This window comes from Belnapia moabensis DSM 16746, assembly GCF_000745835.1.
In the GTDB taxonomy this organism is placed as follows: domain Bacteria; phylum Pseudomonadota; class Alphaproteobacteria; order Acetobacterales; family Acetobacteraceae; genus Belnapia; species Belnapia moabensis.
Window position 1 is genome coordinate 1 of the sequence record NZ_JQKB01000025.1, and the last position, 54,633, is coordinate 54,633.

Here is a 54,633-nt window from a genome sequence, read left to right on the forward strand (position 1 = left end):
CGCGTCCCTCGTCGCCGTGCGGCGGCGCTGGGGGACATTGCCACGGGGGTTCGGCGGTGGCGGCTGAGCTTCGCGCTGGCGGCGCTCGACATCCGCAACCGCTACCGCGGCTCGGTGCTCGGGCCGTTCTGGCTGACGCTGTCGAACGCGGTGATGATCGTCGGGCTCGGGCTGCTCTACTCCTCGCTGTTCAAGATGAGCCTGGCCGACTACCTGCCCTTCATCGCCGTCAGCCTGATCACCTGGAACACCATCAACGCCGTCGTCGGCGATGCCTGCACCAGCCTGACCAGCGCCGAGGGCATCATCCGCCAGCTCCCCCTGCCCTACACGGTGCATGTGCTGCGCTGCGTCTGGCGCAACGCCGTCATCGCCGCCCACAGCCTGCCCATCATCCTCGCCGTCTTCGCCGTCACCGGCGTCTGGCCGGGCTGGGAGGCGCTCTGGGCGCTGCCCGGGCTGGCGCTGATCGGCATCAATGCCTGCGCGCTGGCGCTGTTCCTCGGCATGCTCTGTGCCCGCTTCCGCGACATCCCCCCCATCGTCGGCAGCGTCATGCAGCTTGCCTTCTTCCTCTCGCCGGTGCTGTGGAAGCCCGAGCTGCTGGGGCCGGGCAAGGCGGAGTGGCTGGTGCTCAACCCCTTCTACGTGGTGATGGAGACGGTGCGCGGGCCGCTGGTCGAGGGCGGCGCCTCGGCGGCGGTCTGGGTCTCGGCCTGCCTCTTCACCGCCGCCACGGCCGGCCTCGCGCTCGGCTTCTTCATCCGCTTCCGCGGCCGTATCGCCTTCTGGGTTTGATCATGCCGCACATTCATGCCGAGGCGGTGACCATCGAGTTCCCGCTCTACCATCTGGGCGCGCGCTCGCTGAAGAAGCGCATCCTCGCCAACTCGCCCTTGCGGCTGCGCCAGGACGAGGCCAGCCGCATCGTGGTCTCGGCGCTGCGCGAGCTGAGCTTCCGCATCGCCCCCGGCGAGCGGGTGGCACTCGTCGGGCACAACGGGGCGGGGAAGACGACGCTGCTCAGGACGCTGGCCGGGGTCTATGAGCCGGTCGGCGGCAGGCTGGAGGTGGCGGGCTCGGTGGGCGCGCTGATCGACCCGGCGGCGGGGATGGACCCGCATGCGACGGGGCGGGAGAACATCGTCCTCCGCGGGCTGTTCCGCGGCCTCGGCGAGGCGGAGAGCGCCAGCCTCGCCGAGGAGGTGGGGGCCTTCTCGGGCCTCGCCGAGTTCCTCGACGTGCCGGTCAGGACCTACTCGGCGGGAATGTCGGTCCGGCTGTCCTTCGCCATGGCCACCGTGATGGACCCCGAGGTGCTGCTGATGGACGAGTGGTTCCTCGCGGGCGACGCGGACTTCATGCAGCGGGCAAGGGCCAAGCTCGAGGCGCTGGTCAGCAAGGCGGAGATCCTGGTGCTCGCCACCCACGACATGGCCATCGTCCGCGAGTGGTGCACCCGCGTCATCCGGCTCGACGCCGGACGCATCGCACAGGATGGCGCCGTCACAGAGGTGCTGGGCGAGGTGTGAGATGCGGCGGGCGCTCTTCCTCGACCGCGACGGCATCATCAATGTCGATCATGGCTATGTGCATCGGCCGGAGCAGGTGGAGTTCGTGCCCGGCATCTTCGCGCTCGGCCGGCTGGCGGTGGCGCGTGGGATGCTGCTGGTGATCGTCACCAACCAGTCGGGCATCGGGCGGGGGCTTTATGGCGAGGCGGAATTCCAGGTGCTGATGCAGTGGATGGGCGGGCGCTTCGCCGAGGAGGGCGCGGCGCTGCATGCGGTGGAGTTCTGCCCGGATCATCCGGAGCATGGCATCGGCCCGTATCGGCGGGAGAACCCAAGGCGCAAGCCGGGGCCGGGGATGCTGCTGGATGCGGCGGCGGCGCATGGGATCGGCCTCGGCGCCTCGGTGATGCTGGGGGACAAGGCGAGCGACATGGAGGCGGCGCGGGCGGCGGGCGTCGGCACGCGCATCCTGGCGAGCGGGGATGCCGCCGAGGCGGCGCGGGCGCCGGAGGGAACGCTGGTGCTGCCCTCGGTGACGGCGGTCGTGGAGTGGCTTGCCGCTCAGCCCTGAGGCGGAGTGTCGGACAGCACAGGGACCGGGTGGCTGTAGTCGAGATTGGGGTTGGCGAAGGGGTCGCGCCGCAGCGCATCGCCCCAGCGCCGCTGCATGTGGGTGATCTCGGCGGCGAAGCGCCGTGCCTTCGCCCCGGTCACGTCGTCGCCGCGCGTCGCCGATTCGTGGTGGTAGAGCTCGGCGAGCGGGGTCCAGAGGATGCGCCAGCCGGCCTGGCGGAAGCGCAGGCAGAGGTCGATGTCGTTGAAGGCGACGGCCAGTGCCTCGGCATCGAAGCCGCCCACTGCCTCGAAGGCCTCGCGGCGCAGGGCGAGGCAGGCGGCGGTCGCCGCCGAGACTTCGCGGACCAAAGTGAGGGAGCCGGCATGGCCGGGGGCGCCGGGCGCGGCATGCGGCAGGTAGTGGCCGGCGACGCCGCCTTGGCCGATCACCACGCCGCCATGCTGCAGGGTGCCGTCGGGGTAGAGGAGCTTGGCGCCGACCGCGCCGATGCCGGGCCGCATCAGCAGGCCGACCATCTCGCGCAGCCAGGCGGGGCCGATCACCTCGATGTCGTTGTTCAGCAGCAGAAGCACTTCGCCGCGTGCCTCGGCGGCGGCCTGGTTGTTGAGGGCGGAGTAGTTGAAGGGGCCGGGCGCGGGGAGGATGCGCACCCGCGGGTCCTGCCGGAGCCGGTCGAAGAGGGCGAAGGTCTCGGGCGCGGTGCTGCCGTTGTCGACGATCAGCAGCTCGATCGCCGGGTAGTCGGTATGGCGCAGGAGGCCGGTGGTGCAGGTCTCCAGCATGGCGGCGCCGTCGCGCGTCGGGATGATGACGGAGACGAGCGGCGCTGGCTCGGGCAGGAGCGCCGAGAGCGGCTGCCAGGAGGGGGCGGGAGCGATCTCCCGCCGGTGGTGGTAAAGCACCTGTGGGATGTGGCGGATGCGCTCCGGCGTGCAGGCGGCGGCGATGCGCCCTGCCAGGTCGGGGCCAGGAAGGTCATTCGGCGCCAGCGCATCGCGGCGGATGGCGCCGAGGCGGCTGACCAGTTCCGGCTGCTGCGCGAGGAGAATGGCGTCGAAGTCCGGCTTGAACCAGGGGCTGTGGCGGTGGCCGGCGGCGTCGATCGCATCCTCGTCGGAATAGACGAGGGCGGCGCCGGGATGCCCTGCGAATTCCGTGGCCAGGGCGAGGAGCGCGTGCGGCGGCAGGCGGTCGGCGGCGTCGAGCATGGCAAGGACGGCGCCGCTGCCGAGCGTGGCGGCGGGTGCCGGCGGCAGGAGCCGGATACGGGGATCGGCTTCGGCGAGGGGCGGCGGGGCCTTGGCGGCGATGAGGCCGAGTTCCCAATGCGGGTAGGGCTGGGCACGCAGCGCGGTGATCGCCGCTGCGACGGCTTCGGGCGGGGCGTTGTCGACCAGCATCAGCAAGGTGATGACGGGTCCCTCGGGCGGGGCGGCAAGGGCGGGCGCCGGGGCGAGCCAGGCGCGGTAGGCGACCGGGTCGTTTGGATCGCGCAATTCCCCGTGAGCGAGCCAGGGCAGGCGGCGCAGCATCCGCCGCGCCAGTCCGCCGAGACGCAACCGGAACGGCAGGGCGGAGGCCGGCAGGCGCGCCCACAGCCAGTGCCAGAGGCGCCGCAGGGCCTGACGGGGCGTGAGGCGCATCACATGGTCCTTGGCTGCAATTCGTGCGAGACGGCGCCTTCTTGGCATCCGGACGGAGTCCGACCAAGACCGGCCTTGCCAACCCGTTGGATCGCATCGTCCCGCCCATGCCCCCCGAGCCCTACCGGCTGACCGCCCTCACCGAGCAGCCGCCCGGATTGCGCCGCGCCATCCATGGCTACAGCACGGCCGGCACCTGGAGCCGGCTGGCGCGGCGGGTGGCGGAGGTCGGCTTCGAGGTCGGGCGCAGCCTGCCGCGCGATGCCTGGCGTCGCTTCCGCCCTGGGCCGCCGCCGCTGCTGCGGCTGGAGGAGGGGGAGGATGCGCGGCCGGGGGCGCAGAGCGTCGCGCTTTATGTGCATTACGCCGCCTCGGGACGCATCTCGGAGATGGTGCGGCGGCAGGTGGCGGAGCTGGCGGCGGAGGGCTTCGCCGTGGTTTTCATCACCATGGCCGAGGCGGTGCCGGAGGCGGATTGGCAGGCGATGCGGGGCCATGCGGCGCTGCTGGTGCAGCGGCGGAATTTCGGCCTCGATTTCGGGGCCTGGCGGGACTTGGCGCCGGAGGCGGCGCGGCGCTGGCCGGAGGCCGGGGAGCTGATGCTCGCCAATGACAGCGTGCTGGGGCCGATCAGCCCGATGGGGCCGGTGATCGCGGCGCTGCGCGACGGCGGGGATGGGTTGTTCGGCATGACGGAGAGCATCCAGGGCGGGCCGCATCTGCAGAGCTACATGCTGCTGGCGCGTGGCGATGCGGCGGTCGGCGACATGCGGCGCTTCCTCGGCGCGATGCGGATCAGCCATTCCAAATGGCTGGTCGTGCAGCGCGGCGAGCTGCGCTTCGCCGGCTGGATGCGGGGGCGCGGGCACCGGGTGGCGGCGCTGTTCGGCTATGGGCGGCTGGCGGCCGCGGTGCTGGCGGACCATGCGGAGCGGGCGCAGCTCGCCGCCTCGCACCCCTTGCTGCGGGGGCTGGAGGGGATGGCGCCGGAGGCACGGGCGGCGCTGCTGGCGGAGCAGCCACTCAACCCGACGCATCACTTGTGGGCGGCGCTGATCCGCTGCTTGGGCTTTCCCTTCCTCAAGACCGAGCTGGTGCGGCGTAACCCGGGCCGGTTGCCGGGGGTGGAGGACTGGGCCGCCCTGGTACCGACGGAGGCGCCCTGCCCGCCGATGGTGATCCGCGATCATCTGGACGGGCTGAAACGGCCCGGATGAGAACCGTATTCGTTACTTTCCTGTTGCGATTTCCTGGACATTGCTCGATAATCAGCGCAAGCTGAATCGCGCCACACGCATAGGTTGCGGACACTCTCTTCAGACCTGCTGTCGTGCCGCAAGGACCTGAACGCCTCATGCTCGATTGTCTTGCCGCGCCTGTTGAGAATGCTTCGCCGTTGCATTGCATCGGCCCGGGCGGACTCGACGCGTTGCTCGGGCACTTGCCGGCGGGGGCGAGCGGCTTCCTCAGGGCCACCGGCTTCGCCGGCCGGGCGCAGGAGCTGGCGCTGCTGCCGGGCGAGGGTGGAATTGCCGGCGCGGTGCTGGGCCTCGGCGAGGGTGCGGTGACGCCCTGGAGCTTCGGCGCCCTCGCCCAGGCCCTGCCTGCGGGCAGCACCTGGCGACTCGCCGAAGGGTCCGCGGAGCAGGCGGAGGCGGCCGTGCTCGGCTGGTGCCTTGGCGCTTATCGCTTCAACCGGTTCAAGGCGCCGAAGCGGGCGCCGGCGCGGCTGGTGCCGCCGCCGGGGAGCGAGGCGGCGATCGCCACCGCCGAGGCAACCTGCCGGGTGCGGGACCTCATCAACATGCCAGCCAACCTGCTCGGCCCGGCCGAGCTGGCGGCGGAGGTGCAGGCGTTGGCCGAGGCACATGGCGCCGCCTGCCGCATCATCGAGGGCGAGGCGCTGGCGGATGGCTTCCCGGCCATCGCCACGGTGGGCCAAGGGGTGGGGCCAGGCAGCCCGCGGGCGCCGCGGGTCGCCATGCTGGAATGGGGCGAGCCGGGGGCGCCGCTGGTCGCGCTCTGCGGCAAGGGTGTCTGCTTCGATACCGGCGGGCTCGACCTGAAGCCGCCCTCCGGCATGTTGCGCATGAAAAAGGACATGGGTGGCGCCGCGACCGTGCTCGGCCTCGCCGAACTGGTGATGCGGCTGCGCCTGCCGGTGCGGCTGCTGGTGCTGGTCGGCGCCGTCGAGAATGCCGTCTCGGGCCATGCCTTCCGGCCGATGGACGTGATCCGCACCCGGGCCGGCATCAGCGTCGAGATCGGCAACACCGATGCCGAGGGGCGGCTCGTCCTCTGCGACCTGCTGGCCTGTGCGGCGGAACGGGAGCCGGCATTGATCATCGACTGCGCGACGCTGACCGGCGCGGCCCGGGTTGCACTCGGGCCCGATTTACCCGCGCTCTTCACCCCCGACGATGCGCTCGCGGAAACGCTACTGGCCGCGGGGAGAGCGGAGCATGATCCAGTATGGCGCATGCCTTTGCATGACGTTTACGATTCGTGGCTGGATAGTGCGGTAGCGGACATCAACAACGTCTCGTCTCGACCGATGGCTGGAGCGATCGTTGCTGCGTTGTTTCTGCGGCGTTTCGTGCCCGAAGGCGTCCGCTGGGCGCATCTGGATCTCTACGCATGGAACGACGCCAGCCGGCCCGGACGGCCGGAAGGTGGGGAAGCTCAGGCCCTTCGGGCCTTGGCAGAGGGGCTGGCTACTCTGTTCGGCACAGGAAGAGGGCCGGTCCGGTAACGAGAACGAGATGGTGGGGAAACTTTTTAGGTCGAGCCGCTCTGATGCATGAGCGGGCAAGCGTTATCCAAGACTGACGTGACTTCGAGTGCCGATGCCGGCCGGCGGGCCAAGGCCAGTCAAAGGGTTCGAGGCCCGGCGCCGGACATGTTCAAAGGCCCACAAGGGGCGAGGGGATTGAAGCAATGGTGGTACAGAGCAATCCCGACCAGCTGGTCGGCATTCTGCGGGACACGGTGGTCGCCCTGGTTCGGCGCGACGGTCCCGATCTTTCGGCGCGCCAGCTGGGCGTGTTCCTCACCGTCTACCTGACCGATGGCCCGCATACGGTGCGCGGCCTGGCGGCGGAGCTGAACGTGTCCAAGCCGGCGATCACCCGGGCGCTCGACCGGCTCGGCGAGCTGGACCTCGCGCGCCGCAAGGTGGACCCGATGGACCGCCGCAGCGTCATCGTGCAGCGCACGCTGAAGGGCACCGCCTTCCTGCGCGACATGCGCCAGATCATGTCCGAGGCCGAGACCACGACGCATGAGATGCCGGCTGTCGCCAACGAGGCGGCCAATGCCGAGTCCTCGCGCGAGAACCGCAAGGCCGGCTGATCTGGCGCCTTTCCGGAGGCCCGCAAGACCGCCAGGCGGCTTTGCGGGGAGAGGTCAGTAGCCTGCGGCGGGGTCGACCAGGTTCAGGGGCGTGAGGCCTGCCCGCGCCCGGTGGATGTTCTCCACCACCTGAGGCGCCGCGCTGCGGGGGATGGTGATGCTGGCGGCGTGGGGCGTCAGCACGACCTTTGGATGCGTCCAGAAGGGATGCTCCGGCGGCAGCGGCTCCGGCTCGAAGACATCGAGCGCGGCACCGGCGAGGCGGCCGGACTCGAGCGCAGCCAGCACGTCGGCCGCGACCATGTGGCCGCCGCGGGCGGAGTTCAGCAGATAGGCGCCTGCGGGCAGCAGGGCGAGCCGCGAGGCATCGAGCAGGCCGCGCGTCTCCGGGGTCAGCGGCAACAGGCAAACGAGGATGTCGCTGCGGGCGAGCATGGCGGCGAGGCCGTCATCGCCGTGAAAGCTCTCGACGCCAGGCAGGGATTTCGGCCGGCGCGACCAGCCCATCACCGGGAAGCCGAGGGCCAGCAGCGCGCGGGCCGCGTCGCCGCCGAGCGCGCCGAGGCCGAGGATGCCGATGCGGCGCCGCGCGGTGTCGGGGGCGGGCAGCTCGTTCCAGATCCTCGCCGACTGCTGGGCGCGGTATTCCGGGTCCTGGCGGTGGAAGCGCAGCACGTTGAGCAGCACCCATTCGGTCATGCCCTGGGTGAGGCGCTCATCGACGAGGCGCGCCACCGGCACGCCGGGCGGGGGGCCGGGCGGGCGCAGCAGGTGATCCACGCCGGCGCCCATGGAGACGAGCAGCTTCAGGTTCGGGTAGCGGCGGAGTTCCGCCATGTCATGCGCCGTCCAGCAGACGGCGGCCTCGATCTCGGCGGGATCGCCGGCTTCGGGGAAGAGGCGAATCTCGAGGCTTGGGTCCACTTCGAGCAGAGCGTCGCGCCAATCCTCCATGGTGGAGGCTTTGGTCGAGAGCAGCACGGCCATCCTTATCTCCCTTTCGGCTCGAGTATTTGCAGCCCGTCCGGCAGGGCTCGCACCCAGTCCCGCCATTTCTGCCGCGAGGTCGCCGCCCGCTCCTCGCCATCCGCCAGACGGGCGTAGAGGCTGAGCACGCCCTGCGACCACCAGAAGTCGAACAGCTTCTCGTCGGAGAGGACGAGGGCTGCGGTGCGGTCGAAGACGTCGTCCTTCACCCGTGGCAGATGCTTCGTCAGCCACCACCAGCAGCCGAGGGCCAGCACCACGGCGCCGAGGTAGAAATGCACCAGCATGGTGCTGCCGAAGGAGAGGGCGAGGATGGCGGCGGCCGGCGCGACGTTCTCGCTGGTGCGGTAGACCGGGCTTCCGGGCGAGTTCATCCGGCGGATATGCACGCCGAGCTTCACCTGGTCCGCCGCCAGCAGGGCGCGCAGCCGCTCCAATTCCGTCATGCCCCTGCCTCGGCCCTCAGCTCGGTCGTACCGGAGGCGCGCAAATCGAACGCCGCCGCCATGAGCGCGCGGGTATAGGGCTCGCGCGGCGCGGTGGCGAGTTGCTCCGCCTCGCCCTCCTCCACCACACGCCCGTCCTTCAGCACCATGATGCGGTGGGCCAGCGCGCGGACGACGCGGAGGTCGTGGCTGATGAAGAGATAGGCGAGGCGGTGCCGGGCCTGGAGCGCCCGCAGCAGCTCCACCACCTGGGCCTGGACGGTGACGTCGAGCGCGCTGGTCGGCTCGTCGAGCACCAGCAGGCGGGGCTTCAGGACGAGGGCGCGGGCGATGGCGATGCGCTGGCGCTGGCCGCCGCTGAACTCATGCGGGTAGCGGGCGGCCATGCCAGCGTCGAGGCCGACCTCCTCCAGCGCGGCGGCGACCGCGGCCTCGCGTGCGGCGCGGGTCAGGGCGGGTTCGTGGACCTCGAGCCCCTCGCCGACGATCTCGCCGGCGGAGAGGCGGGGCGAGAGCGAGCCGTAGGGGTCCTGGAAGACGATCTGCATCCGGCGGCGCAGCGGGCGCAGGGCGCGGCGGGAGAGCGGCTGGATGTCCTGGCCCTCGAAGCGGATGGCGCCTTCGCTGCCCTCCAGCCGCAGCAGGGCGAGGCCGAGCGTGGTCTTGCCGCTGCCGCTCTCGCCGACGAGGCCGAGGGTCTCGCCCTCGCGCACCGTGAGGGAGACGCCGTCGATGGCCTTCACCGCGCCGACCTGGCGGCGGAGCAGGCCGCGGCGGATGGGGAAGTGGACGCGCACCTCCTTCGCCTCCACCACCAGCGGTGCGGCGGGGGCAATCGGCGCCGGGCGGCCGTGGGGCTGCGTCGCCAGCAGCATCCGCGTGTAGGGATGCTGCGGATCAGCGAAGAGGGCGGCGGCGGTGTTCTGCTCCACGGCCTCGCCGTCGCGCATCACCACCACGCGGTCGGCGTAGCGGCGGACGATGGCGAGGTCATGGGTGATGAGCAGCATCGCCATGCCGAGCCGGGATTTGAGGTCGGCCAGGAGTTCGAGGATCTGGGCCTGGATGGTGACGTCGATAGCCGTCGTCGGCTCGTCGGCGATGAGGAGCTTGGGGTCGTTGGCGAGGGCGGCGGCGATCATCACCCGCTGGCGCTGGCCGCCGGAGAGCTGGTGGGGGTAGGCGCCCAGGCGCTCCTCGGCGCGGGGGAGGCCGGCCCGGCGCAGCAGCTCCAGCACGCGGGCGCGGAGGGCGGCGCCGGCGAGGGGGCGGTGCAGGGTGACCGCCTCCCCCACCTGGCGGCCGATGCCGTGCAGCGGGTTGAGCGAGGTCATCGGCTCCTGGAAGACCATGCCCGCCACGCCGCCGCGCAGGCGTTGCAGGGCGCGGTCGTCGGCGGCGAGGACATCGGTGCCGTCGAGAGTGATGCGGCCGGAGAGGATGCGCGCGGCGGGCGGCAGCAGGCGGAGCGTCGAGAGCGCCGAGAGCGACTTGCCGCTGCCGCTCTCGCCGACCAGGGCGAGCGTCTCGCCGGGGTGGAGGGCGAAGGAGAGGTTGCGGACCACCGGGCGGGGGCCGAAGGCAATGGTGAGGTCCTCGACCGAGAGCAGCGGCGCGCTCATCGGCCGCCGCCCGGGAGCTTGCGCGGGTCGAGCGCGTCACGCACCGCCTCGCCCACGAAGATCAGCAGGGTGAGGACGCCGCCGAGGACGATGAAGCCGGTGAAGGCGAGCCAGGGGGCCTGGAGGTTGTTCTTGCCCTGGCTCAGCAGCTCGCCGAGCGAGGGCGAGCCGGGCGGCAGGCCGAAGCCGAGGAAGTCGAGCGAGGCGAGGATGGTGACGCTGCCCGAGAGGGTGAAGGGCAGGAAGGTGAGCGTCGCCACCATCGCGTTCGGCAGGATGTGGCGGGCCATGAGGCGTGTGTCCGACACGCCCAATGCGCGGGCGGCGCGGACGTAGTCGAGGTTGCGGCCGCGCAGGAATTCGGCGCGGACCACGCCGGTCAGCGCCATCCAGGAGAAGGCGAGGAGGAAGGCGAGCAGGATCCAGAAGCTCGGCTGAATGATGCTGGCCAGGATGATCAGCAGGAAGAGCTGCGGCATGCCCGACCAGATCTCGATGAAGCGCTGGAAGAGCAGGTCGGTCAAACCGCCGTAGAAGCCCTGCACCGCGCCGGCGGCGATGCCGATGGCGGAGCCGAGGATTGTCAGCGTGAAGCCGAAGAGGACCGAGATGCGGAAGCCGTAGATGACGCGCGCCAACACGTCGCGCGCCTGGTCGTCGGTGCCGAGCCAGTTGCGGGCGGAGGGCGGCGAGGGCGCCGGGCGGCCGAGGTCGCGCACCACCGTCGCGTAGGAATAGGGGATGGCCGGCCAGAGCATCCAGCCGCCGCGGCGGGCGATGTCCTCGACCAGGGCCGGGTCGTGCCAGTCGGCCTCGGTGGGGAGACCGTCGGGGAGGATGTCGCTCTCGGCATAGTCGGCGAGGACGGGGACGAACCATTGGCCGTCGACGCGGGCGACCAGCGGCCGGTCGTTGGCGATGAATTCGGCGAAGAGGGTTACGAAGAAGAGCGCGGCGAAGATCCAGAGGGACCACCAGCCGCGCCGGTTCGCGCGGAAATTCGCCAGCCGTCGCGCATTCAGCGGGCTCATCGGCTCGTGGGGGGCCTGTCCAGGGTCATCCCCCCTGCTTAAGCATGGGGGGATGCCCTGCGACAAGCAGGGTGGCTACCTGCCCCGGCCGGTCTTGGACTGAAGCTCGTCGATGCGGCGGGAGGCGTCGGCCTTGGTCATGTCCGGGTCGAATTCCTCGCCGGCTTCCTCGCTGAGGGTCTTGAGGTAGCTGGCCTGGGCGCCGGTCATCTTCTCGTCGCCGGTGGTCCAGTCGTCCGGGTCCTTGATGGTGTTGGAGCCGGGCTCGGCGTCGGTCTTCGGGTTGTCGGTCATGGGCGGTTCTCCTGCGTATCGTGTTCCCTTAACGTTCATGACAGTCAGGCGTTGCAGCCTGGAATGCAGGGATGCGGAGGTCCATGTTGCAGTGCAGCGAAACCCGGGCCGTACCGATACGCTAGGGTCGTACGAGACGCGGGCCATTCCGCACCACCGCCCGAAAGGATCAGCCTTTGAACCAGATGCGCAGCCGCCTGTCCGACCTGGTACGCCAGTCACAGGCCAGGATGAGCGCCGCGGCCGGCGCCGCGACGGATGAAGGCGACCTGGTCGAGCTGGCCGGCTTCGGCTCCGATCCGGGGTCGGTCCGCATGCTGGCCTATTTGCCGGAGGGGCTGCCGCATGGCGCGCCGCTGGTGGTCGCCCTGCATGGCTGCACCCAGACAGCGGCGGGCTATGCCACGGGCAGCGGCTGGACGGCGCTCGCCGAGGCCGGGGGCTTCGCCGTGCTGCTGCCGGAGCAGCGGCAGGCGAACAACGCCAATCGCTGCTTCAACTGGTTCGAGCCGGGCGATTCCACGCGCGGCCAGGGCGAGGTGGCTTCCATCCACTCCGCCATTCAGCACATGGTGGCGACGCGGGGGATCGACCCGAAGCGGGTCTTCGTCACTGGGCTCTCGGCCGGCGGGGCGATGGCGGCCAACCTGCTCGCCACCTATCCGGAGGATTTCGCCGCCGGCGCCATCATCGCCGGCCTGCCCTATGGCGCGGCGAGCAGCATGCCGGAGGCTTTCGAGGCGATGGCCAGCGGCAGGCCGCGCTCGGCGGCCGATTGGGCGGCGCTGGTGCGGGCGGCCTCGCCACATCGGGGGCCCTGGCCGCGTGTCTCCATCTGGCAGGGCGATGCGGATACGACCGTGCGGCCGGTGAATGGCGAGCAGTTGGCGCGGCAATGGGCGGCGCTGCATGGCACCACCGGAGCGCCGGTCGAATCGGGCAGTGGGGCGCATCGGGCCCAGGCCTGGCGGGATGCCAAGGGGCAGGTGGTGCTGGAGCACCATATCATCGCCGGCATGGCGCATGGCGTGCCGCTGGATACCAGCGGGATCGGCCAGGCGGGGCCGTATTTCCTCCAGGCGGGGATCGGCTCCACCGCCGCCATCGCCGAGTTCTTCGGCCTGCCGGTGGAGCAGCCGGTGCGGCAGCCGCAGGGCCAGGCGCGGCCGGCGAAGGGCCATACGGTCATCGACCAGGAGGGGAACCGGGCCGAGGAACCGAAGGCGGAGGAGGATTTCACCCTGGGCGGGATCAAGCTCGGCTCGATCGACCCGAGCGGGGTGATCCGCAAGGCGCTGACGACGGCCGGGCTGATGAAGGGCTGACATCGCTGGGGCGCGACCCCATGCTCCTCCCGCATAAGGGGAGACAGGGCATGGAAGAGCGCAGCCTCGGGCGGTCCGGCATCAAGGTGCCGCCGCTGATGTTCGGCGGCAATGTCTTCGGCTGGACCATCGACAAGGCCCAGTCGCACCGCATCCTCGACCGGCTGGTGGATGCCGGGCTCTATGCCATCGACACGGCAGATGTCTATTCCGCCTGGGCGCCAGGCCATCAGGGCGGCGAGAGCGAGACCATCATCGGCGAATGGCTGAAGGCGAGCGGCAAGCGCGGCCAGGTCGTGATCGCCACCAAGGTCGGCATGAAGATGGGCTCCGGCGAGCAGGGCCTGTCGCGCGGCTGGATCGTGAAGGAGGTGGAGGCGAGCCTTCGCCGGCTGCAGACCGATGTCATCGATCTTTATCAGGCGCACAAGGATGACGAGACGGTGCCGCTGGAGGAGACGCTCGGCGCCTTCGCCGACCTGATCAAGGCGGGCAAGGTGCGGGCGATCGGCGCCTCCAACTACAGCGCGCCGAGGCTCAAGGAGGCGCTGGAGGTGAGCGCGAAGCACGGGCTGCCGCGCTACGAGACCTTGCAGCCGCTCTACAACCTGATGGACCGCAAGGTCTTCGAGGAGGCGCTGGAGCCGCTCTGCCGGGCGGAGGGCATCGGCGTCATCAACTACTATGCGCTGGCCTCGGGCTTCCTCAGCGGCAAGTACCGGTCGGAGGCGGATTTCGGCAAGAGCAAGCGCGGCGGCAACATGGGCAAGTACCTGACGCCGCGCGGGCTGAAGGTGCTGGCGGCGCTCGACGCCGTGGCCGGCGAGGTGGCGGCGACGCCGGCGCAGGTGGCCATCGCCTGGCTGCTGGCGAAGCCTGCGGTGACGGCGCCGATCGCCAGCGCCACCAGCTCCGACCAGTTGGAGGATCTGCTGGGGGCGACGGCGCTCGGGCTCAGCCCGGCGCAGGTGGCGGCGCTGGACGAGGCGAGCGCGGAGTAGCGCCTACCCTTTCCCTGTCATCTTGGCGAAGACGGCGCGGTCCCGGTTCTCCTGCATCAGCATGCGGAAACCGGGGATCGTGTCGAGGCCGAGGCCGAGGGGGATGCCGGTCTCCTCGTCCGCGGTGACCTTCGCGTAGCTCTCGCCGGTGAATTTCTCCCATTTGCCGGCGGGCTTCTTCACCTCGATATGGACGACGGTCGCCTTCAGCACCATCCGCACGATCGCCTCCTTCGGCGAGGAGGGCTTGGTGAGGCTGGGGTTGCCGGCGATCATCACCCAGCCATTGGCCATGGCCCAGGCGGTCAACTCATCCTTCGTCATGGCGGACTCCTTCTGCGCCTGTTGCGATAGGCGCAATTCGCACAAAGCGCATCGGGGCTTCACGGAAGACGGAAGTTCGGGGCTCGTTGCCCGCTTCGGCACGAACCTCTGCCGGCGCCACCGGTTCGGTCAGGATAACCCGGATCGGAGGTCCAGATGTTCTATACCGATGGCAAGCTGCAATACCCTGTTCGCGTCGAGCGCCCCAACCCGATCTTCGCCCGTGCGCTGCAGCAGGCGATCGGCGGCGTCGAAGGCGAGATCCGCGTGATGATGCAGTATCTCTTCCAGGGCTGGGGCAGCCGCGGACCGGTGAAGTACCGCGACATGCTGATCAACACCGGCACCGAGGAGATCGGCCATATCGAGATGCTCGCGACCGCGGTAGCGCTCAACCTCGAAGGCGCGCCGCTGTCGATGCAGGAAGACGTGGCGAATGACGGCATCGCCGGCGCGGTGATGGGCGGCATGAACCTCCGCCACATCCTGAGCACCGGCCTCGCCGCGACGCCGGAGAACTGCAACGGCGTGCCGTTCAACGCGAGCCATGTCTATGCCAGCGGCAACATCGTCGGCGACATGTACGCCAATGTCGCCGCCGAGGCGACGGGCCGCGTGCTGGCGACGCGCCTTTACGGCATGACCGACGACCCGGGGATGAAGGACATGCTCTCCTTCCTCATCGCCCGCGACACGATGCATCAGCAGCAATGGCTGGCGGTGATCGAGGAGCTGGGCGGCTCGACCGCGAACCTGCCGGTGCCGAACAGCTTCCCGCAATCGCAGGAGGCGAGCCAGTTCTCCTATGCCTATTTCGGTCATCGCATCGACGGGCAGGTGCCGGCCGGGCGCTGGACCGAGGGCGCCTCGATCGACGGCAAGGGCCAGTTCGCGCCGATGAAGTCGGAGCCGCTGGGCGGCGAGCCGGTGCTGGCGCCGCCGCGGCCGGACAGCGGCGCGCAGACGGACCAGATCAACGCCTCGCCCGTCGCCGCCAACGATCCGCTGACCGGCGGCACGCCGAGCGTCGCCTAACCAGAACCGGTCCAGGCCGGGTTCCGGCCTGGCGGATGGGGTTTGGGGAAGGCGGCGCCTTCCCCAAGTCTTTCTGCCCCTGCTACAGCGGGGCATGAGCTTTCCCACCCTCGCCGAAGCGCTCCGCATCTGGTTCCGCATCGGCTGCCTCTCCTTCGGCGGGCCTGCCGGGCAGATCGCGCTCATGCACCGGGAGGTGGTGGAGGAGCGGCGCTGGATCTCCGATGCGCGCTTCCTGCATGCGCTGAATTTCTGCACGCTGCTGCCGGGGCCGGAGGCGCAGCAGCTCGCTACCTATCTCGGCTGGCTGATGCATGGCGTGCGCGGGGGCGTGGCGGCGGGGCTGCTCTTCATCCTGCCCGGTGCGGCGGTGATGCTGGCGCTCTCGGCGATCTATGCGGCCTTCGGTGAGGTGCCGCTGGTGGCGGCGCTGTTCTTCGGGCTGAAATGCGCGGTGCTGGTGCTGGTGGTGGAGGCGCTGCTGCGCGTCGCGCGGCGGGCGCTGAAAGGGCCGGTGCCCTGGGCGCTGGCGGGGGCGGCCTTCGCGGCGCTCTTCCTCTTCGGCCTGCCCTTCCCGGTCGTGGTGCTGGGGGCGGCGCTTGTCGGTCTGGCGATGCCGGGGGTCTTCGCCGGCGGCGGGCATGGCAAGGCGCAGGACGGACCCCCTGCCCTGCTCGACGCGGTGCTGGCGGCGGAGCCGGGGCGGATCGGCGCCATGGCGGGCGCGGCGCGGCGGGCGGGGCTTGTCGCGCTGGCGCTCTGGCTCTGGCCGGTCGTGCTGCTGATGCAGGCGGGCGGGCTCTATGGCGACCTCGCCTGGTTCTTCTCGAAGATGGCCGTCGTCACCTTCGGCGGCGCCTATGCGGTGCTCGCCTATGTCGCGCAGGAGGCCGTCGAGGGGTATCGATGGCTGTCGGCGGGGCAGATGCTGGCGGGGCTCGGCCTCGCCGAGACGACGCCGGGGCCGCTGATCCTGGTGCTGGAATTCGTCGGCTACATGGCGGGCGGCACGCTCGGGGCGTTGCTGGTGGTGTGGGTGACCTTTGCCCCGTGCTTCGCCTGGATCTTCCTCGGTGCGCCCTATGTCGAGCGGCTGCACGACGTGCCGCGGCTGAAGGGGGCGCTGGCCGGGGTGACGGCGGCGGTGGTCGGCGTCATCGCCAACCTGGCGCTGTGGTTCGGGCTCAGGGTGCTGTTCGGGGTGATCCTCGAGGTGCCGCTCGGGCCAATGCGGCTGGAGGTGCCGGTGCCGGCGAGCCTCGATCCGCTGGCGCTGCTGCTGGCGGTGCTGGCGGGGGTCTGCCTCTTCCGCATGCGGATGGGGGTGGTGCAGACGCTGGGGCTCACGGCGCTGGCGGGGCTGGTGCTGAAGCCGGCGGCGGATTGGCTGCTGGCGGGGTTCGGTGGGTGATGCGGGCGGATGGCGGTGCCGGCCGCTGCCTGGAGGTGATCCGAAGCCGATGGCCACTTTCGTCATCCCAACATTGACGACCCGCCGCCTTATACCAAATCCCGTTAATCAGAACCCATACAGTAAAGCGGCCCGGTTAAGGACGGAGCGTGCTGCTGCGGGGCGCCCCGCCGCCGCCAATAGGTTGGGCTCACTGGGACTTGGTATTACCCTCCGCGCTCCCGTGGAAGGCGACTTCCCCGCCTACGAACGCCTCATGGCCTCCCCGCGCTCCCGGGGTATGGGTGGGCCATACGACACCAAGGCCGCCTGGGGCATGTTCTGTCACGACCTCGCCTGCTGGACGCTGTTCGGACATGGAGCGCTGATGATCGACCTCCGGACGTCCGGCGAGTGCCTGGGCCAAGTCGGCATCAGCCATGGCCCGCTGTTCCCGGAGAAGGAGCTTGGCTGGCTGCTCTACGCGTCAGCCGAAGGCTTCGGCTACGCGACGGAGGCAGCGGAGGCATTGCGGGACTGGTCGGCGCGGGCGCTCGGCCTCATCGGGCTCGTCAGCTACATCGCCCCGGACAACGGCGCCTCCATCAAGGTGGCCGAGCGTCTTGGCGCCACCCTTGACCCGAAGGCTCCGAGGCACGACCCGGACGACCTCGTCTATCGCCACCGCCCTGGCGGTTCAGCTCGCTGCGCATGACCGGCCCGGGTTGAAACCGACCTTCCGCGATCGGCAGGCGCGGCTGTCATCACACCGCCTCACCGGCGACCCAGCCGCTCGACCAGGCCCATTGGAAGTTATAGCCGCCGAGCCAGCCGGTGACGTCCACCGCCTCGCCCACGACGAAGAGGCCGGGGACCGACTTGGCCTCCATGCTTTGGGAGGAGAGGGCGGCGGTGTCGATGCCGCCGAGCGTCACCTCGGCCTTGGCATAGCCCTCGGTGCCGGCGGGCAGCAGCTCCCACCGCTTCAGCAGCGCGGCGAGGCCGTCGAGGGCGCGGTCGGGCAGCTCGGCCATGGGCTTGGCGGGCAGGTGGGCCTCGGCGAGGGTGGCGGCGAGGCGGCTGGGGAGCAGCTCGCCGAGCACGGTCTTCGGCTCCGCTTTCGGGCGGGCGCGCTTGCGTTCGCGCAGCAGCGTGGGCGCGTCGATCTTCGGCAGCAGGTCGAGGGCGATGGGCTCGCCTTCCCGCCAGTAGGAGGAGATCTGCAGGATCGCCGGGCCCGACAGGCCGCGATGGGTGAAGAGAAGCGCCTCGGGGAAGGCGCGCTTGCCGCAGCGGGCGATGGCCGGCAGGGCGACGCCGGAAAGCGGGCGCATCAGCTCGAGCGGGGCGCCCTGAAAGGTCAGCGGCACCAGGCCGGGGCGCGGCGGGACGAGCGGCACGCCGAAGCGGCCGGCGATGTCATGGGCGAGGCCGGTCGCGCCCATCTTCGGGATGGAGAGGCCACCGGTGGCCAGTACCAGGGCGGGCGCGGTGACCTCGCCTTGCTCGGTGGAGATGCGGAAGCCGTGCGGCTTCTCGACACCGGTGATGCGCTGGCCGAGCCGAAGCTCGACGCCGGCCGCGGCGCATTCCGCCAGCAGCATCGCCACCACGGCTCGGGCCGAGCCGTCGCAGAAGAGCTGGCCGAGCGTTTTCTCGTGGTAGGCGATGCCGTGCCGGCGCACCAGGGCGATGAAGTCGTGCTGGGTGTAGCGGGCGAGCGCCGAGCGGGCGAAATGCGGGTTGCCGGAGAGGAAGCGGTCCGGCGCGCAATGCTGGTTGGTGAAGTTGCAGCGCCCGCCGCCGGAGATGAGGATCTTCCGCCCCGCCTCCGGCGCGTGGTCGAGCACCAGCACGCGCCGCCCGCGGCGGCCGGCGCTGATGGCAGCCATCAGCCCGGCGGCACCGGCGCCGAGGATGATCGCGTCATAAGGCATCAGGCGAGGTTGGCGGCCAGTAGATGGCAGCGATGCATCGGGGCGGCTCCGGCGGGGGGACGTCAGCATAGCCGGGATGCTCAGCGGCCGGAATTGCCCTCCGTGCCGGTGGGCGCGAGGGGCACGGGCGGGACCTCGGGCGGCGGCGCTCCGCCTTCCGGCCGTTGCACCGGGAAGACCAGGCTGAATTGCGTGCCCCCCACCTCGCCCTGGGCGAAGCTCATGCGTCCGCCGAGCTGCGAGGCCAGGGCCTGGATCAGCCTTTGCCCCGTCCCCTGGCGCGCCGGCTCCGCCGCGAGGCCGATGCCGGTATCGGCGACGGCCAGGCTGTAGGTCCCGTCATCCCGGCCGAAGGCGATGCGGATCACGCCGGGGCGGTTGCCGGGGAAGCCGTGCTTCAGCGCGTTGGTGACGAGCTCGTTCACGACGAGGCCGAGATCGGCCGCCATGGCGAGCGGCAGAGCATGGGATTCCAGATTGGCGGTGAGGCCGACCGGCCGGCCCGGCTCGATGCCGCTGCGGAGATCCTCGATCAGCCCCTCCAGGAAGACCTTGCTGTCCACCACCGCCGTCTCCGCCCGGCGGGAGAGGCGCTGGTGCAGCCGGCCGAGCACCTGCACCCGCCCTGCGGCGCGCTGAAGGGCCTGCGCCGCCTGCGGCTCGCTGCGCGCCTGGGCCTGGAGCATGCCGATCAGCCGCTGCATGTCGTTGCGGACACGGTGGGACATCTCGTCCAGCAGGAGCCCCTGCTGCTCGGCTGCCTGTTCCGCCTCGCGTCGCCCCGCCGCCTGGCGCCGGAGCTGGCGGCGCTGCAAGGCGACAAGGGACGCGGCCAGCTTGGCGACGGCGAACCAGAGGAAGGCATCGATGAAGGCTTCGAGGCCGATGGTGCCCGCCTGCCGCAGCATCTGCCAGAGAATCAGCGCGAAGCCGAGCGTCGCCGAGGCCAGGCCGACGGCGAGGCCGAAGGCGGCGGAGGCCAGCACGACCGGGATGAGCAGGAGCAGCATCCGCGGCGCCATGCCGAGGCCAGGCAGGAGCCCCGCGGCCAGGATGATGACAGCCATGGCCAGCGCGGCACCCGGCCGAGCCCAGCCGGGCAGGCCTGGCGATCGGGGGGTGGGTTCGGACAGAGAGGACGCTCCTTTTGTGACAGAACACCCGATACGGTGCCGGGACGGCACAGGTTTTGGCGCACTGCACGAGAAATTGAGACGATCAGTCCCGGCCAGCGAGCGCCAGCGCCACGCGGCGGAAGCCGGCCCATTGCTGGCGGAGCCAGCCGCCGGTGGCCATCGCCTCCTCCGTGCCCGGGGCGCCGGTGCGGGGATAGGCACCGCGGTTCCAGTCGGCGGTGCCGAAGATCCAGTCCCAGACCGGCAGCAGCACGGCGTAGTTCTTCCCCGTCGCCCCGGCCGAGAGCTCGCCGTGGTGCAGGCGGTGGAAGCGGGGCGAGACGATCAGCCGCTCGCCGATCCGGCCGTAGCTGAGGCGGACATTGGCGTGGCTCATGCTCTCGGCGAGGCGCAGCACGAGCAGGATGATGGGGAACTGGCCCGGCGGCACGCCGATCAGCAAGGCGATGCCGCCGAACCAGAGGGCGGCCAGCACATCGTCGAGGATGTGGTTGCGGTCGTCGGTCCAGAAGGTCATCTGCCGCTGCGCGTGGTGGATGGCGTGCAGCGCCCACCACCAGCGGAAGCCGTGCTGTGCCCGGTGGCGCCAGTACTCGCCGAAGTCGAGCACCACGACATAGACGAGGAAGGCGAGGAGCGGCGAGGCGCGGAGCGAGGGGAACAGCTCCTCCAGCGTCGGCGGCAGCAGGCCGGCCTCGGTCAGCCAGCCTTCCCAACGCGATTGCAGCGAGGCGAGCAGGACGAAGGCGACGAGCGGCAGCACGCCGAGCCGGGCGAGGAAGGTGTAGACCATGTCGGTGCGGATGGCGCGGCGGTCGGCAACCGGCTCGACCGGCCGCCAGGCCTCGAGCGGGCGGCAGACGAGGTAGACGACGGCGATGGTCAGCAGGCCATAGAGGCCGAAATCCAGCCAGTCATAGGCATCCTCCGCCCAGTCCATCAGGCCGAGGGCATAGAAGGCGGGCTGCACGAGCGTCTCGAAGAGCCAGCCGGTGACGGCGGCCCAGGCTGTGGTGAAGGCGTCCATGGTCTCAGGCCTTGCCTTGCGGCGGCAGGGTGGCGAAGCAGAGGCCGCGCGCCTGGAGGCCGGCGATCACCTCCTCCAGCACATGGGCGAAGGGGTCCTGGCGGCTGCGGATGCCCCAGTGCATCACCACCACCTCGCCGTCGCGGGTGGACTCGATGGCGCGGCGAGCCAGGGTGGCGTTGGGGTGGGCCGTGCTGTCCAGCTCGTCGCCCCAGAAGCCGCGGGCGGTCCAGCCCTGGTGGCGGAGGCCGCAGGCGGCGGCGAGGGCGATGGCGTTGGGCGTCGTCCGGCCGCCAGGGGCACGCCAGAGAGGGAGGATGCGGGCCTCGGGCGCCATCTGGCGGAGGCGGGCGATAGGGCGTTCTAGCTCGGCGCAGAGGGCGCGCTGGTCCAGCACCTCGCTGCCCGGGCCGGTGCGGTTGGCATAGCGGACCTGGCCCGGCGCCGGGTCGCCGCGGAAATACCAGTGGCGCCAGGTATGGCTGGCGAAGGCATGGCCCTCCGCCGCGCGGGCGCGCCAGAAGGGGGCCCAGCTGTCGTCGAGGGTGCGGTCGCCGCGGAAGGTCGGCTCGTCGGCGAGGAAGAGCGTGGCGCGGATGTCGCGGCGCTTCAGGATGGCGGCGATCTCCTCCGCCTCGCGGCTCCAGCCGGTGTCGATGGTGAGGTAGACGGTGCCGCGACAGGCCGGTTGCTGGGCAGCGGCGGCGGCCGGCAGCCCGGCGAGGCCGCCGAGCAGCGCGCGGCGCCTCATCGACGCATCCATTGCCGCCACCAGGGCGAGGCCTCGGGCGCGGCGGGCGATGGCGTGACGGCGGCGGGGACGGGGACGGCCGGTGCGCCCGGCATCGCGCGCACCGGCTGGACCGCGCCTTCGGCCTGGAGGTCTTCCGGCTCGCTCGCGGCGGTGGTGGGGCGGGGGCTGGGCAGGCCGGCGCTCGGCACGGGGGCCATCGGCTCGCGGCGCGGCTGGACGAAGATGCCGTGCGGCGAGCGGCCGACCGGGATGGTCTCGGCCTGGCCGGTCACCGTGTCCACCACAGCGATCTTGGCGATCCAGCGGAGGGTCACCCACATTTTGCCTTCGGGGTCGAAGGCGATGCAGTCGGGCCCGCCGGGGATGTCCCAGCGCGCCTTCGGCTCCAGCGTCTGAGGGTCGAGCACAGTGATGCGGCTGTCGACGCGGCTGGTCACATAGAGGGCGCGGCCGTCGGGCGCGGGGAAGACGGTGTGGGCGCCGCGGCCGATGAAGACGGTGCGCTCGAGCTTGGCCTCGGCCGGGTTGACCACGGCCATGTAGTCGGAACCCATGATGCCGACCAGCAGCCGGCCGTTGTTCCAGATGACGCCGGCGGGCTGCGAGCCGACCTCGGCGGACCAGGCGGGCTTGCGCTCGGCGAGGTCGATCGCCATCAGCCGGCGCGCGCCCTGGAGGGTGACGTAGACGAAGCGGCTGTCGGGCGAGAAGGCGAGGTGGCTGGGCTTGTCCGGCACCTTCAGCCGGGCGAGCAGGGTGCGCGTCGCGGCCTCGTAGATGTCCACCTGGTCGCGGCGGAGGCTGGTGACGACCAGGTACTTGCCGTCCGGGCTGTGCTCCATGTGGTAGGGGTTGCTGAAGCGCTCGCGCCGCGTCACCTCGGCCGTCGCCGGGTCGAGGAAGAGCAGCTCGTTGCCGCCCGAATCGCCGATCATCAGCTCGCGCCGGTCGGGGGTGAGGATGAGGTGGTGCACCTCGCGCAGCACGGGGATGCGGCGCACCTCTTCCCGGCTGATGCTGTCCACCACGCTGATGGAGGCATCGGCCGAGTTGAGGACGTAGACCAGGTTCGCACGGGCGAGGCCTGGCAGGGCGAGGGCGACGGCGAGGATCGCGGGCAAGAGCCGCATTCTGGGATGCCTTAGGACTGGGTCGCCCAGGAATTCAGCGCGGCTGGGTAAATGGCAAGTTGATAGTCGTTCAACCTTCCGCCGGAATGGGTTCGAAGCGGAGCGAGACGCCGTTCATGCAGTAGCGGAGGCCCGTCGGCGGCGGGCCGTCGGGGAAGACATGGCCGAGATGGCCGCCGCAATTGGCGCAATGCACCTCCGTCCGCGTCATGAAGAAGCTGCGGTCGGTGGTGGTGCCGACATTGCCCTCGATGGGGGCGAAGAAGCTCGGCCAGCCGGTGCCGCTCTCGAACTTCGTGCCCGATTCGAAGAGCGGCGTGCCGCAGCCGGCGCAGGCGAAGGTGCCGGGGCGCTTCTCGGCGTTCAGCGGGCTGGTGCCGGGGCGCTCGGTGCCGTGCTCGCGCAGGACGCGGTAAGCCTCGGGCGAGAGGGCGGCGCGCCACTCGGCGGCGGTCTTCTGCACCGGGTAGTCGGCCTCGGGGGCGGTTTCCTTGCGGAAGAGGGACATGATGCGTGCTCCTTACGCGGCGGGGCGCTTCAGCCGGTCGGCATAGGCCTTGCGGAATTTGGCGACCTTCGGCGCGATGACGACGCGGCAATAGCCGCTCCAGGGGGTGCGGGCGAAGTAGTCCTGATGCTCCGCCTCGCCGGGCCAGAAATGGTCGAGCGGCTGCACCTCGGTCACCAGCGGGGCGTCCCAGATGTTGCTCGCGGCGATCTCGGCCATCACCTCGGCGGCCACCTGCGCCTGCTCCGGCGAGTGGGTCAGGATGATGGAGCGGTATTGCGGGCCGACATCGGCGCCCTGGCGGTCCTTGGTGGTCGGGTCGTGGATGGTGAAGAAGACCCGGAGCAGGTCGGCATAGGAGATCACCGCCGGGTCGAAGGCGATCTGCACCACCTCGGCATGGCCGGTCTTCTTGCCGCAGACCTCTTCATAGGTCGGGTTCTGCGTGTGGCCGCCGGCATAGCCGGAGACGACCGAGGCGACGCCGCGCAGGTCGCGATAGACCGCGTCGAGGCACCAGAAGCAGCCGCCGCCCAAGGTTGCGAGTTCCGTCCCGCTCATTGCGCATCTCCTGATGGTTGGCTCCCAAGATAGGGAGGCGGGTGCCCGCTTGCAGCGGGGCGGGCGGATTTGCCCTTTCGGCGGCGGGGGATTAAGCGGCGCCTCCCCTGCCCCGCCCTGGTCGCAATTCGCCAATAGTCTTGGGGCAGGATGCCTGTTTTCTACCTGGGGTAGCCGATGACCACCGCCGCCGATGCCTGTGATTGGAGCATCGTCCTCTTCACCCGGGGCGAGCCTGCGCGCCTGACCCGGTGCCTTGCCGCCATCCGCCAGGCTGCCGAGGGCCGCGATGCGCGGGTGACCGTGCTGCTGCGCGGCGACGAGCGGGAGGCGGCGGCGCTGGTCGGGCGGCTGGGCGGGGCGGCTCCGGGCCTTCGGCTCTACGCCCTGCCGCAGGGCGACCGGGCGAATGCCTGGAACCAGTATGTCCATGCGCTGCGGCCGCTTGCGGCGATGCATGTCTTCGTCGAGGACCATGCGGCGATCGGGCCGAAGGCGCTGCGGTCGCTGGCTGCCGCGCTGGCGGTGGAACCGATGGCGGAGGCGGCGACCGCCCTTCCCTCCGGAGGGCGGCAGGTGGCGGCGCGGCGGGCCCGGCTGCGGCAGGGTGGGCGGCTGCACGGCACGCTGCACGCCCTGCGCGGCAGCTTCGTCGAGCGGCTGGCGGCGGAGGGGGTGCGGCTGCCGGTGGGGCTGGAGCGCATCGCCCCCGTGCTTGCCCGGTGGCTCGGCGACGGCATCAGCGTGGCGGAGGAGGCGAGCTGGCAGGCCATGCCGCAGGGTTTCGGCGAGGGCTGGCGGCGCCGGCTGCAGGCCGCGCGGGCGCGGATCGAGGAGGGCGCCTTGGCCGGGCGGGAGAGCCTGCCGGAATTCGCCCTGCCCGCGATGCGCGACTGGCTGGCGCGCCAGGCGGGGTCGGGGGATGGGTTCTTCGACTGGCTGGCCAGGCGGCGGCTGGCGCTGGAGGCCATTCCGGCGCCCGAGGCGCTGCGGCCGCGGCCGGTGCCGGTATGACCGCCATGCGCCCGCGATGACGGCGGAGAGCGGGTTCGAGATCTTCCTCGCCACCGTGCCGGGGCTGGAGGAGGTGCTCTGCGCGGAGGTGCGGGGCAAGGGGTTCCGGCAGCCGAGGGCGGTGCCGGGCGGCGTCGTCCTCCGCGGCGGCTGGCCGGAAGTGTGGCGGGCCAATCTCTGGGTCCGCGGCGCGGGGCGGGTGCTGGCGCGGCTCGATGCCTTCCACGTCACGCATCTCGCCCAGCTCGACGCGCGGGCGCGCCGCGTCGCCTGGGGCAGCGTGCTGCGGCCGGATGTGCCGGTGCGGGTCGAGGCCAGTTGCAGCGGGTCGCGCATCTACCACAGCGGCGCGGCGGCCGAGCGGGTTGCGAAGGCCATCCATGCGACACTCGGCGCGCCGGTCGTGGAGGAGGGCGGCGTGCTCGTCCGGGTCAGGATCGAGCGGGACCTCTGCACCATCAGCATCGACACCTCCGGCGAGCCGCTGCACAAGCGCGGCTACAAGGAGGCGATCAACCCGGCGCCGATGCGGGAGACGATGGCCTCGCTCTTCCTGCAGCAATGCGGCTTTGACGGGACGGAGCCCTTGCTGGACCCGATGTGCGGCTCCGGCACCTTCGTCATCGAGGCGGCGGAGATAGCGGCGAGGCTCAACCCGGGACGTGCGCGGCATTTCGCCTTCGAGCGGCTCGCCACCTTCGATGCGGAGGCCTGGGCGCGCATGCGGGCGGTGAAGAGCGGGCGGGAGCCGGTGGCGCAATGCCACGGCAGCGACCGCGATGCGGGGGCGGTCGAGATGAGCCGGGCGAATGCAGAGCGCGCCGGCGTCACCGGCTTCACCGAGTTCCGTCAGGCGACGATCAGCGAGATCGAACCCTTCGGTGGGTCATCGGGGCTGGTGGTCATCAACCCGCCCTATGGCAGCCGGATCGGCGAACGACAGGCGCTGCTGCCGCTCTACCGCGCGATGGGGCAGGTGCTGCGGAGCCGCTTCGTCGGATGGCGGGTCGGGCTGGTCGCCACCGAGCCGAAGCTGGCGCATGCGACCGGCCTGCCCTTCCTGCCGCCCGGCCCGCCGGTACCGCATGGCGGGCTGCGCGTCACGCTGTACCGGACGGCGGCGCTGCCGCCCGAGTAGCGTCAGGCCTCGTCCTGCCGCGCCAGCTGCCGCAGCGCCTCGAGCTGGACCTTGCCGAGCGCGGTGCGCGGCAGCGCCTCGACCGTCACCACGGCGCGCGGGTGCTTGAAGCGGGCGAGCCTGTCCTCGCAATGGGCCAGCACCCGCGCCGCGTCGAAATCCGGGCCGGGGACGACGATGGCGATGGGCACCTCGCCCCAGCGCGGGTCGGGCCGGCCGCAGACGGCGCATTCCGCGACACCCGGCGCGTCGCGCAGCACGCGCTCGACTTCCGCCGGGTAGATGTTCTCGCCGCCCGAGATGATGAGATGCTTGCGCCGGTCGGTGAACCAGAAGCGTCCATCCGCGTCGCGCCAGCCGAGGTCGCCGGTGGCGAACCAGCCGCCGCGCCAGGCCCCCTCGGTCTCGTGCGGCGCGTTCCAGTAGCCGCGCGCGACATGCAGGCCCTTCACCTCGATCTCGCCGACCTCGCCGGTGGGCAGCGGCTCGCCTTCCGCATCGACGATGCGCGCCGCGCCGTGCAGCGCCTGGAAGCCGATGGAGCCGGGCTTCGCCAGCGCCTCGGCTCGCGTCTGGTAGATGGCGACCGGCCCGGTCTCCGTCGCACCATAGACCTGCTGCACCGGGATGCCGCGCGCATGGAAGGCCTGGATCAGCGGGACCGGCACTTCGGAGGAGCCGGCGCCGATGGCGCGCAGGCTGGAGAGGTCGGCCGTCTTCCAGAGGGGATGCTCGATCAGCGCCCGCATCACCGCCGGCACCAGGAGGCTGAGCGTTGGCCGCAGGCGGGCGCATGCCTCGAAGAAGGCCTCCGGCTCGAAGCGCGGCAGCAGCACCACCTCGGCGCCGAAGATCAGCGCCGGCAGGGTCTGGATGTTGAGGCCGCCGAGATGGAACATCGGCAGCACCGTCAGCACGCGGTCCGCCTCGGTCAGCGTAAGCATGTGCTGGCTGTTGACGGCATTGACCATGACCGCGCGGTGGTCGAGGGCGACGCCCTTCGGATGGCCGGTCGTGCCGCTGGTATAGGCCAGCAGCATCGGGTCCTCCATCTCGGTCTGCGGCGTGATGCCGAGGCCTTCCGGCCCGGCCGCCTCCGGCCAGGCTTCCGCGGCGTCATAGACGGGGCAGCCCTTCGGCGCGGCGCGGCGGGCGAGGACCTTCATCTCCGGCAGGGCGAAGAGCGCGGCGGCGCCGGAATCGTCGAGGATGTGGCGCAGCTCGGGCGGGGCCAGGCGCCAGTTCAGCGGCAGCAGCACGCAGCCGAGCCCGGCGCAGGCGAGGAGCAGGACGAGCTGGCTCGGATGGTTGTGGCCGAGGAAGGCGATGCAGTCGCCATGGCCGAAGCCGCGGTCCTCCAGCATCGCCGCCGCGGCGCGGATGCGGCGGGCCAGATCGGCATAGGCGATCCGCTCTTCACCGAAGGTCAGTGCGATGGCTTGGGGCTGGTGCTCGGCATGGCGCAGGATGATGCTGCAGATCAATCGGTCTCGCCCTTTTCGTAGAGGCAGTCGCGGCCGAGGCGGTCGACGCAGAGCTCCGCCGTCCAGGGCAGCATAAGGGAGCCGCAACGTGCGTCGCGGTAGAGGCGTTCGAGCGGGAGCGACTTCAGCATCGCCTGGCCTCCGCAGGTGCGGACGGCCTTCGATGCAATGGCGGCGGCATTCTCCATGACGCTGTACTGTGCGGCCCAGGCGCGCTGCACCTGGTCCGGCGAGGGATCGGGGCCGGCCTCGGTGATCGCCTGGAACCAGAGCGCCTTGGCCTGTTCGAGGGCTATACGCATCTCGGCGACGGCAATCTGTTTGGTAGCGTACATCCGCCGCTTCACCGGCGGCATCCCCGGCACCTCGCCGCGCAGATAGGCGATGGTGAAGTCATAGGCGGCCTGGGCGATGCCCATATAGGTTGGGCTCAGCGTCAGGAACATGTGCGGCCAGCGGCCAGCGGCCTGCATGTAGAGGCCGGGCGGCATCAGCGCCGCATCCTCGCCGACCGGGACATCGTCGAAGACCAGCGTGCGCGAGACGGTGCCGCGCATGCCGAGCGGGTCCCACTCGCCGATCACCGAGACGCCGGGCGCGTCGCGCGGGATGGCGAGGTAGAGCGTGTCGCGGCGGGAGAGCGGCGCCTCGCCCTCGCGCTGCTCGGTGCAGAGGATGCCGTAATAGTCGGCATGGCCGGCGAGGCTGGCGAAGATCTTCCGCCCGGTGACGCGCCAGCCCCCGGGGACGGGGCGGGCCACGGTGCCGAAGGCCGCCGAGCCGGCCGCCGCCGCGCCGCCTTCGGAGAAGGGCTGCGAATAGACCGCGCCGTCGCGCAGGATACGCTGGTAGTGCAGGCGGCGGCGGGCGTGGTGCGCGTCGCGCCGAGCGGCGTCCACATCCAGGTCGTCGCTCAACGGGCCGGTCCAGAGCGTGGAGCAGACATGCATGTTCCAGGTGAGCGCGGTGGCGCCGCAGAAGCGGCCGAGCTCGGCGGCGGCGAGGCAATAGCCGCGGAAGCCGGCGCCCATGCCGCCCTCGGCGCGGGGAATGCAGAGGCCGAGCAAGCCGTTGGCGGCCATGTCGCGGTAGTTCTCGGTCGGAAAGCGCGCCTCACGGTCCCAGCGCGCGGCGCGGGGGGCAAGCACGCTCTCGCCGAAGTCGCGGGCCATGGCGGTGAGGGCGGCCTCCTCCGGTGTCAGGCGGAAGGCCGTGGGATCGAAGAGCGGCGCGGCCATGCGTCAGCCGTCTCCCGCGCGGTCGAGGAAGCTGGTGAGCATGGTGTTGAAATCCGATGGCCGCTCGAGATGGGCGAGGTGCCCGGCATCGGCGATGATCGCCATGCGCGCGCCGGGGATGGCGTTCGCCGTCCAGTGCATGACGTGGAAGGGGGCGAGCGGATCGGCCTCTCCGACCAGCACGAGGCAGGGCATGTCGAGCCGGCCGAGATCGTCGCGGCGGTCGAAGGTGACCAGGGTGGCGAGGGCGGCGCGGTAGCCGGCCTCGGGCACCGCGGCCATGCTGGCGATGGCGGCCGGCGCCGCTGCCGGGTCGGGATTGTCGCCGAGCATGCGGCCCACGACCTGCGGCGCGATCTCGGCGAGGCTCTGGCCAGCTTCGAGCGGCGCCAGGCGATCGGCGAGGAAGCGCTCGCGGAAGGCGGGGTCGCGGCCGCCGAAGGCGGGTGGGCTGGCATAGAGCGTCAGGCTGCGTACGCGCTCCGGCCAGGTGAGCGCGAATTCCAGCGCCACCATGCCGCCGATCGAATGGCCGACGAGGTCGGCGCGCTCCAGCTCGGCCGCGTCCATCAGGCGGGCGAGCGCGGCGGCTAGCGCCGGGAAACCGGGCTCCACCGGCGGCGAGGCGCCGTAGCCGGGCATGTCCCAGGCGAGCACGCGATCGTCGGCAAGGGCCGGCAGGGTCGGCTCCCAGAGGCTGGCATTCCCGCCGAGCCCGTGCAGGAGGAGGATGGCGCGGCGGCCTTCGCCATGCTCGCGCCAGGCGGGGACCGGGGCCTCGGTCATGGCAGCAGCCTTCCTTCCTCGACCACCCGCTCCCCGTCGAGGGCGATGGTGCAGTTGCGGACGGGGATGTCGAAATGCCCCTCGGTGAAGCGGCCGGCGAATTCGTTGGCGCCGGTGGAGAAGAGGAAATTGCCGGCGAAGGCGCGCAGCTCGGTGCCGTTGGTGTCGCGCCGGTCGTAGAAGGCGAGCGCCTCGTAGCGGGCGCGCGGATTGAGGCCCCAGCCGACATGCGAGACGGCATAGGCGGCGCGGTCGCCCCAGGCGGCGAGATAGCGGCGCATCATCTCGGCATCGGCCCCCTCCCCTTCGATGTTGACGATATGGTCGTCGGCCAGCGTCAGGCGGATCGGGCCTTCGAGGTAGCGCTTGAAGGTCAGGTTCACGTCGCCTGCATCCAGCACCAGAGTGCCGGCGACGCTGCCGGCGCGCGGGAAGGCAACGAGGATGCCGCCCGGCCAGTGCGCGACGGTGCCCGGCCGGTCTGTCCAGCCCCAGACGCCGGCGACCGCGGCGCCTTCCATCGTGACATGCAGGTCGGTGCCGGCGGCGGAGGTGACGTGCATGTGCCGGGCGGCGCGGGCGCGCTTCACCGCGGCTTTCACCGGCGCCTCGTCCTCGGGGCGGGGGACGAGGCGGGCGAGGATCTCCGGGTGCTCGTTCGAGACCATCAGGACGCGGCTGCCAGCCTTGAGGATGGCGGGGAGTTCGGGCGCGTGCAGCAGCCCTTCCACCGTCAGGTCGAGGATGAGCGGTGCGGCGGCAAGCGCCGCCATCACCCCGGGATGGTTGCCGATGGCGCGTGAGGCGCCGGTGGAGCGCACCGGCACCGGGGCGGCGGAGGGCGGTGTCGGCAGGATGCAGCGAAAGGGCCGGCAGCCGAGGCGGAGGGCGGCGAGTTCGGCGAGGTCGAGGTTCAGGGCGCGGGACTGGCTTTCGCCAAGCAGGCAGATGGGCAGCCCGTCATTCGCGCCGCAGCGGCGCAGCACGGATTCGAAGGCATCGAGCCAGGGGGATTCGATCCGGTCGGCAAGCATGTTTCCTCCTAGCGATAACGTGGTCGCCGGGCAATTTATATGAAATTGCACTTATGGCTGCGTCGTATTATTTCGAAGATTTTCCTCATCGAGTTTGTTATCGTATCGAAAGCCCCAGGACGATGCCGCGAAACCGACATGGAAATCCCCTCCCCGCCCTCCGGGGTCCGCTTCATCGACGACTACCTCGTGTATCTGCTGGCCCGCGCAGCGCACCAGGTTTCCAGCGAATTCCACGAGCAATTGCGGCGCCGTGGCATTTCGGTCGCGGTCTGGCGTGTCCTGAGCGCCCTGCTGGGCAGCGAGGGCGAGACGGTCACCGGCCTCGCCGAAACCTGCCTGCTGCAGCAGCCGACCATGACCAAGCTGCTCGACCGCATGACCCGGTCCGGCCTCGTCGCCCGCAGCCCGGATCAGCGGGACCGCCGGGTGGTCCGCATCGCCCTCACCGGGACCGGCCGCGCCCTGGCCGAGGACCTGGCGGTGGCCGCCAAGGCGCATGAGGCGGAGCTGCTGGCCCGCCACCCGCCGGCCGAGGCGGAGGCGATCAAGAACCTGCTCCGCGCCATCCTCGCCCGGCACGACAGGCCGCGGCGCGGGTGATGCCTACTGGGCGGGGATGGTGACCACCGGCGTCGGCTGGCCCCGCCCGCTCTCGGCCAGCACCTGCAGGATATAGGCGAAGGTGAAGCTGGCCTTCGAGCGGTAGTCGCCCTGCTCGACCCAGAACCAGCGCTGGCGGTAGGGCACCGCGGCATAGGCGTCGGCCGGTGCGCGCGTGCCCTGGCGGACGCGGATCAGCCGCTCGCCGAAGCCGTCCTCCGTCGCTCGCGTGTCGCCGCGGGCGACATCCGCCTCCGCCACCTCGATCTGCGCGCCGAGCTCGTAGAGCACCTGGAGGACGGAGCGCGTCAGGATCGCCACCTGGCCGCGCCCGGCCCGCGTCCGGCCGTAGACCACCTCCGCCTCACGCTCCGCATGGCCGAGGCCGAGCAGGCTGCGGGCCTGGCGCACGGCCGGCGTGTCGCCATCGAGCAGCAGGAAGACCCGGCCGGCCCCGCCATGCCGCTCGAAGCGCAGCCCGACCGCGCCCGCCGCCTGGGCCTGGCGCAGCGCCCCGATCAGGGCGAGGAAGCCGCCCGAGGCCTCCTGCGCCTCGCCGCCCCGCGTCGCCCCGTTCGGCATGCCGTTCACCGACTGCACGCCGAGGCGGAAGAGCAGGTCGACCGGCGCGCCGCTCTGGGCGAGCGACAGCAGCTCGGCCGCCGCCAGCGGCCGCAGGTAGGACTGGGCGAACTGCTCGCCGGTCATCGGCGTGAAGGTGAAGGTCGGACGCGTCGTGTATTGCATGGTGCCGGAGCCGGTGGCGTAATTCCCCGGATTGGCCGTCGGGTAGGCGTTCAGCCCGACCTGCCCCGTCGTCTGCAGCGTATAGCCGGTGATGACCTGGCTGACCGAGAGAAAGGTCGGTACGTCGGCATAGCGCAGCCGCACCATGTTCAGCAGCATCTGCCGCTTCAGCCCGTCGCCGAGCGCCTGGGCATAGCCGACCTGGTCGGTGTCGAGCTGCTGCGGCCCGTTGCCGGTGCAGCCGGCGAGCAGCAGGAGGGCCAGCCAGGCGCGGCGAAAGGGGGCGGGGCGGGTCATGGGTGGGTGGCAAGGCAGCATCCGCGTGGGGCTGCGTCAACCGGCGCCGCGGATGCTATGCTCGCCCGCAAAACGGGGAGGAGGCATCATGCATCTCGGAAAGCGGGCGCTGCTCGGGCTGCTGGCGGCGCCGGCCATCGCGCGGGCGCAAACGGCGTGGCCTGACCGGCCGCTGCGCTTCGTCATCGGCGGGGCGGCGGGCGGCGTCTCGGACATCTTCGTCAGGCTGATGGAAAGCCGGCTGCGCGAGCGGCTCGGCCAGCCCTCGGTGATCGACCCGCGGCCGGGCGCAGGCGGGATGCTCGGGGCCGAGGTCGCGGCGCGCAGCGCGCCGGATGGCTATACCTTCTTCGTCAACCACATCGCCTCGCACGGCATCGGGCCGACGCTCTACCGGCGCCTCTCCTTCGACCCGCTGCGCGACCTGCCGGGCGTCTGCCGCATGGCGCGGATGCCGAACGTGCTGATCGTCAAGGGCGACAGCCCGCATCGCGACGTCGCCTCGCTGCTCGCCTTCATGCGGGCCAATCCGCAGGCGGCGACCTTCGCCTCGGCCGGCACCGGGACATCCTCGCATCTCTCGGGCGTGCTGCTCGGGCTCAGGACGGGGATCGAGACCGTCCATGTGCCCTATCGCGGCACGGCGCCGAGCATGGCCGCGGTGATGAATGGCGAGGTGCTCTTCGCCATCGACAATGCGCCGGCCAGTCGGCAGCAGGTGCTCGGCGGGCTGCTGCGGGCGCTCGCCGTCTCCACCGCCGACCGCGCGACGACCATGCCGGAGCTGCCGAGCCTGCAGGAGAGCGGCATCGCCGATTTCGACGTCGCCTCCTGGTACGGGATCGCGGCGCCGGCGGGCGTGCCGCGGCCGATCGTGGAGCGGCTGGGCGGCGAGATCCTCGATGCGCTGGCCGACCCTGGCATTGCCGCGCGCATCCGCGAGTTCGGGGCGGAGCCGGCACCGCTGCCGGCGGCCGCCTATGACGACTACATGCGCCAGCAGGTCGCGGCCTGGGCGCCGGTGGTCAGGGCCTCGGGCGCCTCGGTCGACTAGTGATGAAGATGACTTCGTATACATCAGGGATCGCGGTGCGATGAGCCCATGGTGGCCAGCGGGGGGCATCGGCCTCTCGCACGGAGGCCATCATGACCGACTTCGTCATCGTCGTCGCTGCCGCCGCCAGCCTTGCCGCCTCGCCTCATCTGCCGCCGCAGGCCGTGGTGCCGCAGAATGCGCCGACCGTCGGCTTCCAGCTCTACCGGAGCCTCGCCACCTGTGAGCAGGCCACCACCCAGCTCACGCCCCGTGCCGGCAAGCGCTATGTCTGCGTCCCCGTCGAGGGAAACGACCGGGAGCTCACCGCCGCCTACTGAGCGGGGCGGCAAGGCTGCCAACCTTGCCCTCATCACCGTCGCACAGGTCCTCGCCCTGTCGCTCTGGTTCTCCGGCACCGCGGCCGGGCCGGGGATGGCGCGGGAGGCGGCGCTGCCGCCCGGCTTCCTCGCCTGGCTGACGGGCGGGGTGCAGCTCGGCTTCGTGCTGGGGACGCTGGCGAGCGCGGCGCTTGCCCTGCCGGACCGGGTGGATCCGCGGCGGCTGGTGGCGGGGGCCTGCCTGTTCGGCGCGGTGGCCAATGCGGCGATCCTGCTGCTGCCGCCGGGCGACCCGCTGGTGATCCTGGCGCGGGGCGCGACCGGGCTGGCGCTGGCCTGCGTCTATCCGGTCGGGATGAAGCTGGCCGCGGGCTGGGCGGGGCCGAGGGATGCGGGGCTTGTAGTCGGGCTGCTGGTGGGCGGGCTGACGCTCGGTTCGGCCTCGCCGCATCTGGCCAATGCGCTGGGCGGGCTCGGCTGGCGGAGTGCGGTGGGGCTTGCTTCGCTGGCCGCGCTGGCGGGGGCGGGGCTGATCCTGCTCGCCAGGCCCGGGCCGCGCCATGCCGCCGCGCCGCCCTTCCGGCCGGGGCTGGCGCTGGAGCTGTTCCGGCATCGCGGCACCAGGCTCGCGACCCTCGGCTATCTCGGGCATATGTGGGAGCTCTATGCGATGTGGGCGTGGATCGGCGCCTATCTCGCGGCGAGCTTCGCCGCTGCGGGCAGCGCCGCGAGCCCGGCGCTGGCCAGCTTCGCGGTGATGGCGGCCGGCGCGCTCGCCTGCATCGCCGGCGGGTGGATGGCCGACCGGATCGGACGGGCACGCTTCACCATCGGGGCGATGGCGATGAGCGGGGCCTGCTGCCTGCTGGCGGGCCCGGCCTTCGGTGCGGCGCCCGTGGTGGTGATGGCGCTCTGCCTGGCCTGGGGTGCCAGCGTCGTCGCCGATTCGGCGCAATTCTCGGCGGCCGTGGCCGAGGCCTCGCCGCCCGGCCTCGCGGGGACGATGCTGACGGTGCAGACCTCGCTCGGCTTCGCCCTCACCCTGCCGGCGATCCATCTGATGCCGGTCGCCGAGGCCTGGCTCGGCTGGGGCGGTGGGGCCTTCGCCCTGCTCGCCCCGGGGCCGGTGCTGGGGTGCCTGGCGATGGCGAGGCTGGTGCGCGATCGCCGGAGGCCGGAACGGCCGGAGACGTGAATCGCCCACCCGGACAACAGGCCGGACCCTGCTCCGCAGCTGCGGAGCAGGCTTCGGTCAGGCGGCGCGCTTGATCGCGTCCGCCGCCTTCTCGGCCGTCATCAGCACGGCCGGGTGGATGTTGGAGGAGGGAACCAGCGGGAAGACGGAGGCATCGACGACGCGGAGGCCCTGGACGCCACGGACGCGAAGCTCAGTATCGACGACGCTGCGCTCGTCGGCGCCCATGCGGTTGGTGCCGCAGGGGTGGTACACGGTCGTCCCCGCTGCGCGGATGTAGTCGAGCATCGCCTCGTCGCCACCGGTCTCGGGGCCGGGCGCCTCCTCCTCCTCGATCAGGCCGGCGAAGGGCTGGGTGGAGGAGATGCGGCGGGCGAGCTTCGCCGCTTCCAGCATGACATGCACGTCGGAGGGTGCGGTGAGGTAGCGCGCTTCGATGCGCGGCTTGTCCTCGACGCGGGGCGAGCGGAGCGCCAGCTCCCCGCGGCTGTCCGGGCGGCACTGGCAGAAGTTGAAGGTGAAGCCGGGGTGCTTCGCCAGCGCCGCCGCCGAGGCGGCCTGGTTGCTGAGGCTGTAATTGACGAACTGGTACTGCACTTCGGCCTCCTCCGAGCCGGGAAGGACGCGGGCGAAGAGGCTCGCCTCCGAGGCGCCGATCGCCATCTGGCCGCGGCGGCGGATCGCCCAGTCGAGGCCGAGCTGCGCCGTCTTGAGGGGGTTCGCCATGAACTCGTTCAGCGTGCCGCAGGGCTTGGTGCGGAAGGCGAAGCGGATCATGAAGTGGTCCTGGAGGTTCTTGCCGACCTCCGGCGCGTGGACACGGGTCTCGATGCCGAGCGCCTGCAGGGCGGCGCCGTCGCCGATGCCGGAGAGCATCAGCATCTTCGGGCTTTCGATGGCGCCGGCGGAGAGGATGACCTCGCGCTTCGCGCGGTGGATGCGCTCGGCGCCGTCCGGCCCGCGCACGGCGACGCCGACGGCGCGGTTGCCCTCGAGGATGATGCGCTGGCCGACCTGCTCGGTATGCACCTTGAGGTTCGGCCGCTTCAGCGCCGGGCGCAGATAGGCGACGGCCGGGCTCCAGCGCCGGCCGCGATAGACATTGAGCTGGTTGGGCGCGACGCCCTCGAACCAGGCGCCGTTGTTGTCGGCGTTGCGCGGGAAGCCGAGCGCCTCGCAGGCGGCGACGAAAGCGCGGCAGCCGGGCGACGGGTCGGGCACCTCGCCGACGCGGACGGGGCCTTCCTTGCCGCGGTATTCGCTGTCGGGGCCGGCGAAGGTCTCAAGCTTGCGGAAATAGGGCAGGCAGTCGTCATGCGACCAGCCGCGGGCGCCGGACTGCGCCCAGCGGTCGTAGTCGCGGGGCGAGCCGCGCAGGAAGACGAGGCCGTTGACGCTGCCCGAGCCGCCGATCACGCGGCCGCGCGGCCAGTAGACGCTGCGGCCCTTCAGCTCCGGCTCGGCCTCGGTCTGGTAGTTCCAGTCGTATTTGCGGGTGACGTAGAGGCGGGCGAAGCCCATCGGGATGTGAATCCAGGGGTTGCGGTCCCAGGGGCCGGCTTCCAGCAGCACGACCTTCACCGACGGATCCTCCGAGAGCCGTGCCGCCAGCACGCAGCCGGCCGAGCCGCCGCCCAGGATCACGTAATCCGCTGCTTCATCCATGCCGCATTTCCCCCGTTCTTGCCGCCATCAGGCCATGCGGCGGCGAGGGCGGCAAGGCGGCACGGCGCTTGCGAGGTGTTCCGGCATCAGACCGGGAGACCATCCATGCAACGCCGCCCCCTGCTGCTGGCCGCCGCCGGCCTCGCCCTGCCCCGTCTCTCCAGGGCCGAAGCGACCTGGCCGAGCCGGCCCGTCACCATCCTGGTGCCCTATGTTGCCGGCGGACCTTCCGATACCCTGGCCCGTGCCACCGCCGCGGCCATGCAGGGAGCGATCGGCCAGCCCGTTGTCGTCGAGAACCGGCCGGGGGCCAATGGCGCGGTCGCCGCGGGGCTCACGGCGCGGGCGGCGCCGGATGGGCATACGCTCTTCGTCGCGGCGAGCGGCATCCTCACCATCAACCCGCATCTGATGCCGAACCTGCCCTATGACCCGGTGCGGGATTTCGCGCCGCTGACGGTCGCCATCAGCGCGCCGAACCTGCTGGTCGCCAACCCGCGCTTCCCGCCGCGCGACGTGGCGGGGCTGGTCGCCTGGCTGAAGGCCAACCCGAACAAGGCGAGCTACGGGACGAGCGGCATCGGCTCCTCCGAGCACTTGACGATGGAGCTTTTCGCCCAACGGACGGGCACGCGGCTCACCCATGTGCCCTATGGCGGCGGCGCGGCGGCGGTGACGGACCTGATCGCCGGGACGACGGAGCTTTCCTTCCTCAAAATCTCGACCGTGGCGCCGCATGTGCAGTCCGGCGCGCTCCGGGCGCTGGCGGTCGGCAGCCTGGCGCGGCACCCGCTCTTCCCCGAGGTGCCGACGTTGGACGAGAGCGGCGTCCCCGGCTTCGAGGGCGGCAGCTGGCACAGCTTCGTCGCGCCGCGCGCCACGCCGGAGCCGGTGCTGGAGGCGGTATATGCCGCCCTCGTCGCCGCCCTCCGTCAGAAGGAGACGGAGGCGCGGCTGACCCGCATCGGCTTCAGCGTCGTCGCCGGCAGCCGGGCGGAGTTCGCCGCGCGGGTCGAGCGGGAGCTCGGCGAGTGGCGGGAGGTGATCCGCAAGGCGGGGATCGCCGCGGGGTAGGCGATCCGCAATTCCGCCACGCTGGCGCAATAGCCTGGATGGAATGGTCCTGCGCCGTCTCGCCTTCGCCCTGCTCTGCCTGGCCCTGACCGGGGCGCAGCTCTGGCTCGCCGCCCGGGTGATGGCGCCGGGGGGCTGGACGATGTGGGAAGGGCTCGCCCTGCTCTGCTTCGCCGGGACGGCGCCATGGACGGCGCTCTGTGCCGGCAATGCGCTGGTCGGGCTGCTGATCCTGCTGCGGGCGCCGCATCCGCCGGCCGCCGTGCTGCCGGCGCTCAGGCGCATCCGGCCGGGCGGGGGGCGGATGCGCACCGCCATCGCCGTCTGCATCCGCAACGAGGCGATGGAGCAGGTGCTGCCGCCGCTCGCCCGGCTGCTGGACGGGCTGGCGGAGGCGGGGGCGGCGGAGCGCTTCACCCTCTGGTTCCTCTCCGACACGCAAGAGCCGGCGCTGGCCGCGGCGGAGGCGGCGGCGATCGAGGCCTTCCGCAGCCGCTATCCGGGCGTGCGGTACCGGCGGCGGGAAGGCAATGCCGGGTTCAAGGCCGGCAATGTCATGGATTTCCTCGACAACCATGCGCAGGGGGCCGAGCTGATGCTCTGCCTCGATGCCGATAGCGAGATGTCGGCCGCGGCCGTGCTGAGCCTTGTCGCCTGCATGGAGGCGGACCCGCAGATCGCCATCCTCCAGCAACTCATCGTCGGGCGGCCGGCGGCGGCGGCCTTCCCGCGCCTGTTCCAGTTCGGCATGCGGGCGGGGATGCGGGCCTGGGCGACGGGGCAGGCCTGGTGGCAGGGGCCGGAGGGCCCCTATTGGGGACACAATGCCATCATCCGCATCGAGCCCTTCCGCCGTCATTGCCGGCTGGAGGCGCTGCCGGATGGCAGCCCCATCCTCAGCCATGACCAGGTCGAGGCGGTGAGGCTGCATGCGGCCGGCTGGAAGGTCTGTTGCCTGCCGGATGAGGCGGGGAGCCTGGAGGGCAATCCGCCGGCGCTGCCGGAATTCATGGCGCGCGACCTACGCTGGGCGGCGGGGAACATGCAGTACTTCGCCCTGCTCCGCCTGCCGGGGATGACCTGGATGGGGCGGTGGCAGTTGCTGCAGGCGATCCTGCTCTTCCTCGGGGCGCCGCTCTGGACCGGCGTGCTGGTCTTCGCCGCGCTCAACGCCGCGACCGGCGGGGCGGCGGAGACGCCGGGTGGCTGGCTGCTGGCGCTGATGGCTGTGACCTGGGCGATGCTGCATGCGCCGAAGCTCTGCGGCTATGCCGAGGTGCTGGCGAAGCCCGGCCTCGCCGCGGGGTATGGTGGAAGGCCAGCTTTCCTGCGCGGCGCGGCGGCGGAGCTTGCCTTCACCACGCTGCTCGACCCAGTGAGCATCTTCAACAAGGCGATGTTCCTGGCGTGGCTGCCTTTCGGCGCGCGGCAGGGCTGGGCGCCGCAGAACCGGGCGGCGCGCGGTATCGGCTGGGTGGATGCGGCGCGGCTGCTCTGGCCGCATACGCTGTTCGGCACGCTCGTCTTCGGGCTGCTGCTGGTGGCGGTGCCCGGTGCGGTGGGATGGGCGCTGCCCTGGGCGGGCGGGCTGCTGCTGGCCATCCCCTTCTGCGTGGCGACGGCGGCACCCGGCTTCTCCGAGCGTCTCCGCCGCCGCGGACTGGCGGCGACGCCCGAGGAACTGGTGATGACGGGACGGCTCGATCTGAAATCCTTTCCGACATCGCCCGCGCCGGCCTCCTCGGCTGAGCCGCTCGCGCCAAGCTGATCCGGGTCGGCGCGGAGCCGGAACTGGCCGGATGCGTTACGTCCGGCATGGAGCATATGCGTACCGGACGGCGCGACCTTGGGCTGCTAGCGGCGGCGGGGCTTTCAGGCTGCGCGGCGATCCCGGTGCTGCCCGATGGGCCCTCGGACCCCATGGAACGTCAGTTGCTGCTCGCCGAGGCGCTGGATGGCGCCCCGCTGCTCGGCGGCAACCGGGTGGAGGTGCTGGATGGCGGCGTCGCCATGTTCCAGGCCACCTTCCGGGCCATCGCGGCGGCACGGGACCATGTGAACATCGAATTCTACATCTTCCAGGATGTCCGCATCCCCGGCGTCGAGGGGCCTTCGCTCTTCGAGCTGCTGCAGGTGAAGATGGCCCAGGGCGTCGCCGTCACCATCATCCATGACGGCTATGGCTCGCTCGGGACGGACCTGTCGCCGCTGCGGGCGGCGGGGGCGCGGACGCTGGAATTCCATCCGCTCGACCCGACAGCCGCGAAGCGCGGGTGGAGGCCGAATGACCGGGACCACCGCAAGATGCTGGTGGTGGATGGCCGCATCGGCATCATGGGTGGCGTCAACCTCGACCGTGTCTACCAGAACCCCTGCGGCACCGGCACCATGCCGGCCGACACGGAGGCTGCCTGCTGGCACGACACCTCAATCCGCATCGAGGGTCCGGCCGTCGGCGCCATGCAGCGCCTGTTCTTCGAGACCTGGGATAAGCAGCATGGGGAGAGGCTGGCGCCCCGCCCCTGGTTCCCGCGCCTCGCCGAGGTCGGGCCGGCGCGCATCCGCATCCTCGGCAGCGAGCCGGGCGAGCGGAAGCCGCGCTACTACATCGCCCTGGTGACGGCGCTGGAGGCGGCGCGCGAGCGGATCTGGCTCTGCACCGGCTATTTCGTGCCGACCTGGCAGCAGCGCCGCGTGCTGCGCGCCGCCGCCCGTCGCGGCGTCGATGTGCGGCTGCTGCTGCCGAGCGTCAGCGACAGCCAGGAGGCGCTGAACGCCCAGCATGCCGCCTATGACGACATGCTGGAGGCCGGGGTGAAGATTTACGAGGTCACTGACGGCGTGCTGCACGGCAAGCTGACGGTGGTGGACGGTGTGTGGTCGGCGGTCGGCTCCTCCAACTTCGACCGGCGCAGCGTCGCCTGGAACAACGAGGTAGATGCGATCATCCTCGGCCGCGACACCGCCACGACGTTGGAGCGCCTGCTCGCGCGCGAGTTCGGCCGCGCCCGTCCCGTCAGCCTGAAGGAGTGGGAGCGGCGCGGCATCGGGGCGCGCATTCGCGAGCAGTCCTCGCGGCTGTTCATCGACCTGCTATGAGGCGCGGGCGAGGCCGAGTTCGCGCAGCAGCACGCCGGAGGTTTCGGCAAACTGCACAGCGAAGCGGGTGAAGGCCTCGGGTCCGTCCCAGACGGGGACGATGCCGCGGCCCTGCATCATCTCCCGCACCTCCGGCCGGGCATGGGCGCGTTCGGCGGCCGCCAGCAGCGCGGTGCGCACCGGCGCCGGGATGCCGCGCGGCGCGACCAAAGCGAACCAGTTGGCATAGGCCCAGTCGAGGCCGCTTTCCTTCAGCGTCGGCACGTCGGGCAGGATGGTCATGCGCTGCTCGCCCATCACCGCGAGAATGCGAACGCGCCCGGCCGAGGCCAGGGATTGCGCCTCGACCGGGGAGCCGGTGAAGACGCCGATGCCGCCCGCGACGAGGTCCTGCAGGGCGGGGGCGCCGCCGGTGCTCGGGATCCAGCGGATGCGGTCCGCTTCCAGACCGAGCTTGCGCGCCATTCCGGCTGCCGCCAGGTGCCAGGAGCCGCCGGCGCCGACGCCGGAACCGGTGATGCTGCCCTTCCGCCCGTCTTTCAATGCCGCGGCAAAGGTCTTGAAGTCGTGCCACGGCGCTTCCGTCCGCACCGTCACGCCGGCCGGGATGGTGGCGAGCCGCGAGAGCAGATCGAGATTCTCCGGTCCGAATTCGGCGAGGCCGAGGGCACGGAAATTGGCGAATTCGGATGTGCCGGTGCCGACCGTGTAGCCATCCGGCGCGGCGTTTGCGATGGCGGCATGGCCGGTGACGCCGTTGCCGCCGGTGCGGTTGACGACGTTGACGGGCTGGTTCAGCTCCCGCTCCAGGCCCTGGACGAAAATGCGGGTGACGGTGTCCGCCCCGCCGCCCGCGGCCCAGGGCACGATGACGGTGACCGGCCGGGCCGGCCAGGCCTGGGCCCGCGCGAGGCCGGGCGCGGCGAGCAGTGGCAGTGCCGCCAGGTGGCGTCTCGTCGGCATGGTCATCTCCTCCGTCAGTCGGGCCATGCGGCCTTTGGCATGGGCTGCATGGCGGCGTAATCCGGCTCCACCGTCGCGCCGAGGCCCGGCACGTCGAGCGAGCCGAGGTCCAGCGCGCCTTCGCGGATGGCGAGGCGGGGGCCGCGCGGGGTATCGGCGTAGAGGTCCGGGTGCGCCTCCATGAAGCGCACGGCCTCGGCCTTCGGGCGGCCGTTGAAGCCGTCGACGAAGTGGTGGCCGTTGCGCTCCACATGCGTGAGGCCGAGCAGCGCCACCAGCGCGAGGTCCTGCTGCACGCAGACCCCGGCGAGCGTCGTCAGGTCCTCGCCGGTCATGAAGTATCCGTCTCCCCATTGGCGGCAGCGGGCGAGGTTGACGAGCGAGCGCCAGATGCCCTTGCAGGCCTTCGACGAGACGCCGGCATAGCCGAGGCCGCGTGCCTGGACGAAGGCGCCGAGCGCGCCGTCGCTCTCGTCGATGATAACGGGGCGCGGGGCCTCCATCCGCGTCTCCAGCGCGCGGGCGCGTTTCACCGGCTGCTCGATATAGGCGACGGCGGCGCAGAGGCGGTTCAGGCGGGGCTCGGCTACCATCGCCTGCCAGAGCGCGGCGACGCCCTCGGCATCGGCATACTGCTCGTTGCCGTCGAGCGAGACGTGGTAGCCGGGCCGCCGGTCGAGCACAGCGGCGATGCGGCAGAGGCGGTCGACATCGGCCGCGATGTCGCCGGCGACCTTCAGCTTCCACCAGGCATGGCGGTAGGTGGCGGCGACTTCCTCCAGCGTCTCCGGCAGGCCGTCATCGACGCGCGTGGACTGGTCGGCGGCGGTGATGGGATCGACCAGGCCGACCGTGTGCCGGGCCTGGATGCGGCGTGCGGGTGTGAGGCCCGACAGCATCGCGGCGAAATCGAAGCCGCCGAGGTCGGGTGCCACGGCATGCGGGGCCATGCCGCCGATATTCGTGCGCATGCCGGCGAAGAAGGAGGTGCCGTGCAGCTTCAGCAGCGCATCCAGGGCGGCGCGGTCGACGAGCGAGCGGCCGTAGCTGGCGACCAGGGGGTTCAGCGCCTCGCGGCCGCAGGCATCGACATGAGCCGCATAAGTGTTGGCGAAATGGCCGAAGGCGGTGGCCTCGCCGACGGCCAGCGAGGCCTCGCCGGCGAGTTCGAGGGAGCGGCGGAGCTGGTGCTCGTTCTGCGCGTCGCTGAGCGCGGGGTCCTTGTCGAACCACTTGGCGGCGAGGGATTCGGCGGCGACGCCCCAACCCTCGCGGCCGGACTCGTCGCGGATGCGGGCGCGGACCACCGTCTGCCGGCCTTCGGTGACGGTGATGACGCCGAAGCGGAAGGGCAGGCGGAGGCGGAAGGGCCATTCCCGCCGCTCGACCTCGATGATGCGGAAGCGGGGGGCGGTCATGCCAATCCTTCCAGCACGCCCTGGAGATAGCCGGCGGCGAAGGCGGCGGCGCCGGGCCCGTCCGGCACGTAATCGAAGGGCTCGACGCCGCACCAGCCGGCATAGCCTTGCCGGCGGAGCACGGCGAGGATCGGGGCGAAGCTGTCCCTCCCCTGCCCCGGCGCGCGGCGGTTGCGGTCGTTCAGGTGGATATGGGCGAGGAGGCCGGTCGGCAGCCAGCGCTCCAGCAGGGCATCGGCGGGCTCGGCCTCGCCATTCCCGGGGGCCGAGACGTCGAGCATGGTGCGCAGCGCCGGGCTGCCGATGCGCTCGACGATGGCGGCGGCCTCGGCGACGGTCACTGCCCAATTGGCCTCGCGCGCGGCCAAGGGTTCCAGGCAGTAGGTGAGGTTCGAGGCGGCGGCCCAAGCGGCGATGCGGGCCATGGCGTCCTCGGCCCGGGCCGCGTCGCCCTCGGCCTCGACCCGGCGCTGGGCCGGGGAACCGTGGACGAGATAGGCGCAGCCGAGATCGGCGGCGAGGGCGATCAGCCGCTCGATGACGTCGAGGGTGCGGGCGCGGGTCGCCGGGTCGGCGGTGGTGATGGACAGGCCCGCCGGCGCCACCAGCAGCCAGTGGAGGCCACTGAGGGCGATGCCGGCCTCGGCCGCGGCGCGGCGCAGCTCCGTGCGGCGCGGGGCGGGCAGGAGGTGCGGTGCCTCGGCATCAAGGGTGAAGGGAGCCACTTCCAGACCGGCATAGCCGAGCGCCGCCGCCCGCGCGCATTGCGCGGCGAAAGGCAGCTCGCGCAGCACCTCGTTGCACAGGGCCAATCGCATGCCGGACATCTCCCCGGATGGGATGCTAGCACCCTCTCCCGCTGCCGCCAGCATTGACCGCGGCCCGCCCGGGGGCGAGGCTTCCCGTCAACACGGAGGGGAACGGGCCATGCGTCAGATGCATCTTGTCGGCTTTCTGCAGGCGCAGAACTGCACCAACCTCGCCTCGTCCTGGCGGCATCCGGAGAGCCGGACGGATTTCCTCTCCGCCGACTACTACCAGGAGATCGGGCGCATCCTGGAGGCAGGGAAATTCGACCTCGCCTTCTTCGACGACCGGCTCTCCATGCCGGACCGCTACGGCTCCGACCATCATCACACGATCGAGCACGGCATCCGCTGCGTGAAGCTAGACCCGGTGGTGGTGCTGACGATGATGGCGGCGGCGACGCAACGCCTTGGCCTCGGCTCCACCGCATCGACCACCTATTTCGAGCCCTATCACGTCGCCCGCACATTCCAGACGCTCGACCTGATGAGCAATGGCCGCGCCGCCTGGAATGTCGTCACCTCGTTGAATGACGGGGAGGCGGCCAATATGGGCCATGCGGAGATGATGGCGCATGACGCGCGTTACGACCGCGCCGATGAGTTCGTCGAGGTGGTGCTCGGGCATTGGGATGCCTGGGAGGACGACGCGTTGATCGTCGACAAGGCGAGCGGGCGCTTCGGCGACGGCAACAAGGTGCACCGGCTGGATTACAAGGGGAGGTTCCTCAACTCGCGCGGGCCCTTCACCGTGCCGCGCTCGCCGCAGGGGCGGCCGGTGCTGATCCAGGCGGGCAGCAGCGGGCGGGGCAAGAAATTCTCGGCGCGCTGGGCAGAGCTGGTTTTCGTCGCCTATCACGACATCGCCTCCGGCAAGCGCGACTACGATGCGTTCAAGGCGATGGTCGCTGCCACGGGGCGCGACCCCGCCTCGGTGAAGGTGGCCACGCTCTGCAACCCGATCTGCGCCGCCACGAAGGCCGAGGCGGAGGATCGCGCGGCACTGATCGAGAAGCTCCCCCTGGAGATCGACGCGCTTTCGCTGCTTTCCGAAGCGCTCAACTTCGACTTCGCCAGCAAGGGCATGGACGAGCCCTTCACCGACGAGGAGATGGCCGGCATCCAGGGCTTGCAGGCGATCCGCGACCGCGTCGTCGAGGCGACGGGGAAGAAGAACCCGACGGTGCGCGACTTCATCACCGGCAGCGGCCGCGGCCGGCCGAAAATGGACATGGTCGGCGGGCCGAAGGAAGTGGCGGACAAGCTGGAGGCCTGGTTCGCGGGCGGCGCCTGCGACGGCTTCGTCATCTCCGCGACGCACGTTCCCGGCACCTATGCCGAGTTCGTTCAATTTGTCGTCCCGGAGTTGCAACGCCGGGGCTTGTTCCGCAAAGACTATTCCGGCCCGACGCTGCGCGACCATCTTGGCCTGTCGCGTGCGGCGCATGGCGACTGGAAGATGGCGCAGGCCGCGGAGTAGCGATGCAGAGTGGCGACCGGAGGCCGATCGCGGCACGGGAGACGGCGCCGGCCGCGCGCGTCGCGGGCTGGCTGATCCGGCGTGGGGCTTCGCCCAACGGCATCTCGATAGCGGGCATGGCGGCGGGGATCGGCGCCGGGCTGGCGCTGGCGGGCATCGCCTGGTGGCCGGAGGCAGCGCGGCCGCTCTGGTTGCTGGCGGCGCTGCTGGTGCAGGCGAGACTCGCCGCCAACCTGCTGGACGGCATGGTCGCCATCGGCCGCGGTGTCGCCTCGCCGGTGGGCGAGCTTTACAACGAGGTGCCGGACCGGGTTTCCGACACGGCCGTGCTGGTGGGGCTCGGCATCGCCGCTGATGGGGCCGTGGCGCTCGGCCTCGCCGCGGCGCTGGCGGCGATGGCGACGGCTTACGTGCGCGTCACCGTCCGCAGCGCCGGGGCGCCGAGCGATTTCGGCGGGCCGATGGCGAAGCAGCACCGCATGGCGGTGGTGACGGGGCTCGCCATCTTCTGTGCCGTCACGCCGGTTGGATGGCAGCGGATCGGCGAGACACATCTGGCGGTCGTCGTCCTTGCCGCCATCGCGCTGCTCTCGGCGCTGACCGCCTGGCTCCGCCTCCGCCGTGCCGCGCTTCGGCTCGCCGCATGAGCACGGCCTTCGCCCATCCCGTCACGGTCTGGATCGTCGGCGCGACGCTCGGCCTGCTGCTGCTGGCGGCGGCGGTGATCGGGCTGCTGTCGGTCACCGGCCGCGCCTCGCTGGCGCTGCGGCGGGAGCTGTGGTTGCGCCTCGGCTCCTGGTGCATCCTGCTGCCGCTGATGCTGGGGCCGGTGCTGCTCGGCCGGGTCTGGACCATCGGCGCCGTCACCCTGCTCGGCCTCGCCTGCCTGCGCGAATACGACCGGGCGACGGGGCTGTTCCGCGAATACCTGATCGTCGGCGTCGTGGTGCTCGGCATTCTGCTGGTGAACTTCGCGGCGCTCGACCACTGGTACGGCTTCTTCGTGGCGCTCTGGCCGCTGACGGTGGGCGTCATCGCCATCGCCTCGCTGCCGCTCGACCGGCCGGCGGGCTATGTGCAGCGGACGGCGCTCGGCATCTTCGCCTTCATGCTGTTCGGCGCCGGGCTCGCGCATCTCGGCTACATGGCGAATGATCCGGGCTATCGGCCCATCGTGCTGCTGCTGCTGACGGCGGTCGCGCTGAACGACGTCGCCGCCTTCACTTTCGGCAAGCTGATCGGCGGGCGGAAGCTGCTGCCGGCGACCAGCCCGAACAAGACGCTCTCCGGCGCGCTCGGGGCGCTGCTCACCACCTCGGTCGTGGTCGCGCTGCTGGCGGGGGCGATCTTCGCCGGGACGCCGATGGAGCATCCGGCGCTGCTGCTGCTCTTCGGCGCTATCGTCAGCATCGCCGGGCAGTGCGGCGACCTGATGCTCTCTTCCATCAAGCGCGACCTCGGTATCAAGGACATGGGCGTGCTGCTGCCGGGCCATGGCGGGGTGCTGGACCGGTTCAACAGCCTGCTGCTGGTGGCGCCGGCGGCCTTCCACTTCATCCACTACAGCGTCGGCATCGGCCTCGAGGCGCCGGCGCGGCTCATCACCGGGGGCGGGTGATGGAGTTCCGGCTGCGCCCGGCCCGCGATCTCGGCCTCGCCCCTGGTGAGCGGCTGCGGAGCCATGCGCGCGAGGCCGGGCTCGGCAGCCAGGTGCTGCGCTCGCTCTGGCGCGGCGGGGTCGGCGCCTATCTGCGGCTGGCGCATCGGCTTGAGGTGACGGGGCGGGAGAACCTGCCGGCCACCCCGCCCTTCGTCCTCATCGCCAATCATTGCAGCCATCTGGATACGCTGGCGCTCGGCAGCATCCTCCAGGGCGAGGCGGGGCGGCGGGCGCATGCGCTGGCGGCGGGGGATGTATTCTTCCGCACCGGGGCCACGGCCCTGTTCGCCGCCTACGCGGTGAATGCGCTGCCGGTCTGGCGGAAGCGGACGCGCGCCGGGGAGATCGCCACGCTGCGCGAGCGGCTGGTGGAAGACCGGCTGGTCTACATCCTCTTCCCCGAGGGGACGCGCAGCCGCGATGGGACGATGGCGCCCTTCCAGCCCGGCATCGGCACGCTGGTGGCGGGGCTGCCGGTGCCGGTGGTGCCCTGCCGGCTGGAGGGGTGCCATGCCGCCTGGCCGGCCGACCGCCGGCTGCCAAGGCCGGGGAAGGTCAGGCTCACGATTGGGCGGCCGCTCGACTTCTCCGGCCTGCCGAATGCGCGGGCGGGCTGGGTGGAGGCGGCAGCCGCCTGCGAGGCGGCGGTCAAGGCGCTCGGTTGACCAGGCGCCCGTAGAGCCGCGGCCCCACCAGCGCGACCAGGGCGAGGATCAGGATCGCCAGCGAGACCGGCCGGGTGAGGAAGGTGGTCCAGTCGCCCTCGCTGATGGTCAGGGCCTGGCGCATTGCCTGCTCCGCCATCGGGCCGAGGATCATGCCGATGACCACCGGCGCGGTCGGGAAGTCGAAGCGCCGCATGAACATGCCGATGATGCCGATGACGTAGAGCAGCACCAGGTCGGTCACGCTGTTGCTGATGCCGTAGGTCCCGATGGTCGCGAAGACCAGGATGCCGGCATAGAGCTGCGGCTGGGGAATCTTCAGGATGCGCGCCCAGAGCCCGACCAGCGGCAGGTTCAGCACCACTAGCATGATGTTGGCGATGTAGAGGCTGGCGATCAGCGTCCAAACCAGCGCGCCCTGCTGCTCGAAAAGCAGGGGGCCGGGATTGATCCCGTAGCTCTGGAAGGCGCTCAGCATGATCGCCGCCGTCGCCGAGGTCGGCAGGCCTAGGGTGAGCATGGGGACGAGGATGCCTGCCGCCGCCGCGTTGTTGGCTGCCTCCGGCCCCGCCACGCCCTCGATGGCGCCCGTCGTGCCGAACTCCTTCGCGTGCTCCGGCTTCACCAGCTTCCGCTCGGCATAGTAGCTGAGCATGGTCGGCATCTCGGTGCCGCCCGCCGGCATCACGCCGAAGGGGAAGCCGAGCAGCGAGCCGCGGAACCAGGGGCCGATGCTGCGCTTCCAGTCCTGGCGCGTCATCATGATGCTGCCGACCTGGCGCACCGAGGGCGCCGCATTGGTATGCCGCCAGGCCATGTAGAGCGTCTCGCCGACGGCGAAGAGCGCGACGGCGACGAGCACCACGTTCACCCCGTCCAGCAGCTCCGGCACGCCGAGCGTCATGCGCGGCTGGCCGGTCTGCAGGTCGATGCCGACGAGGCCCAGGAGCAGGCCGAAGAAGAGGCTGGTGAGGCCACGCAGCGCCGAGCCGCCGAGCACCGCCGAGACGGTGACGAAGCAGAGCAGCATCAGCGAGAAATACTCGGCCGGGCCGAGCTTCAGCGCGAGGTCGACGACGACGGGGCCGAGGAAGCTGATGCCGAGCGTACCGATGGTGCCGGCGACGAAGCTGCCGATGGCGGCCGTGGCCAGCGCCGGGCCGGCGCGGCCGTTGCGCGCCATCTTCGCGCCTTCGAGCGCGGTGATGATGGAGCCGCTCTCGCCCGGCGTGTTCAGCAGGATCGAGGTGGTGGAGCCACCATACATCGCGCCGTAGAAGACGCCGCAGAACAGGATGAAGGCGCCCGTCGCCTCGACCTTGAAGGTGATCGGCAGCAGCAGTGCGATGGTCAGCGCCGGGCCGATGCCGGGCAGCACGCCGATCGCCGTGCCGAGGAAGCAGCCGAGCAGCGCCCAGCCGAGATTGCCGAGGGTCAGCGCGTTGGCGAAGCCGAGCTGGAGGCCGGCGATGCTGTCCATCATCACATCACCTCTTGCCCGAGGGCGCGCAGCACGAGGCCTTCCAGCACGCCCGCGCCGATATTGACGCCGAGCAGTTCGACGAAGAGGAACCAGACCAGCAGGGTCAGCACCAGCGCCAGCACCAGGTCGCGCAGCAGGTGGCGGGAGCCGAAGGCGGCGGCCACCAGCACGAATTGTGCGCTTGCCGCGACGGAGAATCCGAGCGGGCCGATCAGCACGAGATTGGCCGCGAGCCCCGCCAGAAGCAGACCGAGCGAGCGCCAGTTGGTCGGCGGCGCTTCCTGCACCTCCTCCAATGTGTGCGACCAGCCGCCGCGGAGCGCGCTCGCCACCAGCCCCGCGCCGAGCACGAAGAGCCCGGCTGAGACCCCATAGGGCACGGCCTTCGGGCCGACCTGGGCGTAGATCGGCGAGGCCGGGATCACGCTCGTCTGCCAGAGCGCGAGCGCGCCGAGCAGCAGGACGAAGGCGCCGACTGCCAGGTCGGGCCCGGTGCCGCGTCGGGTCACGCGAGCCCGATCTCCTTCAGCACCGCCTCGGTCTGCGTCACGTCCTGGGCGAGGAAGGCGCTGAAGGCGTCGCCGGTGAGGAAGGCATCCGCCCATTCCCGCGTCTTCAGCATTTCCGTCCAGGCCGGCAGCGCGTGGATTTCCGTCATCAGCGCGACCAGCTTGTCGCGCGCGTCGGGGCGGATACCGGGCGGGGCGAAGACGCCGCGCCAATTGGTCATCACAACATCGACGCCGCTTTCCTTCAGCGTCGGGATGGACGGGTCGAGGCGCTGCTCGCCGGTGGTGGCGAGGGCGCGCATGCGGCCGGACTTGATCTGCTCGGCGAACTCCGAATAGCCGGAGATGCCGGCCTTCACCTGTGCGCCGAGGATCGCCGCCTGGGCCGGGCCGCCGCCGGCGAAGGCGACGTAGGAGCCCTCCTTCGCCGAGCGGCCGAGCGCTTTCAGGATGAGGCCGAGGGTGATGTGGTCCGTCCCGCCCGCCGAGCCGCCGGCGATGGAGGTGCCGCCGGGATTGGCCTTCAGCGCCTCGAACAGGCCCTTGATGTCCTTGATGTCGGAACTCGCGGGCACGACGACGACGCCGGCCTCCTCCGTCATCCGCGCGACCGGCGTGAGGTCCTTCATGCCGACCGGCGTCTTGTTGGTCAGCGTCGCGCCGACCATGATCGAGCCGGTGACCATCAGCGCATCCGGCCGTCCGCGCCGCTGACTGACGAAGCGCGGCAGCCCGACCGAGCCGCCGGCGCCGCCGACATTCTCGAACTGGAAGCTGCCGACGAGGCCCGCCTGCCGCGCGACCTGCTCGATGGCCCGGCCGAGCCCGTCCCAGCCCCCGCCCGGCCCGGCGGGGATGAACATGTAGAGGCTGGGGAGGCGCGGCTGCGCCTGGGTCTGGCCGGTGACGGCAAGGAGGCCGGCGGCGGCCAGCAGGTGACGGCGGCGGGTCATGGTTCCTCCCGATGGAGACCTTGACCGGTTGTTAGCCCCCTCGCCGCCCGTCGTCCATCTAGGCGCTAATGTCGCGCGCCAGGTCGGGGATGCCGCCGATCGAGAGGAGATGGGCGTAGATCACCTCGAGCCAGCCGTTGTCGCGCAGCTCGGCCAGCTGCTCGGGCGGCAGGGCGGCGAGCGTCGGCCGGTCGACCGCGAAGAAGCCGTCGATGCGCACCGGCTTGCCGTGCTGCTCGGGCGGCAGGGCGGCGAGCGTCGGCCGGTCGACCGCGAAGAAGCCGTCGATGCGCACCGGCTTGCCGTGCTGCTCGAACTGCACGACGGAGGATTTCAGCAGGCCGAATTCCGCCAGCCGCTGCGTCATGGTGCGGGTGCGCAGCATCGCCTCCTCCACCGACTTGGTGAAGGCGAAGGCGCGCTCGAGCTGCGGCGCCGGCTTGCCATCGGCAGTGAAGAGCGGCTCGCCCGCGCTGTCGCTCACCTGCGGCGCGCCCGGGTCGATGCAGAGGGCGAGCTCGTCGGAGTCCTGCGCGACGCGCAGCAGGAAGAACGGGTAGCGGCGAAGATAGGCCGGCACATAGGCGCCGATCTTCCAGGCCCCGCCGGCATCGACGAAGAGGTTGGTCCCCGAGGTCAGCCCGGTGAGCGCGACCGGCATGTGCGGCGCCTGCGCGGCGAAGACAATGGCGAGGCTGCGCGCTGCGATGGTGAATTCCTCGGCGGCGAGCGGCACGGCGCTGGCGGCGGCGGCGAAGCCGTAGCCGGCATCGCGCAGGCGGAGCGCCCGGTGGCGCTCCGCGGTCAGCCCTTCGAGCTGGCGGTAGAGCGGCGGCAGGGTCGGCGCAGCGTCGGCAACGCCGTTCACCGCGGCGGGGGCAGTCGCACTCTCAGACATGTGATGCACTCCTTCGGGCGGGGTTGTGCCCCGGCCGGTCACGCTTCCGCAAGCGATGAAGCTCAGTTCGGACTGCCCGAGGCGCCTGCCTCAGGCCGCTGCTTCGGAGCGCTCGCCGAAGAACTCGGCGAAGTCCTGCTGCTGCCGCCGCAGCTCCCGCGCCAGCGGGGCATGGACCGGGCGGCGCCCATGCTTCGGCTCCATCTCCAGGAGGCCGTTCGGGCAGTAGCGGTCATTGTCCCAGCCCGGATGGCTGAGCACGGGGTAGAGGCAGATGCCCTCCACCGGCACGCCGGCGCGGATGGCCTCGCGCACCTCCTCCGCGACGTAGCGCAGCCAGAGGGCGCGGCGGTCGCCCTCGATGCTGGTCTCGGCGACGAAGATGGGCCGCTTGAAATGGTTATGCACCTTGGCCAGCAGCTCGCGCAGCGGCACCCAGCGCTCGTCGAAGACGGAGAGTGGGGCGGCGTCGCGGCCCTCATGCAGCCACCACTGGTTGTTCCAGTAGAAATTCACGCCGATGGCGTCGAGCACGTCCTCGCTGCCGCCGAGTTCCGGCTCCTGCCGGCCGAGCAGCATGTCCCAGGCCTCCCACATGCCGGCGTTGCGCGCTTCGGAGGGGGCGATGTCCTCCACCACATTGGGGCGCCCGACGGTGTTGATCAGCGGCTCGACCGCGAAGACCCGGGTGCCGGGCACGGCCTGGCGCATGGCGCGCGTGGCGGCCAGCGTCGCGGCGACGGCCTGGCGCTTCACCTCCGGCCCGCGACCGCGGCTGCAGGGGTTGAAGTGGCCGGTCTCGCCGCCGGCCCAGGCGAGGAAGGAGATCTCGTTCAGCGGGCAGAGGGTCGGCGCCTGGCCGGTCTCGGCGCGGGCCAGCTCGGCGAAGCGCACCGCGTATTCGGCGAAGCGCGGGGCGAAGTCGTCCGAGTAGAAGTCGAGCCAGTCCGGCCAGCCATAATGGCAAAGGTCCCAGACAACCTGGGTGCCGGTGCGGCTCGCAGCCTGGAGCAGCGGCTGCACGGGCGACCAGTCATACTGGCCGGGGCCGGCGGCCTGGACGAGGTGCCAGCGTACGCCATCGCGCACCGCGCGGATGCCGTGCTCGGCGACCTGGCGGTAATCCTCCTCGGCCAGCAGGTCGTGCCGGGTGGCGGCGATGAGGTCGAGCCGGCGTCCGTCGTTGCGGCGATGCGTCGAGCATTCGAAGCCGCCGAGGAAGAAGCTGCGGAACAGGCTGGGTCGGAAGGTCACGATGCGGTCCATCCGTAGTGGCGGGGTGGGTTCCCGCCGGGATGGGTGAGGTGTCGCATGGACGCCTTGCCCACTCCTTGACGGCGGAACCGAGGCCACAAAGCCAGAGGGACGGATGCGTTCCCCGTTCCCTGGGTCAGCCCAGCAGCCGACCGATCACGCGCGCGGTGTAATCGACCACGGGTATGACCCGACCGTAATTGATGCGCGTCGGGCCGATGACGCCGATGGCGCCGACGATCTTCTCCTGGCCGTTGCGGAAGGGAGCGACCACCATCGAGAGGCCGGCGCTGTCGAAGAGGCCGCTCTCGGCGCCGATGAAGATCTGCACGCCCTGGCCGCGCTGAGCGAGGTCGAGCAGGCGCAGCACCGTCTCCTGCGCCTCCAGCCGCTCGAACAGCGCCTGGATCTCGGCGAGGCGGGCGGCCTGGTCGAGATTCTGCAGAAGCTTGGCCTGGCCGCGGATGATGAGGCTGCCGCCGCCGCCGCCGGCCCAGGTGGCGAGGCCGGATTCCACCACTTGGTTGGTCAGCGCGTCGAGCGCGGTGCGGTTGGCGGAGATTTCCTCGCTGACATGCAGCCGCGCCTCGTCGAGGGAGCGGCCGGCGAGGCGGGCGTTCAGGTAGTTGCTCGCCTGCACCAGGGCGGAAGGCGGCAGGCCGGGGGGCACGTCGATGACGCGGTTCTCGACCCGGCCATCGGCGGTGACGAGCACCACCAGGGCGCGGCCGGGGCCGAGGCCGACGAATTCGATGTGGCGGACGGTGCCTTCCGACTTCGGCGCGACAACGAGACCGGCGGCGCCGGCGAGGCCGGAGAGCATCTGCCCTGCCTCACCCAGCGTCTCCTGCATGGAGCGGCCGGAGGCGGCGCAGCGAGCGGCGATCTCGCCCCGCTCCTCCTCGCTGAGGTCGCCGAATTCAAGCAGGCCGTCGACGAAGAGGCGGAGGCCACGCTCGGTCGGCAGGCGGCCGGCGGAGGTGTGCGGGGCGTAGAGCAGCCCGGCCTCCTCCAGGTCGGCCATGACGTTGCGGATGGAGGCAGGAGAGAGGCCGAGGGGCAGGCGGCGCGAGAGGGTGCGCGAGCCAACCGGCTCCCCGGTCGTGACATAGATCTCGACCAGTTCGCGCAGGATGGTGGCGGCGCGGTTGTCGAGCCCGGCCAGGGACGTGCCGACGGCCGCCCCGAGCGGCATCTTCGGCGGGTACATCAATGGTTTGAACCCTCGTACATCCGGTGAACAAGGTAAGGATCGAGGGCCCGCCGCGTCAATGCGCGGAGCAGCATGCCAGTGCCCCCGATTGGCCTGCGTAACCTTGCTGCGATAACCTGCCGTAAATCTTGTCGTGATGATTATGGCTGTTGGAATACTTCGTATACGAAAAAGCCGGACGGCAGCGAGGAACTTGTATGCCAGGGACCACCGAGGCCGCACGCCTCGACGCGTTGCGGCAGCTCGATCTGCTTGACACCCCGTCGAGCGAGGCCTTCGACCGCATCACACGCATGGCGGCGCAACTCTTCCGATTGCCGATCGCAGCGGTCTCCCTCACCGATCTCGACCGTCAGTGGTTCAAGTCCCGCATCGGGGTCGAACACTGGTCCATCCCGCGTGAGCGGGCACCCTGCGCCGAGGTCGCCGAAACCAGTGCGCCGCTGCTAATCAAGGACCTGCAGGGCGATCCCTGCTACCGGGACAGCCTCCTGGCCCGCTCCGGCATCCGCTTCTATGCCGGCGCGCCGCTGGTGACGCGCGAGGGCCACGGGCTCGGCGCCATGTGCGTCCTCGGGACCGAGCCGCGCGAGACCAGCGCCGCCGAGATGCAGGCGCTCGGCGATCTCGCCGCCATGGTGATGGCACAGATCGAGTTGCAGCATGCCTTCGGCCGCATCGATCCATTGAGCGGCCTGCCCAACAGGCTGCAATTCATCGAGGATCTCGGGGACATGGCGCGCGACCGGCCGGAGCCGGAGCCGCGCCTCGCCGTGCTGGTCGACCTGGCGAGTCCGGAGCAGATCAACCAGGCAGTGCGCGTGCTCGGCTCGGACTTCCTCGACGCGCGGGTGCGGGACGTGGCCGGCCGGCTACGGCAGGCGATGGGGTCCGGGCGCAAGGCCTACCACGTCGCCGCCACGCAATTCGCCTTCCTCGCCCGGCCGGGGACAGAGGCGAGGGGCTATGCGGCGCGCCTCGCCGAGGCGC

Annotated in this window: 54 protein-coding genes (1 of these 54 only partly in view); 25 read left to right on the forward strand and 29 right to left on the reverse strand. The window is 71.3% G+C overall.

All coding sequences use genetic code 11. The annotated features are described in order from the left end of the window. The 3 genes from EP26_RS16480 to EP26_RS16490 all read left to right on the forward strand — a co-directional run. The coding region (locus EP26_RS16480; protein ID WP_043340065.1) for an ABC transporter permease at positions 1–798 on the forward strand (798 nt) is incomplete at its 5' end. A gap of 2 nt (positions 799–800) precedes the next feature. Continuing rightward, positions 801–1,532, forward strand: a complete 732-nt coding sequence (locus EP26_RS16485) for an ABC transporter ATP-binding protein (protein WP_043340067.1) — start codon at positions 801–803, stop codon at positions 1,530–1,532. A gap of 1 nt (position 1,533) precedes the next feature. Next, on the forward strand, positions 1,534–2,085 hold the full coding sequence (locus EP26_RS16490; RefSeq protein ID WP_043340070.1) for a D-glycero-alpha-D-manno-heptose-1,7-bisphosphate 7-phosphatase: 552 nt from the start codon (positions 1,534–1,536) through the stop codon (positions 2,083–2,085). On the opposite strand, the gene EP26_RS16495 is transcribed toward EP26_RS16490, so the two are convergent. After that, positions 2,076–3,734: a glycosyltransferase family 2 protein gene (locus EP26_RS16495; protein WP_052389282.1), complete on the reverse strand. Its 1,659-nt coding sequence runs from the start codon at positions 3,732–3,734 to the stop codon at positions 2,076–2,078. The two genes, EP26_RS16490 and EP26_RS16495, sit on opposite strands and share 10 nt — an antisense overlap. 107 nt (positions 3,735–3,841) lie before the next feature. Between EP26_RS16495 and EP26_RS16500 the strand changes: the two genes are divergently transcribed. The 3 genes from EP26_RS16500 (at position 3,842) to EP26_RS16510 (ending at position 7,085) form a co-directional block, all read left to right on the forward strand. Further along, positions 3,842–4,951 carry a hypothetical protein gene (locus EP26_RS16500; RefSeq protein WP_157033587.1) on the forward strand — a complete coding sequence of 370 codons (1,110 nt, stop codon included), beginning with the start codon at positions 3,842–3,844 and terminating at the stop codon, positions 4,949–4,951. A gap of 179 nt (positions 4,952–5,130) precedes the next feature. Continuing rightward, a complete protein-coding gene (locus EP26_RS16505) occupies positions 5,131–6,486 on the forward strand; it encodes a leucyl aminopeptidase family protein (protein ID WP_245624431.1) in 1,356 nt (451 codons plus the stop codon). Positions 6,487–6,671: 185 nt separating this feature from the next. Further along, on the forward strand, positions 6,672–7,085 hold the full coding sequence (locus EP26_RS16510) for a MarR family transcriptional regulator (RefSeq protein WP_084112601.1): 414 nt from the start codon (positions 6,672–6,674) through the stop codon (positions 7,083–7,085). 54 nt (positions 7,086–7,139) lie between these two features. On the opposite strand, the gene EP26_RS16515 is transcribed toward EP26_RS16510, so the two are convergent. From EP26_RS16515 to EP26_RS16535, 5 genes are all read right to left on the reverse strand, one after another. Continuing rightward, entirely contained in the window at positions 7,140–8,072 is a 933-nt protein-coding gene (locus tag EP26_RS16515; RefSeq protein ID WP_043340076.1) for a 2-hydroxyacid dehydrogenase, read from the reverse strand. Between the two features lie 2 nt (positions 8,073–8,074). Further along, positions 8,075–8,518, reverse strand: coding sequence for a hypothetical protein (locus EP26_RS16520; RefSeq protein ID WP_052389283.1), 444 nt, complete (start codon positions 8,516–8,518; stop codon positions 8,075–8,077). Continuing rightward, positions 8,515–10,140, reverse strand: a complete 1,626-nt coding sequence (locus tag EP26_RS16525) for an ABC transporter ATP-binding protein (protein WP_043340077.1) — start codon at positions 10,138–10,140, stop codon at positions 8,515–8,517. The genes EP26_RS16520 and EP26_RS16525 overlap by 4 nt, the downstream gene beginning before the upstream one ends. Next, positions 10,137–11,171 (reverse strand): ABC transporter permease, encoded by a 1,035-nt coding sequence (locus EP26_RS16530; protein WP_043340079.1) that lies wholly within the window; start codon positions 11,169–11,171, stop codon positions 10,137–10,139. The genes EP26_RS16525 and EP26_RS16530 overlap by 4 nt, the downstream gene beginning before the upstream one ends. A gap of 75 nt (positions 11,172–11,246) precedes the next feature. Further along, a complete protein-coding gene (locus tag EP26_RS16535) occupies positions 11,247–11,465 on the reverse strand; it encodes a DUF3072 domain-containing protein (RefSeq protein ID WP_043340082.1) in 219 nt (72 codons plus the stop codon). Between the two features lie 185 nt (positions 11,466–11,650). On the opposite strand from EP26_RS16535, the gene EP26_RS16540 reads away from it, so the two are divergent. After that, entirely contained in the window at positions 11,651–12,790 is a 1,140-nt protein-coding gene (locus tag EP26_RS16540; protein ID WP_043340171.1) for an extracellular catalytic domain type 1 short-chain-length polyhydroxyalkanoate depolymerase, read from the forward strand. Positions 12,791–12,840: 50 nt separating this feature from the next. Continuing rightward, positions 12,841–13,791, forward strand: a complete 951-nt coding sequence (locus EP26_RS16545; protein ID WP_043340084.1) for an aldo/keto reductase — start codon at positions 12,841–12,843, stop codon at positions 13,789–13,791. A 3-nt stretch (positions 13,792–13,794) separates the two neighbouring features. On the opposite strand, the gene EP26_RS16550 is transcribed toward EP26_RS16545, so the two are convergent. After that, positions 13,795–14,115, reverse strand: a complete 321-nt coding sequence (locus EP26_RS16550) for a hypothetical protein (protein WP_043340087.1) — start codon at positions 14,113–14,115, stop codon at positions 13,795–13,797. Positions 14,116–14,271: 156 nt separating this feature from the next. Here EP26_RS16550 and EP26_RS16555 point away from each other — a divergent pair, with 156 nt between their 5' ends. The 3 genes from EP26_RS16555 (at position 14,272) to EP26_RS16565 (ending at position 17,255) form a co-directional block, all read left to right on the forward strand. Beyond that, a complete protein-coding gene (locus tag EP26_RS16555; protein ID WP_052389285.1) occupies positions 14,272–15,150 on the forward strand; it encodes a manganese catalase family protein in 879 nt (292 codons plus the stop codon). A 94-nt stretch (positions 15,151–15,244) separates the two neighbouring features. After that, positions 15,245–16,561, forward strand: coding sequence for a chromate efflux transporter (gene chrA, locus EP26_RS16560; RefSeq protein ID WP_052389286.1), 1,317 nt, complete (start codon positions 15,245–15,247; stop codon positions 16,559–16,561). Positions 16,562–16,745: 184 nt separating this feature from the next. Then, complete coding sequence (locus tag EP26_RS16565; RefSeq protein ID WP_043340090.1) at positions 16,746–17,255, forward strand: GNAT family N-acetyltransferase; 510 nt, start codon at positions 16,746–16,748, stop codon at positions 17,253–17,255. Positions 17,256–17,304: 49 nt separating this feature from the next. On the opposite strand, the gene EP26_RS16570 is transcribed toward EP26_RS16565, so the two are convergent. The 7 genes from EP26_RS16570 to msrA all read right to left on the reverse strand — a co-directional run bounded on the left by EP26_RS16570 (position 17,305) and on the right by msrA (position 23,593). Continuing rightward, positions 17,305–18,477, reverse strand: a complete 1,173-nt coding sequence (locus EP26_RS16570) for a BaiN/RdsA family NAD(P)/FAD-dependent oxidoreductase (RefSeq protein WP_043340092.1) — start codon at positions 18,475–18,477, stop codon at positions 17,305–17,307. A gap of 80 nt (positions 18,478–18,557) precedes the next feature. Next, a complete protein-coding gene (locus tag EP26_RS32075) occupies positions 18,558–19,544 on the reverse strand; it encodes a sensor histidine kinase (RefSeq protein ID WP_052389287.1) in 987 nt (328 codons plus the stop codon). Positions 19,545–19,695: 151 nt separating this feature from the next. After that, entirely contained in the window at positions 19,696–20,640 is a 945-nt protein-coding gene (locus tag EP26_RS16580) for a sterol desaturase family protein (RefSeq protein WP_043340096.1), read from the reverse strand. Between the two features lie 4 nt (positions 20,641–20,644). Next, positions 20,645–21,391, reverse strand: coding sequence for a polysaccharide deacetylase family protein (locus EP26_RS16585; protein ID WP_157033588.1), 747 nt, complete (start codon positions 21,389–21,391; stop codon positions 20,645–20,647). Further along, a complete protein-coding gene (locus tag EP26_RS16590) occupies positions 21,388–22,485 on the reverse strand; it encodes a YncE family protein (protein ID WP_408735103.1) in 1,098 nt (365 codons plus the stop codon). Before EP26_RS16590 ends, EP26_RS16585 begins: the two co-directional genes overlap by 4 nt. A 109-nt stretch (positions 22,486–22,594) precedes the next feature. Next, positions 22,595–23,032: a peptide-methionine (R)-S-oxide reductase MsrB gene (gene msrB, locus EP26_RS34925; protein ID WP_052389288.1), complete on the reverse strand. Its 438-nt coding sequence runs from the start codon at positions 23,030–23,032 to the stop codon at positions 22,595–22,597. A 12-nt stretch (positions 23,033–23,044) separates the two neighbouring features. Next, positions 23,045–23,593: a peptide-methionine (S)-S-oxide reductase MsrA gene (gene msrA, locus EP26_RS34930; RefSeq protein WP_043340105.1), complete on the reverse strand. Its 549-nt coding sequence runs from the start codon at positions 23,591–23,593 to the stop codon at positions 23,045–23,047. Positions 23,594–23,770: 177 nt separating this feature from the next. On the opposite strand from msrA, the gene EP26_RS32080 reads away from it, so the two are divergent. Both EP26_RS32080 and EP26_RS16610 read left to right on the forward strand, forming a co-directional pair. After that, on the forward strand, positions 23,771–24,607 hold the full coding sequence (locus EP26_RS32080; protein WP_052389289.1) for a hypothetical protein: 837 nt from the start codon (positions 23,771–23,773) through the stop codon (positions 24,605–24,607). Positions 24,608–24,623: 16 nt separating this feature from the next. After that, a complete protein-coding gene (locus EP26_RS16610) occupies positions 24,624–25,745 on the forward strand; it encodes a THUMP domain-containing class I SAM-dependent RNA methyltransferase (RefSeq protein WP_043340107.1) in 1,122 nt (373 codons plus the stop codon). 2 nt (positions 25,746–25,747) lie between these two features. On the opposite strand, the gene EP26_RS16615 is transcribed toward EP26_RS16610, so the two are convergent. The 4 genes from EP26_RS16615 to EP26_RS16630 are packed head-to-tail and all read right to left on the reverse strand — an operon-like array spanning position 25,748 to position 30,287. Further along, positions 25,748–27,229, reverse strand: a complete 1,482-nt coding sequence (locus EP26_RS16615; RefSeq protein WP_043340108.1) for a class I adenylate-forming enzyme family protein — start codon at positions 27,227–27,229, stop codon at positions 25,748–25,750. Further along, the gene (locus EP26_RS16620) at positions 27,226–28,467 is read right to left on the reverse strand and encodes an acyl-CoA dehydrogenase family protein (protein ID WP_043340109.1); all 1,242 of its coding nucleotides are present in this window, start codon (positions 28,465–28,467) and stop codon (positions 27,226–27,228) included. Before EP26_RS16620 ends, EP26_RS16615 begins: the two co-directional genes overlap by 4 nt. A gap of 3 nt (positions 28,468–28,470) precedes the next feature. Next, the gene (locus EP26_RS16625; protein WP_043340110.1) at positions 28,471–29,253 is read right to left on the reverse strand and encodes an alpha/beta fold hydrolase; all 783 of its coding nucleotides are present in this window, start codon (positions 29,251–29,253) and stop codon (positions 28,471–28,473) included. Beyond that, positions 29,250–30,287, reverse strand: coding sequence for a peptidase M29 (locus EP26_RS16630; protein WP_043340111.1), 1,038 nt, complete (start codon positions 30,285–30,287; stop codon positions 29,250–29,252). Before EP26_RS16630 ends, EP26_RS16625 begins: the two co-directional genes overlap by 4 nt. A 138-nt stretch (positions 30,288–30,425) precedes the next feature. Here EP26_RS16630 and EP26_RS16635 point away from each other — a divergent pair, with 138 nt between their 5' ends. Next, a complete protein-coding gene (locus tag EP26_RS16635) occupies positions 30,426–30,890 on the forward strand; it encodes a MarR family winged helix-turn-helix transcriptional regulator (protein WP_043340113.1) in 465 nt (154 codons plus the stop codon). Between the two features lie 3 nt (positions 30,891–30,893). On the opposite strand, the gene EP26_RS16640 is transcribed toward EP26_RS16635, so the two are convergent. Continuing rightward, positions 30,894–31,934 carry a hypothetical protein gene (locus EP26_RS16640; protein WP_043340114.1) on the reverse strand — a complete coding sequence of 347 codons (1,041 nt, stop codon included), beginning with the start codon at positions 31,932–31,934 and terminating at the stop codon, positions 30,894–30,896. Between the two features lie 88 nt (positions 31,935–32,022). Here EP26_RS16640 and EP26_RS16645 point away from each other — a divergent pair, with 88 nt between their 5' ends. The 3 genes from EP26_RS16645 to EP26_RS16655 all read left to right on the forward strand — a co-directional run bounded on the left by EP26_RS16645 (position 32,023) and on the right by EP26_RS16655 (position 34,503). Beyond that, positions 32,023–32,988, forward strand: coding sequence for a Bug family tripartite tricarboxylate transporter substrate binding protein (locus tag EP26_RS16645; protein ID WP_043340116.1), 966 nt, complete (start codon positions 32,023–32,025; stop codon positions 32,986–32,988). 92 nt (positions 32,989–33,080) lie between these two features. After that, the gene (locus tag EP26_RS16650) at positions 33,081–33,308 is read left to right on the forward strand and encodes a hypothetical protein (RefSeq protein ID WP_043340117.1); all 228 of its coding nucleotides are present in this window, start codon (positions 33,081–33,083) and stop codon (positions 33,306–33,308) included. Further along, the gene (locus tag EP26_RS16655; RefSeq protein WP_052389290.1) at positions 33,256–34,503 is read left to right on the forward strand and encodes an MFS transporter; all 1,248 of its coding nucleotides are present in this window, start codon (positions 33,256–33,258) and stop codon (positions 34,501–34,503) included. Before EP26_RS16650 ends, EP26_RS16655 begins: the two co-directional genes overlap by 53 nt. Positions 34,504–34,560: 57 nt before the next feature. Here EP26_RS16655 and EP26_RS16660 read toward each other — a convergent pair whose 3' ends face one another. Further along, positions 34,561–36,168, reverse strand: coding sequence for a GMC family oxidoreductase (locus tag EP26_RS16660; RefSeq protein WP_043340119.1), 1,608 nt, complete (start codon positions 36,166–36,168; stop codon positions 34,561–34,563). Between the two features lie 105 nt (positions 36,169–36,273). Here EP26_RS16660 and EP26_RS16665 point away from each other — a divergent pair, with 105 nt between their 5' ends. Genes EP26_RS16665 through EP26_RS16675 form a run of 3 tightly spaced genes read left to right on the forward strand, consistent with a single transcriptional unit; the run spans position 36,274 to position 40,341 of the window. Beyond that, the gene (locus EP26_RS16665) at positions 36,274–37,242 is read left to right on the forward strand and encodes a Bug family tripartite tricarboxylate transporter substrate binding protein (RefSeq protein WP_043340121.1); all 969 of its coding nucleotides are present in this window, start codon (positions 36,274–36,276) and stop codon (positions 37,240–37,242) included. Positions 37,243–37,252: 10 nt separating this feature from the next. Beyond that, a complete protein-coding gene (gene mdoH, locus EP26_RS16670) occupies positions 37,253–39,010 on the forward strand; it encodes a glucans biosynthesis glucosyltransferase MdoH (RefSeq protein ID WP_281177094.1) in 1,758 nt (585 codons plus the stop codon). A gap of 56 nt (positions 39,011–39,066) precedes the next feature. Beyond that, positions 39,067–40,341, forward strand: coding sequence for a phospholipase D-like domain-containing protein (locus EP26_RS16675; protein ID WP_169747422.1), 1,275 nt, complete (start codon positions 39,067–39,069; stop codon positions 40,339–40,341). Here the strand turns inward: EP26_RS16675 and EP26_RS16680 are convergent. Genes EP26_RS16680 through EP26_RS16690 form a run of 3 tightly spaced genes read right to left on the reverse strand, consistent with a single transcriptional unit; the run spans position 40,336 to position 43,540 of the window. Next, a complete protein-coding gene (locus EP26_RS16680; protein WP_169747423.1) occupies positions 40,336–41,304 on the reverse strand; it encodes a tripartite tricarboxylate transporter substrate binding protein in 969 nt (322 codons plus the stop codon). The genes EP26_RS16675 and EP26_RS16680 overlap by 6 nt on opposite strands. 14 nt (positions 41,305–41,318) lie before the next feature. Next, positions 41,319–42,722, reverse strand: a complete 1,404-nt coding sequence (locus tag EP26_RS16685) for an enolase-like domain-containing protein (protein WP_043340122.1) — start codon at positions 42,720–42,722, stop codon at positions 41,319–41,321. Continuing rightward, positions 42,719–43,540 carry a sugar phosphate isomerase/epimerase family protein gene (locus tag EP26_RS16690; RefSeq protein ID WP_043340194.1) on the reverse strand — a complete coding sequence of 274 codons (822 nt, stop codon included), beginning with the start codon at positions 43,538–43,540 and terminating at the stop codon, positions 42,719–42,721. The genes EP26_RS16685 and EP26_RS16690 overlap by 4 nt, the downstream gene beginning before the upstream one ends. A gap of 109 nt (positions 43,541–43,649) precedes the next feature. On the opposite strand from EP26_RS16690, the gene EP26_RS16695 reads away from it, so the two are divergent. Genes EP26_RS16695 through EP26_RS16710 form a run of 4 tightly spaced genes read left to right on the forward strand, consistent with a single transcriptional unit; the run spans position 43,650 to position 47,333 of the window. Further along, positions 43,650–45,008: an LLM class flavin-dependent oxidoreductase gene (locus EP26_RS16695; RefSeq protein WP_043340123.1), complete on the forward strand. Its 1,359-nt coding sequence runs from the start codon at positions 43,650–43,652 to the stop codon at positions 45,006–45,008. 2 nt (positions 45,009–45,010) lie between these two features. After that, complete coding sequence (locus EP26_RS16700) at positions 45,011–45,655, forward strand: CDP-alcohol phosphatidyltransferase family protein (protein ID WP_043340124.1); 645 nt, start codon at positions 45,011–45,013, stop codon at positions 45,653–45,655. Further along, positions 45,652–46,626, forward strand: coding sequence for a phosphatidate cytidylyltransferase (locus tag EP26_RS16705; protein WP_043340125.1), 975 nt, complete (start codon positions 45,652–45,654; stop codon positions 46,624–46,626). Before EP26_RS16700 ends, EP26_RS16705 begins: the two co-directional genes overlap by 4 nt. Next, positions 46,626–47,333: a lysophospholipid acyltransferase family protein gene (locus tag EP26_RS16710; RefSeq protein ID WP_043340126.1), complete on the forward strand. Its 708-nt coding sequence runs from the start codon at positions 46,626–46,628 to the stop codon at positions 47,331–47,333. The genes EP26_RS16705 and EP26_RS16710 overlap by 1 nt, the downstream gene beginning before the upstream one ends. Here the strand turns inward: EP26_RS16710 and EP26_RS16715 are convergent. The 6 genes from EP26_RS16715 to hrcA form a co-directional block, all read right to left on the reverse strand. Next, positions 47,317–48,816, reverse strand: coding sequence for a tripartite tricarboxylate transporter permease (locus tag EP26_RS16715; RefSeq protein WP_456303880.1), 1,500 nt, complete (start codon positions 48,814–48,816; stop codon positions 47,317–47,319). The genes EP26_RS16710 and EP26_RS16715 overlap by 17 nt on opposite strands. Beyond that, positions 48,816–49,325 (reverse strand): tripartite tricarboxylate transporter TctB family protein, encoded by a 510-nt coding sequence (locus tag EP26_RS16720; RefSeq protein WP_043340128.1) that lies wholly within the window; start codon positions 49,323–49,325, stop codon positions 48,816–48,818. Before EP26_RS16720 ends, EP26_RS16715 begins: the two co-directional genes overlap by 1 nt. Continuing rightward, positions 49,322–50,278 (reverse strand): Bug family tripartite tricarboxylate transporter substrate binding protein, encoded by a 957-nt coding sequence (locus EP26_RS16725; RefSeq protein WP_043340129.1) that lies wholly within the window; start codon positions 50,276–50,278, stop codon positions 49,322–49,324. Before EP26_RS16725 ends, EP26_RS16720 begins: the two co-directional genes overlap by 4 nt. A 58-nt stretch (positions 50,279–50,336) precedes the next feature. Continuing rightward, on the reverse strand, positions 50,337–51,176 hold the full coding sequence (locus EP26_RS16730) for a SapC family protein (protein WP_043340130.1): 840 nt from the start codon (positions 51,174–51,176) through the stop codon (positions 50,337–50,339). A 90-nt stretch (positions 51,177–51,266) separates the two neighbouring features. Further along, entirely contained in the window at positions 51,267–52,430 is a 1,164-nt protein-coding gene (locus EP26_RS16735; protein WP_245624433.1) for a beta-glucosidase, read from the reverse strand. Between the two features lie 136 nt (positions 52,431–52,566). Continuing rightward, entirely contained in the window at positions 52,567–53,640 is a 1,074-nt protein-coding gene (gene hrcA / locus EP26_RS16740; protein WP_052389292.1) for a heat-inducible transcriptional repressor HrcA, read from the reverse strand. Positions 53,641–53,840: 200 nt separating this feature from the next. On the opposite strand from hrcA, the gene EP26_RS16745 reads away from it, so the two are divergent. Continuing rightward, a protein-coding gene (locus EP26_RS16745; RefSeq protein WP_043340133.1) for a putative bifunctional diguanylate cyclase/phosphodiesterase crosses the window boundary here: on the forward strand, positions 53,841–54,633 show its 5' end (the start). 980 nt of this gene lie beyond the right edge of the window; the window shows 793 of its 1,773 coding nt (coding positions 1–793); the start codon lies at positions 53,841–53,843; the stop codon falls past the right edge of the window.

Bases quoted from the DNA above. Each gene is read 5' to 3' on its own strand.
- EP26_RS16485 (WP_043340067.1), top strand. From the start codon at position 801: ATGCCGCACATTCATGCCGAGGCGGTGACCATCGAGTTCCCGCTCTAC.
- EP26_RS16490 (WP_043340070.1), top strand. From the start codon at position 1,534: ATGCGGCGGGCGCTCTTCCTCGACCGCGACGGCATCATCAATGTCGAT.
- EP26_RS16495 (WP_052389282.1), bottom strand. From the start codon at position 3,734: ATGCGCCTCACGCCCCGTCAGGCCCTGCGGCGCCTCTGGCACTGGCTG.
- EP26_RS16500 (WP_157033587.1), top strand. From the start codon at position 3,842: ATGCCCCCCGAGCCCTACCGGCTGACCGCCCTCACCGAGCAGCCGCCC.
- EP26_RS16510 (WP_084112601.1), top strand. From the start codon at position 6,672: ATGGTGGTACAGAGCAATCCCGACCAGCTGGTCGGCATTCTGCGGGAC.
- EP26_RS16515 (WP_043340076.1), bottom strand. From the start codon at position 8,072: ATGGCCGTGCTGCTCTCGACCAAAGCCTCCACCATGGAGGATTGGCGC.
- EP26_RS16520 (WP_052389283.1), bottom strand. From the start codon at position 8,518: ATGACGGAATTGGAGCGGCTGCGCGCCCTGCTGGCGGCGGACCAGGTG.
- EP26_RS16525 (WP_043340077.1), bottom strand. From the start codon at position 10,140: ATGAGCGCGCCGCTGCTCTCGGTCGAGGACCTCACCATTGCCTTCGGC.
- EP26_RS16530 (WP_043340079.1), bottom strand. From the start codon at position 11,171: ATGAGCCCGCTGAATGCGCGACGGCTGGCGAATTTCCGCGCGAACCGG.
- EP26_RS16535 (WP_043340082.1), bottom strand. From the start codon at position 11,465: ATGACCGACAACCCGAAGACCGACGCCGAGCCCGGCTCCAACACCATC.
- EP26_RS16540 (WP_043340171.1), top strand. From the start codon at position 11,651: ATGCGCAGCCGCCTGTCCGACCTGGTACGCCAGTCACAGGCCAGGATG.
- EP26_RS16545 (WP_043340084.1), top strand. From the start codon at position 12,841: ATGGAAGAGCGCAGCCTCGGGCGGTCCGGCATCAAGGTGCCGCCGCTG.
- EP26_RS16550 (WP_043340087.1), bottom strand. From the start codon at position 14,115: ATGACGAAGGATGAGTTGACCGCCTGGGCCATGGCCAATGGCTGGGTG.
- EP26_RS16555 (WP_052389285.1), top strand. From the start codon at position 14,272: ATGTTCTATACCGATGGCAAGCTGCAATACCCTGTTCGCGTCGAGCGC.
- chrA (WP_052389286.1), top strand. From the start codon at position 15,245: ATGAGCTTTCCCACCCTCGCCGAAGCGCTCCGCATCTGGTTCCGCATC.
- EP26_RS16570 (WP_043340092.1), bottom strand. From the start codon at position 18,477: ATGCCTTATGACGCGATCATCCTCGGCGCCGGTGCCGCCGGGCTGATG.
- EP26_RS32075 (WP_052389287.1), bottom strand. From the start codon at position 19,544: ATGGCTGTCATCATCCTGGCCGCGGGGCTCCTGCCTGGCCTCGGCATG.
- EP26_RS16580 (WP_043340096.1), bottom strand. From the start codon at position 20,640: ATGGACGCCTTCACCACAGCCTGGGCCGCCGTCACCGGCTGGCTCTTC.
- EP26_RS16585 (WP_157033588.1), bottom strand. From the start codon at position 21,391: ATGAGGCGCCGCGCGCTGCTCGGCGGCCTCGCCGGGCTGCCGGCCGCC.
- msrB (WP_052389288.1), bottom strand. From the start codon at position 23,032: ATGTCCCTCTTCCGCAAGGAAACCGCCCCCGAGGCCGACTACCCGGTG.
- msrA (WP_043340105.1), bottom strand. From the start codon at position 23,593: ATGAGCGGGACGGAACTCGCAACCTTGGGCGGCGGCTGCTTCTGGTGC.
- EP26_RS32080 (WP_052389289.1), top strand. From the start codon at position 23,771: ATGACCACCGCCGCCGATGCCTGTGATTGGAGCATCGTCCTCTTCACC.
- EP26_RS16610 (WP_043340107.1), top strand. From the start codon at position 24,624: ATGACGGCGGAGAGCGGGTTCGAGATCTTCCTCGCCACCGTGCCGGGG.
- EP26_RS16620 (WP_043340109.1), bottom strand. From the start codon at position 28,467: ATGGCCGCGCCGCTCTTCGATCCCACGGCCTTCCGCCTGACACCGGAG.
- EP26_RS16625 (WP_043340110.1), bottom strand. From the start codon at position 29,253: ATGACCGAGGCCCCGGTCCCCGCCTGGCGCGAGCATGGCGAAGGCCGC.
- EP26_RS16630 (WP_043340111.1), bottom strand. From the start codon at position 30,287: ATGCTTGCCGACCGGATCGAATCCCCCTGGCTCGATGCCTTCGAATCC.
- EP26_RS16635 (WP_043340113.1), top strand. From the start codon at position 30,426: ATGGAAATCCCCTCCCCGCCCTCCGGGGTCCGCTTCATCGACGACTAC.
- EP26_RS16640 (WP_043340114.1), bottom strand. From the start codon at position 31,934: ATGACCCGCCCCGCCCCCTTTCGCCGCGCCTGGCTGGCCCTCCTGCTG.
- EP26_RS16645 (WP_043340116.1), top strand. From the start codon at position 32,023: ATGCATCTCGGAAAGCGGGCGCTGCTCGGGCTGCTGGCGGCGCCGGCC.
- EP26_RS16650 (WP_043340117.1), top strand. From the start codon at position 33,081: ATGACCGACTTCGTCATCGTCGTCGCTGCCGCCGCCAGCCTTGCCGCC.
- EP26_RS16655 (WP_052389290.1), top strand. From the start codon at position 33,256: ATGTCTGCGTCCCCGTCGAGGGAAACGACCGGGAGCTCACCGCCGCCT.
- EP26_RS16660 (WP_043340119.1), bottom strand. From the start codon at position 36,168: ATGGATGAAGCAGCGGATTACGTGATCCTGGGCGGCGGCTCGGCCGGC.
- EP26_RS16665 (WP_043340121.1), top strand. From the start codon at position 36,274: ATGCAACGCCGCCCCCTGCTGCTGGCCGCCGCCGGCCTCGCCCTGCCC.
- EP26_RS16675 (WP_169747422.1), top strand. From the start codon at position 39,067: ATGCGTACCGGACGGCGCGACCTTGGGCTGCTAGCGGCGGCGGGGCTT.
- EP26_RS16680 (WP_169747423.1), bottom strand. From the start codon at position 41,304: ATGCCGACGAGACGCCACCTGGCGGCACTGCCACTGCTCGCCGCGCCC.
- EP26_RS16685 (WP_043340122.1), bottom strand. From the start codon at position 42,722: ATGACCGCCCCCCGCTTCCGCATCATCGAGGTCGAGCGGCGGGAATGG.
- EP26_RS16690 (WP_043340194.1), bottom strand. From the start codon at position 43,540: ATGCGATTGGCCCTGTGCAACGAGGTGCTGCGCGAGCTGCCTTTCGCC.
- EP26_RS16695 (WP_043340123.1), top strand. From the start codon at position 43,650: ATGCGTCAGATGCATCTTGTCGGCTTTCTGCAGGCGCAGAACTGCACC.
- EP26_RS16700 (WP_043340124.1), top strand. From the start codon at position 45,011: ATGCAGAGTGGCGACCGGAGGCCGATCGCGGCACGGGAGACGGCGCCG.
- EP26_RS16705 (WP_043340125.1), top strand. From the start codon at position 45,652: ATGAGCACGGCCTTCGCCCATCCCGTCACGGTCTGGATCGTCGGCGCG.
- EP26_RS16710 (WP_043340126.1), top strand. From the start codon at position 46,626: ATGGAGTTCCGGCTGCGCCCGGCCCGCGATCTCGGCCTCGCCCCTGGT.
- EP26_RS16715 (WP_456303880.1), bottom strand. From the start codon at position 48,816: ATGATGGACAGCATCGCCGGCCTCCAGCTCGGCTTCGCCAACGCGCTG.
- EP26_RS16725 (WP_043340129.1), bottom strand. From the start codon at position 50,278: ATGACCCGCCGCCGTCACCTGCTGGCCGCCGCCGGCCTCCTTGCCGTC.
- EP26_RS16730 (WP_043340130.1), bottom strand. From the start codon at position 51,176: ATGTCTGAGAGTGCGACTGCCCCCGCCGCGGTGAACGGCGTTGCCGAC.
- hrcA (WP_052389292.1), bottom strand. From the start codon at position 53,640: ATGTACCCGCCGAAGATGCCGCTCGGGGCGGCCGTCGGCACGTCCCTG.